We start from the raw sequence: 55,121 nt of genomic DNA, 5'->3' as shown, positions 1-55,121 counted from the left end.
TCTGTCAATGATCGTTTCTACATCGGAATAAATAGGTTTTGTTCCCGGAGATGCGCTGAAAATATGCATAGCATGACCTGTTGAACAAACGTGCTGCCATCCGGCTTCTTTAAAAAGCAAAAAATATTCATCATCTGCATGTTCTTGAAAATCTAGTGAATATTGAAGCTCTTGAGCCTTTCCTTTTTTTAATGTATATCCAAAAAGAGCCCAACGGTCTAAAAGCCAGCCTTTTTTTGCATAGTCGCTGAGCTTTTGTAAATCTTCTTTTTCGGCAAAAGCAGTCCCGCCGCTCAGTATGTATTTTGTCTTTTTCATTTATAAACCTCCTAAAATATCTTCAGCGTGCTTAATCATTTCTTTGCGACGCTGAATTTCTTTTTTTAAAAACTGAATTCCTTTTTCTGTTGCAACATACGTTTTCTTTTTGTCTTTGCTTTCGCCATAAAGCATGATTAACTCAGCTGCAAGAAGTTTTTTAATTGTAGTGTACATAGATGCAGGTCCAATCGAAAACTGTTGATTGGTCATATCTTCAATGGTTTTCATGATAAGATACCCGTGTTTTGCTTCTATGAGGGACACTAAGATGTAGTAAGACGTGTCGGTAAGTTCCCCCGTCTCTAATGAATCGTTTCGCGGCATATTCAACCTCCTTATATCATTAAACGATATATCGTTAATTAATATATATCATTTAATGATATAAATAGTCAATAGAAAATGTTAAATTTTAGGTCTATAATTGCGCCATGAACTTCTTTGACACATATATAAAAGGAATGATTTTGAAGAATCGTTTAGTGAGATAAATATATTTGTATAAAAAATTAAGAATTTGTAGAATTTATTGTTTATTTATTTGAATTTTATGTTATCCTTTTTAACATACATTAAATATAAGGCCATATTTATCGTACGACCTTTGAATTGTATTACAGATAGGGAATAAGAAAAATATATATTGAAAGGAGAAAGGGAGAGTCAGAGAGGACGCACATGCTAGTTGTCTGTTAAAAAGGCATCTTGCAAGCTGTAAAAGCTGCATAATCTCATGAATAGAAGCATCCGTCTTAATTTTTCTGACTATTCGAATAATTAATTTTGCCATTGAAAGTTTGAGTCACTGCAAAAGTTTAAAATCTAAAAAAGGAATGATCATCAATGAAAGATAAATTTGCCCAACGAGCTAGTCTTGTAAAATCCTCTGAAACGCGCGAAATTTTAAAAGTAACGGAACGACCAGAAGTGATTTCGTTTGCAGGAGGACTTCCAGCGCCGGAGCTATTTCCCGTTGAAGCAATGAACGATGCGTGCCGCGCCGTATTAAATGAAGACGGAGCCGCTTCGCTCCAATATAGTACAACTGAAGGGTATATTCCTTTACGAGAAGCCATTTCGACACGAATGAAGCATATTGGCATCGAGTCCACTGTTTCGAACATTTTAATTACGTCCGGATCTCAGCAGGCAATCGATCTTACAGGAAGACTGTTTCTTAATGACGGAGACGTGGTAATCTGTGAAAGTCCAACGTACCTAGCAGCCATTAACGTCTTCAAATCTTACAATGCAACGTTTGTAGAAGTAGATATGGACGAAGACGGAATGATTATGGAAGAGCTGGAGAAAAAACTTCAAGAAAATCCGAATGCTAAATTTATCTATACAATTCCAGATTTTCAAAACCCTACAGGACGCACCTTAACGCGAGAAAGACGTCAGCGAATGATCGAGCTTGCGAATGCATACGACGTGCTGATTGTAGAAGACAATCCATACGGAGGCGTACGATTTGCAGGAGAAACCCTTCCGCCCGTTAAGCATTTTGATACAGAAGGCAGAGTTATTTATATCAGCACATTCTCTAAAATCTTTGCACCAGGTCTTCGAATCGGCTGGGTGTGCGCAGATGAAGCTTTCATTGATAAGTACGTGGCATTTAAACAAGTAGCAGACTTGCATACGGACAGCTTTGCTCAGCGGGTAACGGCTAAGTATATGGAGCTTTATGATATCGAAGAGCACATTCAAAAAATTAAAGCTGTGTATAAAGAGCGATGTACACAAATGTTATCTTGTATTGAAGAATTTTTCCCGGAGAATTTGTCTTACAGTAAGCCAGAAGGCGGATTGTTTATTTGGGTAGAGCTGCCCCAAGGAATCGATTCAGCACATATCTTTTCAGAATGTCTAAAAAATAACGTAGCCTGTGTTCCGGGAACACCATTCTTTCCAAATGGCACAAGAAACAACGCGCTGCGCTTGAATTACTCTAATATGTCTGCTGAACAAATCGTAGAAGGCATGAAGCGCATGGGAGACGTATTGCACCGTGAACTGGCGAGAGAAACGACTGTTTTATAAAAGAAATGAAAAAATTAAATAAAGCCATTTTATTAATTCATGAAATATACGGTGTGAACGATCATATGAAGTTTGTAAAACAGGAATTGTCTAAGTTAGAGGCAGATATTATCTGTCCTAACTTATTATCTAGAGACGTTCCTTATCGTTATGAAGAAGAGGACATGGCTTATCAAAACTTTGTTCAAAACATCGGTATTGATGAGGGTTCAAGACAAATCAATAACATGTTAACTCAGCTAAAGCAAGAATATGAAGAAGTAGGGGTCATAGGATTTAGTGTAGGAGCCACAATATCGTGGCTATGCAGTGAAAACAATTTGTGTGACTTCGTGATTGGCTGTTACGGATCGCGCATTAGAGACTATATAAATAGACGTCCTGTGTGTCCAACTCTTCTTATTTTTCCTGCTGAAGAGCAAACATTTAATGTAGACTCTTTAATAAACTCATTAGAGCAAAAAAGAGAGCCGCTTTTGGAAATTAAAACGTTTCATGGCTTTCATGGGTTTATGAATCCTTTTTCACAAGCCTTTAATAAAGAAGCAGCGGACCAAGCCTTCCAAACAATGAGTGAGTTTCTCAAAAAACACTTAGCTGATTACTAGCTGTATATGCTGAAAGTGATACCTTACAATAAGCAGAAACTGACCCTTTTTCAGTACATATACATGTATTAACATTTCCTTTAGATATATAGAAAAGGAGTGAGGTTATGCTAAAGTCAGGTGAGCTTGTAGGAACAGCGGTAAAGCTAGTGCCGCTTGAAAAAATGCATGAGCAAGAACTCTATGAAGCTGCAAAACCGAAAGAAATTTGGGAGCATCTCCCGGTAAAAGTTCATCGTCTAAGTGATATGAAACAGCTAATTGAAAGTTCTTTAAAAGCAAAGCAGGAAGGAAGAGAGCTGCCTTTTGTTGTGTTTGATATAGAGTCACATTCGATTGTAGGAAGCACAAGATTTTTAGATATATCACTTCCTAACAAAAGCGTAGAAATAGGGTGGACGTGGTATCATCCATCCGTGTGGCGAACGCGAGTCAACACGGAGTGTAAGTATTTATTATTAAAATACTGTTTTGAAGAGCTGAAGCTTCACCGCGTACAGTTCAAAACGGATGCGCGAAACAAGCGGTCTAGAGCGGCTATTAAACGGTTAGGTGCTACGCAAGAAGGCATTAGCAGAAAACATATGCTTTTACCAGATGGATACGTACGAGATTCGGTCATCTTCAGTATAATCGATGACGAATGGCCGTTTGTCAAAAAGCGATTAGAAAATTTTTTACATGAAGCCAGTGCGGAAAATAAAGAAAACGCCAGCAATTAATGGCATTTAAAGATAAAAAGCACAAGCTATAGCTTGTGCTTTTTATTTTTAGAGAGCTTGTTTAATCATTTTTTTATAGTAAAGAACAGATAAAATACCAAAAATAGAGTACAGCGCCGTATAGACAATCATGACGATAATCATTGGTGTCCAAACCTCTGTTCCAAACCAGAACCAGCCGGATTGTACGGCAAAATAGCTGTGAAGCAAGCCTACGATTAACGGAATGCCGAAATTAAAAAGCTGCTTTATTTTTATGCCTTTTAGTAAATCATTTTCAGTGAAGCCGAGTTTTCTAAGAATCGTATAGTTCGGCTTTTCATCTTCACTTTCGTCCATTTGTTTAAAGTAAAGAATGCACCCTGACGTGATTAAAAAGGCCAGTCCTAGAAAAGCGACAATGAACATAATTAGACCCATAGTCTGCTTTTGGCTCCCCATCATATCCATACGGGAATCATTTAAGCTGTTATTGCTAAATTTCATTTCTCCGAAAAGCTCATTTGCTTTTTGTAAGTTATCTTCATTTGATATGTCTATTCCAGTGTAGACAGACGATTCTTTTTGAATAGAAGGGTCCGCATTCTGTTTAAGCTCATTAAATACAGCATCATCTACAATGGCAGTAGGCAAACCGCCCCCGGTAAAATAAATAGGTAGAAGAAATTCTCGATTTAATCCTACATATTTTTGGAAAATTACTTTTTTCTTTCCTTTTAACTCAATTTGTCCCGAATCTTTAAATGCCATTGTTTTTTGAAGCATATTATTATAGCCAGTAAACAAGGTTTCGTTTTGAGCTAGATTTAAGCCATTAACTGATTTTTCACTAATCATCGGAATCGTCATAGCGGACGAGTCTACCATTGGACTTTTTAGTTCATGTTCTAAGATGCTTTTTACGTTTGCTTTTACTTGGATGACGTCGATCTTTTTTTCCGTATATGCTATTTTCTTTCGATCCAGCGCGGCTTTAAACAAAGCAGCGTCTTTTGTATTATTTATAGCAAAATCGTTAGGTACATAGTCTCCAGCCGACTTTTCAGCAGAGTAATAGGAGATGTAGCTCAAACATAAAAAACCGATAGCGAGAGCAGATACGGTTGTAATCACCGTTAGCAACAGTGCGTTTGATTTCATCCGAAACATAATGGAAGAAAGAGATAATACATCGTTAATCGATAAATAGCCTTTTTTGCTTTTACGCATCAGATTTAATAAAAATCGAATCGAGCCTTTATAAAACAAGTAAGTACCTATGATAACTGAAGCTAAAATAGATAGCATGGCGATTGACAAAGCATTCATGCTTGTAAAAGATCCGTCAAACAATTTAGCAGAAATATAGTAGCCGGAAACAATAAAGATCATGCCAAGAATTCCAATAATAATTTCAAATATACTAATTTTTTTCGTTTTGCCTTCTGTCGATGAAGTAACTCGGAATAGGGCTAAAATGGTCTGTCTTTTAATAAAAAGATAGTTCATCGTCATGATTAACAAATAGATGACGCCGAACACAATCAGCGTTTGAATCAAGGCTTCTTCTGAAAAGTGAAGCTTGGCAATGCCTTTTGTATCGGTGATTTTAAATAAAATCATGATGATTACTTTTGAAAATGAAAATCCGATTAAAATGCCGACAATCAATGAGCTAAAGTACAGCATAAAATTTTCAGCCGTTAAGATACGAAAAATTCTTGTTTTTGTCATGCCAATTAGCTGAAATAAGCCAATTTCTTTACTGCGCCGTTTGATAAATATCGTGTTTGCATATAATAGAAAGATAGAAACAATGGCTACAAGTAAAACAGAAGCGGCCCGAACGGCTGCGCCTCCTTTAATGGAGCCTTTGGTTGCATCAAGAGCAGGATCGTACTGAAGCGTGACAAAAGCAAAATATAAAGCTGCGCTGAAAACCAGTGCAAAAACGTACAAATAATAGTTTTTTACATTCTTTTTGAAGTTGCGGAAGACGAGCTGATTAATATTCATCTTGCACTCCGCCTAGTACACCTTGAGTTTTCATAATATCTTCAAAGAAGTCTTTTCGCGTTTGATCCCCTTTATACAGCTGCGTATAAATTTGTCCGTCTTTTATAAAAATCACTTTACTGCAGTAGCTGGCTGCCACTGGGTCATGCGTTACCATCACAATCGTTGCGCTTCTTTTGTCATTAAGCTCGGTCAGTTTGTTTAATAAATCGCTAGCTGCTTTTGAGTCAAGTGCACCGGTTGGTTCGTCAGCAAAAATCATACTTGGCTCATGAATAAAGGCTCTTGCAGCAGAGGTACGCTGCTTTTGTCCGCCTGAAATTTCATTTGGATATTTATCTTTGAGCTCATAGATGCCGAGCTGTTTGGCTAGCGCGTCAAATTTTTTGTGAGCTACTGCTGAAGGAGTTTTGACAACAGAAAGCGGCAAGAGGATATTTTCTTTGACTGTCAGCGTATCCAGTAAGTTATAGTCTTGAAAAATAAAGCCTAAATGTGTTTTTCGAAAGTTTGCTAACTGCTTTTCTTTCATTCTGCTAATTTCATTTCCTTCAATTTTGATGGTTCCGCCGTTGATTTTATCAATCGAGGAAAGCACGTTAAGAAGCGTCGTTTTACCTGAGCCGGAAGCCCCCATAATTCCTACAAATTCTCCTTTCATAATCGTAATATCTACACCTTTTAATACTTCTTGTTTATTAAATTTATTTCCGTAGCTTTTATGAATATTAGTAGCTTCTAATATGTTCATATGTATTCACTCCTTTGATCTGATACGTTTATTATAAAAAAAGAGCCTTGCGTTTTCCTTTGATTCACCGAACAAATGACGAAAGCATGTGACATTTTTGTCACATGCTTTTCATATCAACAAAATCATTTGATTTAGGAAAGGCAAGTGTAAACGTCGTGCCTTCGTTAAGAGCTGACTGCACGCCAATGTGAATAGAAAGAGCGTGCGCAGCTTTTTGAGCGAGATACAAACCCATACCTGTGGCACGGCTGTCTTCATGCTGAGTGGTTGAGGTAAAACCTTTCTCAAAAATGCGCGGCATATCTTGAAGAGAAATGCCGCGTCCGCTGTCTTTTATCTCGACGTACACTTGACCATGGTGCTTGTAGCTTCTAATCATTACGTCAGATGCTTCACTGTACTTGACTGCGTTTGTTAAGAGCTGTCTCATAATAAACGAAAGCCACTTTGCGTCACACAGTACACGTTCTGCCTGTATGTCCACATCAAACCCAATATTTTTTTGCATACACCAAGCTTGCAGCGTTTTGATTTCAGTGAAAATAAGGGACTCTAAATCCAGATGTTCAATATACATATCATTTTCGATAAAGAAAATGCGCTTTTGATGCAGCTGTTGATCAAGTAAAAAGTGAATACGGAGCCACTCGAACGTCAAGTTTGCTTTAACTTCTCGATTTTCTAAGCGTTCAATTATTAAATGCATTGCAGTTAACGGCGTTTTAATTTCGTGAATCCAAGCTAACATTTCATCTTTTTCCTGCGTCACGTGCAGCTGAGTTTGCACCGCATCTTTTTTCGCCTGTTCTAATTGTTGCATCAGATTTTGCTGAACAATCTTTTCAAAGGGGCGCAGCGGATGAGAAAGAGTAGAAGAATCAAAGAAATCCTCTTCATCTTTTAACCCTTGGTAAAATTTCGTTTCTTTCTGATAGCGGAAGACGCAAAAAATAAGAAAGATAATCGATGATAAAAACACGATATAAAGAATCGAAGACAGAGGAATGGATTCATCAATATAAGCGATAAAAAGCATTAAAAGATGCATCATAAAAAAGAAAAGAATCCAGCTTAGACGCTCGCGAATAAAGAGTTTAATCATAGCGTTCCTCTTCAATCGCTACGTAGCCTTGACCGACTTTTGTTTCAATAAAGCTTCCTAGTCCAATTTCATCTAACTTTTTTCGCAGGCGATTGACGTTTACCGTCAGCGTATTATCACTGATAAACCGTTTATCTTCCCAAAGGCTATTAATCAGTTCGTCTCGGCTTACAATCGTATTCTTTTTATGTATTAAGCATTTTAAAATAAAGATTTCATTTTTTGTTAAATCGATAGCTGTAGATTCCGTTGATACTTTATTTTTTTCATAATCAATCGTTGCGCCTTGCCATGAAAGAAGGTTTACTTGCTCAACGCTGTAATTATATACGCGGCGGAGGAGGGCCTGTATTTTTGCTACAAGCACATCAAAATGAAACGGCTTTTGCACAAAGTCGTCGGCTCCAAATTGCATAGACATCACCATATCAGAAGGGTGATCTCGTGAAGATAGAAAGATAATAGGAATTTTTGAGTGAGAGCGAATCATTCTGCACCAGTGGAATCCGTCATACTTCGGCAGTTGAATATCCATAATAACCAAATCAGGTTTTACCTCGCTAAACTCCTGCATAACGTTACTGAAATCACGGATGCCATAAACATCATATGACCATTGCTCCAACCGCTCTTTCAGTTCATTAAACAGTGTTACATCGTCTTCAATTAAAAGAAGTTTAAACAACCGTACTTACCACACTTTCTGTTTTTATACTCATTTTATAGTAATATCCTTTTATTTACCATATGTGATAGTAGATTCACCGGCGTTCTTTATAAAGTGTGAAAAAATAGCTTTCACCGAGCATAGTTTATAAACATATATTGAACTCTAGTGAAAAAGGGAGAGCTGTTATGAAAGCAATGGTATGTACAAAGTATGGTAAACCGGATGTTCTTCAGCTTCAAGAAGTGGAAAAGCCTATTCCAAAAGAGAATGAAATACTGATAAAAGTTCATGCCACCACGGTCATATCGGGCGACTGCAGAGTGAGGAGCTTTAATAGTCCACTGCTATTGTGGCTTCCAATGCGAATAGTTTTGGGATTACGAAAGCCTAGAAAATCAATACTAGGCGTAGAACTGGCCGGAGAAGTAGAGGAAGTCGGAAAGAACGTAACGCGTTTCAAAAAAGGCGACCAGCTGTTTGCAATGACAGGTATGAAGTTCGGAGGATATGGGGAATATATCTGCTTACCAGAAAAGGGGACAATAGCCGTAAAGCCAGAGAATGTAACCTATGAAGAAGCCGCCTCTATTTCTTTCGGCGGCACGACGGCTCTGCATTTTTTTAGAAAAGGAAACATTCAAACCGGGCAAAAAGTGCTTATTTACGGTGCTTCAGGTGCCGTAGGAACTGCCGCTGTACAGCTTGCTAACTATTACGGAGCTGAAGTGACAGGCGTGTGCAGTGCTAAAAATAGTGAACTAGTAAAGTCTTTAGGAGCAGACCGCGTCATCGACTACCAAAACGAAGATTTTACTGAAAAACAAGAAAGATACGATCTTATCTTTGATGCCGTTGGGAAAATCACAAAAAATCAGTGCAAGGAAGCGTTAGCCTTAAATGGACGCTTTGTTTCGGTCGAAGGGCAAGGAATTGCCAAAGTGCAGACGAAAGATTTATTACTTCTTAAAAAACTTATGGAAGAAGGACAGATCCAATCAGTGATTGATAGATGCTACTCTTTAGAACAAGTGCCAGAAGCTCATGAGTATGTAGAGACCGGACATAAGGTAGGAAATGTGGTTGTAGTTTTAAAGTAATAAAACTACATATTTGAAAAAATGATTTGACTTACCCGGATAGTAGGTATAACATGCAGATAAGTCAACTAAACAGCTATTTAAAACCGATTGACCAGACGACTGGAGATGCTTTGAACAATCAAAGCATCTCTTTTTTTTAGTATTGATTTAGTTATAGGAGATAGCGAGGAAGATGTAGAAAGAAGATATGGAGAGCTTGCCGCTTTAATTCCAATTGATCATGCCATTACATATTTAGCTCGTTTTTTTGATGATTATGACTTTCATCAATTTGACGTAGACGCACCGTTTCCAGAGTTAGGGGATATCGGAGCCAATGCCTTTCAAAGCACCACGAATAAAATTAAACAAGCGGCGGCTGCTCGAAAGTTAACGTTAAGAGAGGTCGCGCTTGAAACAATTTTGCCTCGTTCGCCGTTTTCAGGAACGCCAGAGCACGTAGCAGATGAAATGCAAAAATGGTATGAGCAGGAAGCAGCGGATGGATTTGTGCTTCGCCCGTTTATGAGCGAGACGTTTCATCAGTTTGTGGAAAAAGTGGTGCCTATCTTGCAAGAGCGTGGGCTTTACGACATTTCATACGAAAGCAATACGCTGCGCGGAAATTTAAACCTTTCCGTTCCAGCCAATCGATATAGTCAAACAAAGGGGGAGTTTGTATATGACAGTTAAATCAATCGGTGAATACAGCGTCACAGAAAGCTTAAAGAAGCAGGTAATTGAGTGGAGAAGACATTTTCATCGCTATCCTGAATTATCGTTTCAAGAGCACCGAACGGCTCAGTTTGTTGAAGATACGCTTCGTTCGTTTGAAAGCTTTATCATTACGCGTCCTACACCAACAAGCGTGGTAGCTAGATTAATAGGGAAAGAAGAGGGAAAAGTAGTTGCGATTCGAGCGGATATGGACGCGCTGCCGATTGAAGAAGAAAATACGTTTTCATTTGCTTCGGTTCATAAAGGCGTGATGCATGCATGCGGACATGACGGTCACACGGCTATTTTGCTAGGAGTAGCTTCTGTGCTTTCTCAGTTAGGAAATGAATTTAAAGGAGAAATTCGCTTAATTTTTCAACACGCAGAAGAGCTGCTGCCCGGGGGAGCGCAGGAGCTTGTGAAAGAAGGCGTGATGGAAGGTGTGGATTATGTAATTGGTACGCACTTGAATTCTGGTCTTCCGGTCGGAGAAATCGGCGTGCTTGCAGGTCCTATGATGGCTTCGCCTGACACGTTTAATATATCGATTAAAGGAAAAGGAGGACACGCCGCAGCGCCTCATGAAGCAGTTGACGCCATCGTTGTAGGAGCGCAAATTGTGACAAACCTTCAAACGATTGTTTGAAGAACGACGAATCCAATCGATAAATTAGTCGTATCGGTTACACAATTCCACGGAGGAACTACGCACAACGTACTTCCTGATAAAGTGCAGCTGAACGGTACCGTTCGAAGCTTTGACGCGGCTCTGCGAGAAAAAGTTCCGGCACAAATCGACCGGATTGTAAAAGGACTAACAGAAGCCTACGGTGCAGAGTACACCTTCACATATGAAAAAGGCTATCATCCCGTCATTAACTCTGAAAAAATTACAAGGCTAATTGAAGAAACAGCCATCGAAGAATACGGAAAAGAACGTGTTAAAACACTGTCTCCTAAAATGGGGGGAGAAGATTTTTCAGCTTACCTGCAGGAAACGGAAGGAGCTTTTTTTAACATTGGAGCCCGAAATGAAGAACATGACATCGTATACCCTCATCATCATCCGAAGTTTACAATAGATGAAGCCTCGCTTGAAGTCGGAGTAAAGATGTTTTTGCGCGTTACTGAAAAGCTGTTGGCTCGTTAAAAAAAGAACAAGAACCTATTTGGTTCTTGTTCTTTTTTATGTATCCTTACTTCGTATCTTTATAATTCGTCGCAAATCCTGCTGCAATTAAACCAATCAGACCCAGCACTCCTACAATAATCGTTATGACCACTATGCTCACCTCAATCGCTCTTAATAATACGTTTTTAATTGTTTAATTTTACCATGAGTCTTCGTATGAAAGAAGCTTTTCTTTTAAAGGCTCGAGCTTCTTAAATTTTTGATCATAGCTTTGCCGTTTTAACATGTCATTGGTTATTATCAGCGCATCTTCTTTACGCCCCGCATACAAGTAGGCTTCAATAACTTCGTCGAATCCCTCTGAGTAAGGAAATTTTTCGTATTTTGCGAGTTTAAATGATGCATCGTAGTGTTTCGTTGATTCTTCATATTGCTTTAGTTTTAAAAGCATACGCCCGTTCGCTAAATGTAAATCAGCTCGTTCTAAATCGGTAAGGGTATGGAGTTCAATTCCTTGGTTACGTATATCAAGCGCATCTCCATAGCGCTTTTTCTCTTCCAGCTCAAACGCTCTCTCATAAAAATGATCAAACTTCGTTAGCGGTCTCCTTGATTTATACAACTTGTAAATGCCGTATAGAATCAAAAGCAATAACCAAAGCAATTCCTTCAACTCTCTTTCATCTCTTTATGTATAATATTTATAATAAAGGAAATTAAAACTAATTGATAGATTGAATGAAAGAAATACATTTGGAGGTATAGGATGGTCATCAATCAGCAGATTTACCATGTAAAAGGACTTCAGTACATCATTCGTTCAGCTGACCCTAGCGATGCAAACGAACTGTCTCACCTAAGAGTTCAGCTAGATAGAGAAACGGAAAACTTAGATCGTGAATCAGGAGAAGGGTATATGGACGAATCCGACTTTGAAAAACTTATTCAACGTGACACAGAAAGTAAACGAAACTTATTTTTAGTAGCGGTTGTACATAATGAAATTGTCGGATTTTCAAGATGTGAAGGTAATGAGTTGAAGCGATTGGCTCATAAAGTAGAGTTTGGTGTATGCGTCGCAAAAGAATATTGGGGATACGGAATTGGCAAAGGTTTTTTGCAGCAATCCATACTGTGGGCAGAGAGCGCGAGCATGAAGAAAATGACGCTGAATGTGTTAGAAACGAATAAAAAAGCCATTGATTTATATGAAAAGTTCGGATTTGAAGTAGAAGGAGTATTAAAAAATGACAAGGTGCTGTCTGACGGGAAGTACTATAGTACGGTTGTAATGGGAAGGTTTAAAGAGTAAGAGAACAAGGCGCTGATAAAACAGCGCCTTGTTTCGTTACTTTTGCGTTTCACGAACCCATTTGACAATATCATCAATGACATAAGAAGGGATGTTGGCTGAAACAGCATATTCATCGGGCGTGCTTTTTTCACCAGTTCCTTCTGTGAAAAAGTGGTTGAGCTTTGGATAAAGCTTAAAAGAAGTGTTGGAACGCTGAGATAAACTTTGCTTCCAACCTTCAAAATCTTCGGTCGTTACTTGATAATCACGCGCTCCTTGTAAAAAAAGCAGCGGCGTGTTCTGAGATTTTGCAACTTTTGCAGGATGCCAGTGAGCTAAGTCATACCAAAAATAAGGCGTGCCAAGCAGAAATTCTTTTGGCGGCTGAGCTGGGGAAAAGCTTGGGTCTTGTAAAATGGCAAACTGCTGCTGAAAAAAAGAAAGCTGCTCTTTCGGAAGCTGATTAAGCGATACAAGATAGGCAAATTGTTCAAGCATTAACTCTGGAAGTGTGCGGCTCGGTGCAGCAAGTAAAACAGAGCCCCGCACGCTTTTATCCGGCGTTTGATTTAAAATTCTGGGCACCATCATACCACCTTGACTGTGTCCCAGTATAAAAACATTGCGGCTGTCGATGCCTTTTTGTTTTGCCATTGCTTTGACTGCGAGTACGGCATCATTCGTTGTTTCATCGTCAACGCTTATTTTACTTTCACCGGACATTTTAGCTGTATGTTCGTATGTACGCTTGTTGTAGCGTAAAACGGCAATTCCTTGAGAAGCCAGTCCTGAAGCCAGATCTCGAAACGGCTTTAAGCTCATAAAGGTTTCATCTTGATCAGAAGGCCCTGATCCGTGAACTAAAATGACAACGGGTACATTTTGATGCTTTGAACGTGTTGGAAGAGTGAGCGTTGCTGGAAGTTCGTAAGGTGCTTTGCCGATTGAAAGCTGTTTTTCTCTGTAGTTCTTAGGGGTGTCATAAGGTGGTGTGGAAAACGAAAACTGGCGCTCCTCCGGTACGATTCGCCAATCATCCATTTGACGATTTTGACTAAAGCGAACGGTTAAAGTAGCTGATGCATGTTCAAATTCAATGGGGATTTCTACATTTCGATGAACGGTATTGACTTCACCTTGTACAGCTGTCCCAATCTTTTTTACAGCACCTAACTGAGCCGTTAGAGATGACCACCACGTTTTTAGGTTGTCTTCACTCATTTTTGACTGCAGGCTGCGGGAAAAGTAGCGCGTAGCTTCCTTTGTTTTTCCGTTTGCTACATTCGTTAAAAATGCGTTTGCTCGTTTGTATTCAACTTTTGCTGAGTGATGGGCAGCATTCGCCGATGCTTCAGCTTGAACGGTTGAAGTGGACATAGGAAGCGCTTGAAGGCCGAGTGCTAAAGAAACAGCGAGTGGAAGGGCGGCTTTTACTTTTTTCATACATCATCCTCCTTGGCAATTCTTGTACTCTATTAGTATACCAATTTTAGATAAATGGAGTCATCTCCTTTTGAGATAAAAAGAAAGGCGCTGGGCCGTAAATATGGTAAAATAAAGAAGTTAAATTATTTAGAAAATTAAAATAAATTTAGAAGTGTAAAAGAGGAGGAGCTTTTATGACCTATGATCCGCATTATCATCCATATCCATCTTACCGAGTTCCCGTTTATGCAAAAAAAGGAATGGTATCCACATCTCAGCCGCTTGCAGCGCAGGCAGGTCTTGATATTTTAAAAAAAGGCGGCAATGCCATTGATGCAGCGATCGCGACAGCAGCAAGTCTTACAGTATTAGAGCCCGCCTCTAATGGAATCGGAGGAGACGCGTTTGCGCTTGTTTGGACGAATAATCAGCTGTACGGACTGAACGCGAGCGGACCTTCTCCGCAGTCTATTTCCATTGATGCGCTGAAGGAAAAAGGATACAAAGAAATTCCTAAGTACGGAATGATTCCCGTTACGGTTCCCGGCGCTCCGGCTGCTTGGGCTGCTTTATCGAAGCGATTTGGCAAACTGCCTCTTTCTCAAGTGCTGCAGCCTGCCATTCAATATGCCAAAGAAGGATTTCCGTTAGCGCCTACACTCGCTAAACAATGGAAACAAGCGTACGATACGTTTAAACGAGTACATACAAGCGAAGAATTTGAATCGTGGTTTCAAACGTTTGCGCCGAATGGACGAGCACCAAAAGCAGGAGAGATGTGGTCATCTACTGATCATGCTCATACGCTTCAGCTCATTGGTGAGACAAATGGAGAAGCCTTTTATAAAGGTGAGCTTGCAGAACGTATGGATGCATTCAGCAAAAAATATGGCGGCTTTTTATCAAAAGAAGATTTGGCAGCTTACGAACCGGAGTGGGTAAATCCTATTTCCGCTCACTACCGTGGATATGATGTTTGGGAAATTCCTCCGAACGGACAAGGGCTTATTGCGTTACTGGCATTAAATATCGTAAAAGGCTTTGAGCTTCAAGAAAAAGACGCCGTCGATACGTATCATAAACAAATCGAAGCGATAAAGCTTGCGTTTGCGGACGGAGCAAAATACATTACGGAAGAAACGAAAATGACCGTACCTGTAAGCGAACTGCTGTCTGATACATATGCAAGCTATCGCCGCACCCTTATAGAAGAACATGCTCTGCAGCCTGAAGCAGGAGAACCTGTTGGAAGCGGAACGGTGTATTTAGCAACGGCTGATGAAGCAGGAAACATGGTTTCATTCATTCAAAGTAATTATATGGGCTTTGGTTCTGGAATCGTTGTGCCAGAAACGGGAATTGCTTTGCAAAACCGCGGTCACAATTTTTCAATGGACCCTAATCACGATAACTGTCTTGCTCCTACTAAAAAAACGTTTCATACCATTATTCCAGGTTTTCTGACTAAAAATAATGAACCTGTAGGCCCCTTTGGCGTGATGGGAGGTTTTATGCAGCCGCAGGGACATATGCAAGTTGTCATGAATACGATTGACTTTCAGCTTCATCCTCAAGCGGCTTTAGACGCGCCAAGATGGCAGTGGAAAAAAGATAAAACCGTGCTCGTTGAGCCAACTTTCCCTTCGCATGTAGCACAAGCGCTTGAACGAAAAGGACATAAAATTGAAGTAGCGGTGGATTCAATGGCATTTGGGCGCGGACAGGTCATTTGGAGAGATCCTGAAAGCGGCGTGCTGTGCGGAGGAAGTGAATCTCGAACGGACGGATTTGTGGCTGGATGGTAAGAGCAAAATAGATCAAGAAAGAAGCCCGTACTGATTAGAGTCGGGCTTTTTTCATGTCTCAACCATATGTATAAATCTCTTCAAAGAACTGAAAACTAAAACCAACATGCACGTACGTAAAGAGAACGTGATTAGAACAACCGTCTTAAGCTGCCAATCGACACGAAGGTATACTAACAACACTTGGTGAAAGGAGCGAAAAGGTTATGAGAAATAAAAAATTTGAAGTGAATTTTTTACGTACAATGCTAATTATAGGGCTGGGAATGCTCCCTTTTTTATTTAGAAAACCACCGATCAAAGACTGGCTGCTGGCTTATGCATTTAATGCATTAACAAATGGTATTATTGATAAATTTATTGTCTCTCACGGCCTTCTTCGATATCCAACTCGCTTGCTGAAAAAACAGTTTAGAATTAATGTGTTGTTCGACTTTTTACTGTATCCTAGCATATCCGTTATGATTAATCAGGCTACGTATCACGATAAAGGGTTAAAGATTTTATATAAAATTGTGCTTTTTACGATTCCAATGTTTTTTATTGAATTATGGGCTGAAAAACGAACGAAGCTCATCGAGTGGAAAACAGGGTGGATGTGGTACCACACCTTTACTAGCGTAACATTAAAATCCTATCTTAACCGGCTGCTGATTGGATGGATTCGAAAAATTGAAAAGAAGCAGGACGAAATGAAAATAAAATAACATTGGTTCTAAAAACGACGTTAGAGAGGTGAACAAAGGTGCATATTTCTGTCCTTCTATGGCTGATTTTTCAAAATATCCAAAAGAAAACGTGGGAAAAAATTCACGAGCTTTATGCTGGGGTTTTATACGTGAGCTTTTTTAATATTCTTTATTACTTTTTATGTAACGATAAGTTGCTTTGGGATTTTAAATCTTCTCATCTTTCATTAAAAGTACTGCGTATTTTACACCTTATGTTTATTACGCCTCTCATGGTTTTGTCGTTCTTAGCTACTTATCCGTCTACACTTCTTAAACAGGTGAAGTATATTACAAAATGGGTATGTACAGCTTCATTTGTAGAATGGCTTGGTCTGAGGTGTAAGGGGATTACATTTAGACACGGCTGGCATTTGGGGTGGTCAGCACTTATTTATGTAATGATGCTTATCTTCTCGAGATGGTTTCAAAAAAAGCCTTTTGCCGTCTTACTGCTATCGGTTTTTGCAACAGTCGTTCTCAGCATCATTTTTAAAGTTCCCATTAGCAAACGAATGCTAAAACATCCGCTGAAACGAATATTGACTCGGCCTTTAAAAGATCATGTGACTCAAGCTGTTGCGAATAAAGTAAGGCGAAAATGCCTGCTTCTCAAGCTGTTCTCGTAAGTGCCTGCTCTCTGTGAAGAGCAGGTTTTTTAGCTTACTGGAGGAATAACGTCCGTCAGCAACAGAATGAAAAAAATCAGGCCGACTCCCGTAAAGCTTAAAGAAGCAAGAAAATAAGCCGTCCAGCGCAAACGAAACGGATTATGTTCGACATTGGCTCCGGACATTAACCTCATGGAGTGAGTGTTATAGTGAGAATGAGCGCTGTTGCTTCCGCTGCTTGAAAACCAAAAAGTTAAAACTGAAAACAAAAGTCCGCTAAAAAACATAAGCTCAATAAAGCGGATAGACAAAAATGATGAGCACGCATAGGTTAATCCCCCTTCAATAAGCAGGGTAATAACAAACACAAGCTGAGTTCTTTTCAAAAAATCCTCCCCTTTTTTCTCTGTGTCTACTTTTCATTATACAATAATTTACATGTATAAAAAGTCTCAAAAATGCTTTTATTATGATATAATGGTAATAAATGTATTGTTAAAAAGTGCTCAAAATCCGCATGCATCACGATTATAAGGTTTTTTGTAATGATTAGATTTACTATATACGCTGCGCTTAGCTTCAAGTGCGTAGAATGAAAGTGAGGAGTGTTTATGGGCTTGGGAGAGACTGTGATTGCGATACTAGCAGCGGGAGCACTGCTGGTATACGGTACGTTAGAGCTTTGGTTTGCACCTCGTAATTCTTCCTTTTTTAAAGGGTGGAAGCAAAAACTAGCCGTTATTTTACCGTTATACGGCGTTACATTCGGCATATGGTACGCGTTTTTTTCGTAACAAAAAAGTTTTACAAAAAGGAGGAATGAAAAATGGAAATCAATTCATACCTCATTCGGTTTTCATGTATGCTGATGCTCATGTTTGGAGGATTATTTATTATACGGTATGTAAAAACAGGGGACTTTTATTTAGATCAGCTTCTTGTCTTTGGAGCGGGTTTTGTTCTGTTTATCGGCTCACTTATTTGGAAAAGAAAACATCAGCATAGAGAAAATAGAAAAGCTTGTTAAACGTATAAAAATGTGACAGTATAAAACAGATAAAAAACGTAATCTCGTGATCGTACCATTGGTTACGGGCTGCTGCTGGAGGAAAAGAAAATGAATGTACCTAATTGCCCAAGCTGTCAATCACAGTATACATATGAAGATGGAAACCTGTTCATATGCCCGGAGTGTGCGCATGAATGGGGTCAAGATGAAAAAGCAGAAAGCACGGAAGAACAGCTTACTGTAAAAGATGCAAACGGTAATGCTTTAAAAGACGGAGATTCAGTTACTGTCATCAAAGACTTAAAAGTAAAAGGAAGCTCATCCGTTGTAAAAATAGGAACGAAAGTAAAAAGCATTCGTTTAGTAGAAGGCGATCATAACATCGACTGCAAAATTGATGGATTTGGAGCGATGAGCTTAAAATCTCAGTTTGTGAAAAAAGCATAACGATAAAAAAGTCAGGATGAAGAAGACTTTCATCCTGACTTTTTTCTATGTATCTTAACGGACAAAGTGAAATATATAGACCGTTTTGTCTATTTTAGAAGGAATTTAGCTAAATGTCCCGAATTTACTTAAAGTGTCTGATAATTTGGATATTAATGGAACTGATGTCCGTTTCATGAAGACAAAGGGGAGGGAGAAATGTGAAAAAATTTTTAGCGTTTCAAATTTTAATTGCATTAGTAATTGGAGCTGTTATCGGGCACTTTTTTCCGGACTTCGGGATGGCTTTAAGACCGGTAGGAGACGGGTTTATCCGGCTCATTAAAATGATTGTAGTGCCGATTGTCTTTTCAACCATCGTCATAGGTGCTGCGGGAAGCGGCAGTATGAAACAAATGGGGAGTCTAGGGTTGAAGACGATTATTTGGTTTGAAATTATTACTACCATCGTATTAGGGATTGGCCTGCTGTTAGTGAATTTGCTAAAGCCAGGAGTAGGCCTCGATCTTTCTCATCTTGTTAAAAAAGATATCGGTGAATTGTCTCAGTATACCGACAAGGTCGTGGACTTTAAACAAATGATTTTAAACATCATTCCAACGAATATCGTAGATGTGATGGCAAAAAATGATTTGCTGGCCGTGATTTTCTTTGCTATTTTATTCGGTGTTGCCGCCTCAGGAGTTGGGAAAGCATCCGAACCTGCAATGAAATTTTTTGAATCAACCGCTAAAATTATGTTTAAATTAACGCAAATTGTGATGGTCACAGCGCCTCTTGGTGTACTAGCGCTAATGGCTGCATCTGTGGGGCAATACGGCATTTTACTTCTGCTTCCGATGCTGAAGCTAATTGGAACCGTCTTTTTAGGCCTTTTTATTATTTTATTTGTTTTATTTCCGCTTGTTGGGTTTTTGTTCAAATTCAACTATTTTGAAGTCTTCAAAATGATTTGGGACTTGTTTCTTATTGCGTTTTCAACAACAAGTACAGAAACGGTGCTGCCACAGCTGATGGAGCGTATGGAAAAGTACGGATGTCCTAAACGAGTGGTGTCGTTCGTTATTCCGTCCGGCCTGTCGTTAAACTGTGATGGATCTACTTTGTATTTATCCGTTTCATGCGTCTTTTTAGCACAGGCTTTTAATATTGACATGCCCTTAACTCAGCAATTATTTATGATGCTTATACTCGTAATGACAAGTAAAGGAATTGCGGCTGTCCCGTCAGGTTCACTTGTTGTTCTTTTAGCTACAGCCAACGCAGTAGGTCTGCCGGCTGAAGGAGTCGCAATCATTGCAGGAGTGGACCGCATCATGGATATGGCCAGAACAGGAGTTAACGTTCCAGGCCACGCCATTGCCTGTATCGTCGTCTCGAAATGGGAAAAAGTATTTCGAACCCAAACGCCAATTCCGCCTGCAACTCACACGGAATCTCTATAAAACCAACCCCCGCTTTAGCTCATAGAGCGGGGGTTTTTTCTTAAATCATTAACGATGTAAACTAGAGTAATTTGTCATACTCAGCCCTACTCAAAAAAAGAGGACGCGCCGCTTAAGTCTAAAAAAAGCCCTGTGACTGTTTTTTGGTCACAGGGCTTTTTTTTAGATGAATGTTCACAAAATGTTCACTTACGAAGAAGGAAGATAAAAAGCTATACTAAGCCAAGTAAAAAAGATGAAAAGGATGAGGAATGTGCCAACAACTAAAAAAGAAAGTATGTATTTTGGAATGATGATGTGCGGAGGGATGGTGCTTGTGATGACGATGTACAACATGTTCATAAATGATGTCATCGGGCATATCACACTTGCAGAAGGTATTTTAAACTTGGTTATCACATTTGTAGTTGCCATGGCTGTCGAAACTTTCTTAGTAGGTCCCGTAGCAAAAAAAGTAGCATTTTCACTGCCGTTTGATAAGTCTAAACAGTTAAAAGTCGTGTTGATTTTATCATCATGCATGGTTATTGGAATGGTGCTTTCCATGTCTGTATATGGATTAATTACGATGTCACTTACGAAAGGTTTAGACGGAGAGCCGATTCTTTTAAGCTATGCATTTATCGTTATGAAAAACTTTATCGTAGCCTATCCGCTTCAGCTTCTCATTATGGGACCTTTAGTTCGCGGATTGTTTATGAAATTTGTGAAAAAGAATCCGGCAACGGCTTAAGCCAAAACCCTAAGAACGCCTATTTTCTTAGGGTTTTGTTGTGCAAAGCTGCTCGGTAAGAAGAGAAGAAAGTCACTAAATGAAAAGTGATGTAGGGCCATTTATTTAAGAATAGAGAAGACCTCTTACTCTCTAAAACGTTTCAAAGCCATGCTCCCGGGTACACACAACATTAATGAGGAGGAGATAGTATGAAAGCAAAAGCAAAGAATGTTGTGGGGGTATATGAAACGGAACAAGAAGCAATTCATGCTGTAGAGAATTTAAAAAAAGAAGGATACGCATCAGAAGAAATATCTATCATCGGTAAACATAAAAAGACCAAAAAAGTTCAGAAAGAAACGAATACAAAAGCAGAAGGGGCAGCAACTGGAGCGCTTACCGGAGGTACGTTAGGGAGCTTGACCGGCATATTAGCAGGTGCCGGTGCTCTTGCAATCCCGGGAATAGGCCCAATTGTAGCGGCTGGTCCGATTGTAGCTACATTAACAGGTGCAGCAGCTGGTGCGAGTGTAGGAGGTCTGTCTGGTATTTTAGTCGGTATGGGAATTCCAAAACAGCAGGCCGAGCACTATAATGATTCAGTCAAAGAAGGCAGCCTGCTTGTTTTAGTAGACAAAGAAGACTCAGATCATGATGGAAACCCGAAAGCGCCTTTAACCGGAATGATTTTATAGAACTTATTATGTATAGGAGAAAGCTGTCGCAGTGCGGCAGCTTTTTTTATGCGCTGGTTTTATTTAAGAGAACTACATGCACAATAATATTCCATAATAGTTAAAAATATCAAAGTATTTGAGGGTAACCTGAAAGATAATATGCCTTAAATTATAATGTAATATTATTGTAACAATAATGTATTTATTGTTTTATTTTGGAATTTGAGTTTCGATAAAAGCTTTAACAACGGGATTTACGCGCAAAATACATCCATAAATTAACTGTAAACTATTATACGAAGTAGAATAATTTTCTAATTATTTTTCAAGAATTAATTTTTAGCAAATTATTCATGTTTGAAAGAGGACTAAAAAGTATATTTCAAAAGTATGTTTACTAAAAAAGTTAAGCAGGTTGTTTAGTAGCATCATTCATTTAGTTAAATCTCGAAAGGAGCTGCTAAAAAATGAGTATTCAAAAAAGTACAGACAGTTCAAGTTTAGCAGAAGTGATTGATCGAATTCTAGACAAAGGAATTGTCATCGATGCTTTTGCTCGAGTATCACTCGTAGGAATTGAAATTTTAACGATTGAAGCACGAGTCGTTATTGCAAGTGTCGATACGTGGCTTCGCTACGCAGAAGCGGTCGGGTTATTAACCGACAAAGTAGAGGAAGAAGGGCTGCCTGGCCGAACAGAGGAGCGAGGAGCAGGGCTTAGTTTTTAAGTCTTTTAATCGTAAGAAAATTCATTAAATAAATAATAATAAGAGAAAAGAGGATGAAACATGTCAACAACTGATAAGAATGTACAAAGTGAAAAACAAGAAAATCAGCAGCAGGAAGAAAAAACGCAAAACTCTTTGAATCTTGCCATTTTAGGAGGCGTAGTAGGAGCGGGAATTGGACTTCTTTCAAGTCCGCAAACGAGTAAAAAAGTACTCAGTCGCTTAGGACAATCAGAAATTGTACGTGCGACGGGACAAGAGTTAAGAAAAAACGCACAGGATATTTTAACGCAGCAAGCGATGGGAGCGTTAAGACAGACAGCTACAGGCTATCTTGAAAAAGACAATTTAAGCAAGCTGCTGGCACCTAAAAAGAAAAAAGAAGAAACATCAAATGAACAGGGAGATTCGCAGGAAGAAGTCAGCGCAAGCGCAGAAATGGAAACGTCTCAGTACGAAGAGTTAAAAGAAGAAAATAAAAATATGAACGATCAGCTGCAGCGCATTGAAGAGATGCTAAACAAACTCATGGACGCGAAGAAGTAAGATATCCGTCCTGAAGGGGAATTTCATGGATAAAAAAGATGTGGAGAAAGCAGCCTTAAAAGCGGGAAAAAAAATAGTTGAGCACACGCCTGAACCTGTTAAGGAAAAAGTAGAAGAAAAGGTTAAAGAAAAAGCGAAAGAAAAGTTTGTCGAAAAAACCGAAGGGAAACTGCAGGAAAAAGCAAATGAAGCGTCAGAAAAACTGCAGGAAACGAAAGAGAAAAACTCCCAAAAGGTACATGGCAAAGGAGAAGACGCAAAAGAAAAGCTTCAAGACGTCTTATTATCAGTAAAAGATAAGCTTAGCGATGTGAAAGAAGCTGGAGAAAACTTTCAAGAAAAAGTTTCTTCTTCAGACGATAAAGATAAGTCAAAAAACAAGCGGAAAATAAAAGGCGTAAATCAGATTAAAAAAGCAACGGATATTAAAAGCTCTACTAAGATTAAAAGTTCCACTGATATTAAATCATCTACAGATTTGAAAACAATGGGATCATAACCGAAAGGAGAAATGGGATATGTCTATTCAAAAAAGTACTAATAGTTCAAGTTTAGCAGAAGTAATTGACCGTATTTTAGATAAAGGAATTGTTATTGATGCTTTTGCAAGAGTGTCTGTTGTAGGGATTGAAATTTTAACAATTGAAGCGCGAGTGGTTATTGCCAGTGTTGATACATGGTTACGCTATGCAGAAGCAGTAGGGCTTCTTCGTGACGACGTAGAAGAAAACGGCCTTCCTGAACGTTCAAATTCAAGTGAAGGACAGCCGCGTTTTAGTATTTAATATGAAGTGGTATGGAACCTTCCTTTTTGAGGGTGGTTCCATCTTTTAGATCTAACTATTGGAGGCTACTAAAGATGGAAATTAAAAAAATTATGCAAGCCGTGAACGACTTTTTTGCTGAAAACGTAGCTCCTCCTCATAAAATTACCTCGGTGGAAGCTACTGAAGATGAAGGCTGGAGAGTTATTGTTGAAGTCATTGAAGAACGAGAATATATGAAAAAATACGCCAAAGATGAAATGCTTGGAACATACGAGTGCTTTTTAAATAAAGAAAAAGAAGTCATTTCATTCAAACGACTCGACGTCAGATATAGAAGCGCCATTGGCATTGAAGCATAAACGATAAGATGGCAGGAGGAACGTAAAAATGACCGTCTTAACAGACAAAAGGAAAAAAGGCAGTGGCGCTTTTATACAAGATGACGAGACAAAAGAGGTTCTTTCAAGAGCGCTGAGCTATTTAAAATCCGGCTATTCCATTCATTTTACAGGCCCTGCCGGCGGAGGCAAAACCTCTTTAGCACGAGCGCTTGCTAAAAAGAGAAAGCGTCCTGTAATGCTGATGCACGGGAATCACGAGCTCAACAACAAAGATTTAATTGGCGATTTTACGGGCTATACGAGCAAAAAAGTAATCGACCAGTATGTTCGTTCTGTTTATAAAAAAGATGAACAAGTAAGTGAAAACTGGCAGGATGGACGGTTGCTTGAAGCCGTAAAAAACGGCTATACGCTGATTTACGACGAATTTACTCGGTCTAAGCCTGCGACGAATAATATCTTTCTATCAATATTAGAAGAAGGCGTGCTGCCGCTGTATGGAGTGAAAATGACCGATCCTTTTGTACGCGTGCACCCCGATTTCCGCGTCATCTTCACAAGCAACCCAGCTGAGTATGCTGGCGTGTATGATACGCAAGATGCGCTTCTTGACAGGTTAATTACTATGTTTATTGATTATAAAGACATCGACAGAGAGACAGCGATTTTAACGGAGAAAACGGACGTAGAAGAAGACGAAGCGCGCACAATTGTAACGCTCGTAGCAAACGTGCGAAACCGCTCTGGAGACGAAAACAGCAGCGGACTTAGCCTGCGGGCTTCGCTTATGATCGCTACCCTTGCTACGCAGCAAGACATTGCTATCGATGGAGATGATGAAGATTTTCAAACGTTATGTATGGATATTCTGCATCATTCGCTTACCAAATGTTTAGACGAGAAAAATGCAAAAAGCAAAGCCGAAAAAATCATTTTAGAAGAGTGTAAGAATATAGACACTGAAGAAAAGTAAAGGAGCTTGAAAACATGAGTGAAACAAACGAAACGGGCATTTATATTTTTAGCGCCATTCAAACGGATAAAGACGAAGATTTTGGATCGGTAGAAGTAGAAGGAACAAAAGCTGAAACGTTTTTGATTCGCTACAAAGACGCGGCTATGGTAGCAGCTGAAGTGCCGATGAAAATCTATCATCCTAATCGCCAAAATTTATTAATGCATCAACACGCAGTAGCAGCGATTATGGACAAGAACGATACGGTTATTCCAATCAGCTTTGGGAATGTATTCAAATCAAAAGAAGACGTAAAAGTTCTTTTAGAAAACCTTTATCCGCAGTTTGAAAAGCTGTTTCCAGCGATCAAAGGAAAAATTGAAGTCGGCTTAAAAGTAATTGGGAAAAAAGAATGGCTTGAGAAAAAAGTGAACGAAAATCCTGAACTTGAAAAAGTATCAGCATCCGTAAAAGGAAAATCAGAAGCAGCCGGTTATTATGAGCGTATTCAGCTTGGAGGAATGGCTCAAAAGATGTTTACTTCCCTGCAAAAAGAAGTCAAGACAGATGTGTTTTCTCCGCTTGAAGAAGCAGCGGAAGCAGCAAAAGCAAATGAGCCGACGGGCGAAACGATGCTTTTAAACGCTTCTTTCTTAATTAACCGAGAAGATGAAGCGAAGTTTGATGAAAAAGTGAATGAAGCGCATGAAAACTGGAAAGACAAAGCCGATTTTCATTACAGCGGTCCTTGGCCTGCTTATAATTTTGTGAACATTCGCCTAAAAGTAGAAGAGAAATAACGTGCTTCACAAATTAGTAACCGCACCTATTAACCTTGTAGTGAAAATCGGCGAGAAAGTACAGGAAGAAGCTGATAAACAGCTATATGACCTTCCGACGATTCAGCAAAAACTCATTCAGCTTCAAATGATGTTTGAGCTTGGTGAAATTCCGGAAGAAGCGTTTCAAGAAAAAGAAGATGAATTGTTAATGAGGTACGAAATCGCGAAACGCAGAGAAATTGAACAATGGGAAGAGCTGACAAAAAAAAGAAATGAGGAATCCTAGATGGGAGAATTACTGTATTTATACGGTTTAATTCCAACAAAAGAAGCAGCAGCCAGAGAGCCGTTTCCATCTTATAAAGGGTTTGACGGAGAACATTCACTGTACCCAATAACGATTGATCAGGTGACGGCTGTCGTTTCTAAGCTGGATGCTGACGCCTATTCAGAAGAAGTGATTAAAGAAAAAATGGAGCAGGATATGAGCTGGCTGCAGGAAAAAGCATTTCATCATCACGAAACGGTAGCCGCTTTGTACGAAGAATTTACGATCATTCCATTAAAATTTTGCACCATTTATAAAAGTAAAGAAAGTCTGCAGGCAGCTATTGAGCTTAACAAAGAAAAGCTAGAGAATTCACTGACGCTGCTTCAAGGAAATGAAGAGTGGAACGTGAAGATTTACTGTGATGATAAAGAGCTTAAAAAAGGAATCAGCGAAACGAATGAAAGCGTGAAAGCGAAAAAAGAAGAAATTAGTCACTTATCACCAGGAAGACAGTTTTTTGAAAAGAAAAAAATAGATCAGCTGATTGAAAGAGAATTAGAACTTCACAAAAACAAAGTGTGTGAAGAGATACATGACAAGCTCAAAGAACTGTCGCTTTATGACTCTGTTAAAAAGAATTGGAGCAAGGACGTAACGGGCGCGGCTGAACAAATGGCGTGGAACAGCGTGTTTCTTCTTCCGTCTCTGCAGATCACTAAGTTTGTAAACGAAATAGAAGAGCTTCAGCAAAAGCTTGAAAATAAAGGCTGGAAATTTGAAGTGACGGGACCATGGCCGCCCTATCATTTCTCGAGCTTTGCGTAAAGTGAGGAATTAACATTATGTCTCTTAAACAATCTATGGAGAATAAAGATATTGCTCTTATTGATATTTTAGATGTCATTTTAGATAAAGGAGTCGCCATTAAAGGAGACTTAATCATTTCCATAGCCGGCGTCGATTTAGTGTATTTGGATTTGCGGGTGCTTATTTCTTCGGTTGAAACGCTGGTGCAAGCAAAAGAAGGAAATCGCAAACCCATCACTTCTGAACAATTTGATAAACAAAAGGAGGAATTACTGGATGCAACCGGTCAGCCAAGCAAATGGACGAATCCACTTGGATCCCGATAAAGCTGAACAAGGCTTAGCGCAGCTTGTGATGACAGTTATTGAGCTATTGAGGCAAATCGTTGAACGTCATGCCATGAGGCGGGTGGAGGGTGGAACGTTGACGGACGAACAAATTGAAAACTTAGGAATTGCACTAATGAACTTGGAAGAAAAAATGGACGAGTTGAAAGAGGTGTTCGGTCTGGACGCAGAAGATTTAAATATTGATCTTGGACCGCTAGGCAGCCTGCTTTAAGCGGTCAGTGGGAGGAACAGTATGGCAGTCGAACATAATATGCAGTCAAGTACGATTGTAGATGTGCTCGAAAAGATTTTGGATAAAGGAGTCGTCATAGCGGGGGACATCACCGTAGGAATTGCAGATGTCGAGCTATTAACGATAAAGATCCGCTTGATTGTGGCTTCGGTTGATAAAGCAAAAGAAATCGGCATGGACTGGTGGGAAAATGATCCCTATCTCAGTTCAAAAGGAGCCAATAGTAAAGCGCTCGAAGAAGAAAATAAAATGCTGCATGAGCGGTTAAAAACGCTTGAAGAAAAAATAGAAACAGAACGTTAAAAACTGTACGCTACTTAAAAAATGGAGGGATTTACAATGGCAACTGAAACAAAATTAGATAACACACAGGCAGAAAACAAGGGAAATAAAAATACGGAAAACGGTTCAAAAGAAAAGAACGATTCAAAAGCAAGCAAAGCAACAAGCAGCGGGCCAATCAAACGAGCGGTCGCAGGAGGCATCATCGGTGCAACGATTGGATATGTATCGACTCCTGAAAATCGAAAAAGTCTCCTTGACCGCATTGATACAGACGAATTAAAAAGCAAAGCATCTGATTTAGGAACAAAGGTGAAAGAAAAATCAAAAAGCAGCGTGGCCAGCCTGAAAACATCTGCGGGAAGCTTGTTTAAAAAAGATAAAGATAAATCAAAAGATGATGAAGAAAACGTAAATTCTTCTAGTAGCGAAACAGAAGACGATAACGTTCAAGAGTACGACGAGTTAAAAGAAGAAAACCAAACGCTTCAAGACCGTTTATCACAGCTTGAAGAAAAAATGAACATGCTTGTTGAGCTTAGCCTCAATAAAAATCAAAATGAAGAAGCGGAAGATACAGATTCCGACGAAGAAGAGAACGATGAGAACGAGGAAAACGAGCAGGACGATGAAAACGAAGAAGAAACATCTAAGCCTCGTAAAAAGAACAAAAAAGAAGAGGAGCAAGAAGAGGAAGAAGAAAGTGAAAGTGACGAAGACAGCGAGGAAGAAGAGGAAGATTCTCGTTCAAACAAAAAAAATAAAAAAGTAAAAACAGAAGAAGAAGACGAAGAAGAGGAAAGTGAAGAAGAAAAAAAGGAAGCGAAACCAAAAAAGTCAACAGCTAAAAAATCAAAAAATACAAAAGCAAAGAAAAACACGGATGAAGAAGATGATGACGCAACATCTCTTTCTAGTGAAGACGATACAACAGCCTAAGACGTAAAGGAGGAAAGAAATACATGAGTACAGGCCCTTCTTTTTCAACTAAAGACAATACGCTTGAATACTTTGTGAAAGCTTCTAATAAACACGGCTTTTCACTTGATATTTCATTAAATGTAAACGGCGCTGTGATTTCCGGTACCATGATTTCAGCAAAAGAATACTTTGATTACTTAAGCGAAACGTTTGAAGAAGGCAGTGAAGTGGCTCAGGCGCTAAGCGAACAATTCTCTTTAGCAAGCGAAGCGAGCGAATCAAACGGAGAAGCAGAAGCCCATTTTATTCATTTAAAAAATACAAAGATCTACTGTGGAGACAGTAAGTCTACCCCTTCAAAAGGAAAGATCTTTTGGAGAGGAAAAATAGCAGAAGTAGACGGATTCTTCTTAGGGAAGATTTCTGATGCAAAATCAACGAGTAAAAAGAGTTCATAAAAAACGGCGGGGTGATTGCCCCGCCGTTTTTTAGTGATGTGATGAGATGTGCAGCTTCTTTTTTCGATACATGAGCGGAGTCATCTTCATTTCTTTTCGAAACTGATTAATAAAATAGCTTGTACTATTAAATCCTACTTGATAGGCGACGTCCGTCACATTTGCTTCTGCTTGCTGCAGCATAACTAAGCTTTGCTGAATTCGATAGTTTAATACATAGGTCAAAGGCGATTTTTTTAACATTTTCTTGAAATATCGACAGCATTCAGAACGGCTTAATTGTCCCGCTTTGGCAATATCATCGAGCGTAATCTTTTCAGCAAAGTGCAAATGAATCCAATTCAGCATTTGCTTCATCCGCTGATTTTTGATCATTTCTTTTTCGTTGTATTTTAGCTGCAACCCGTTAAGAATTACATTTTTCCAAAGTATGCTGAGTTCAGAGGCAATCTCTATTTCATAGTGGAGCGGCTGCTTATGGATCCATGTGTATATCTTATGTATAGAATCTAACACGTTATTCCCCCAGGCTTGCTTTGGACTGATGAATAAATGTGATAGATTCGTTGCATGAATGTAGGGATAAACGTAATTTGTGAAAAGTTCTTGCGGCACAAGAAAATGAGGAGAAACATTTAAGCAAATGTACACGCAGCCAGATTTGTTTATGTCTTCAGCCATATGAAGACATTCGCTGTTAATAAACAGTCCGTAGCCTTGTTTTACAGTCACTGTTTTTTCATTTATTTGAAAAGACGCATGACCTTTTATAACCAATACAAATTGAAGCTCATCATGCCAGTGAAGAGGGATGTAGCCGTTTATGTGATCACTGATTGTTGTTTGATAACATGCCACTGGCAGCTCAACGGTGCGATGGGTCGTTAGCTCTTTTAAGTTTTCATCAATTTTAAAATGCGCTGCTGGCATACATGGCCACCTCAATATATTTATATTTTTTAATGCAATATGCGTATTTTCTGCCCCGTTTTTCATTTATTATAACACTATTCTTATAATAAAAGTGAGGGATGAAAGATGAACGATCTCAGCAGAAAAAAAGGTTTCTTTTTTGTAACAACGGGAGCTATATGTTGGGGGATGGGAGGAACGGTTGCTCAAAAGCTTTTTCAAGAATTTGAAATCAGTGTAGACTGGCTTGTTTCAGTACGGCTGCTCACTGCGGGTTTTTTGCTGCTAATGATTTCATGTATAAAAAGGAATCATTCTCACGTACTTGGAGTATGGAAGAACCGAAAGTCAGCTTTTCAGCTCGTCGTTTTTGCCATAGCTGGTATGCTCGCCGTTCAGTATACGTATATGGCTTCTATTAAGCATGGAAATGCAGCAGTAGCTACGCTGCTGCAGTATTTATCACCAGTGATGATTATCATTTATTTGCTTTTGCGCAAGCAGTCTATATTTACGCGACAAGACGTCATCACTGTTCTGCTGGCACTGGGGGGCTGCTTTTTTTTATTAACAAACGGCTCTATTTCTCAGCTGTCTGTTCCTGTATCTGCCGTTGTTTGGGGAGTGCTGTCAGGCGTAGCGGCTGCTTTTTATACGCTGTATGCAGTTCCGCTGATCAAAAAGTACAGTTCGCTTGTTATCGTTGGCTGGTCAATGGTAATTGGGGGAAGCGTAATGAGCTTTATTCATCCTCCTTGGGAAGCGTCAAGCTTATCACCAATAACCTGGGGATATATTTTATTTGTCATTATTTTTGGCACGATGCTTGCTTTTTGGTTTTATGTAGAAAGTCTGCAAAGTCTTTTACCTAAAGAAACGAGTTTGCTTGGAAGTTTAGAGCCTTTAGCCGCTGTTATCACAACCGTTGTTTGGCTGAAAGAGCCTTTTGGTTTTTATCAATGGATGGGCACAGCTTGTATTATTGGATTAGTTCTATTACTCACACGAACGAAACAAGTATCTTCTGAGACGACACTTTCAGCATAAATGGGGGCTTGCTAAAAGAAGAAGCAAACCAATGTCACTTTGCCGCCGAATCTGTAGAAACTCGTTTGACTTTTAAAATCTTTACATATTGAATAAACACTCTTTCTTTTGTAGAGACATTTAATTTAGCAAGTCTTGATGCGTCATCTCGGTTTTTAGCAGCTTCTACTACAAAAGTTCCTTTGATTTTGGCTTCATCTTTTAGAACGGAATAATGTATTTCAAATTGTTTTGTTTTCGTTTTCTCCATGGTGATAAACTCCTTTGCCTGATAAATTAATGTATTGCTATGAAATAAGCTTTGATAAAAAGGAAGAAAAGAACGTAACATATACTACTAAATCAAATGCAAAGCGGCAGTGACTTTTATCACACCACAACCTAGTATTTCATCTTTTTACCAAAAAAGATAGGGTGTTTTACCGCCGCTGCTTGCAAAATCTTTTATTCTTTCTGCTTGACCTAGAGTTAACTCTATGGTTTATCTTGTAGTAGTATCATTTCAAGGAGGGGCTTTACATGAAGTATCATACAATTGCTAATACTGACTTACACGTATCAAATTTAATTATGGGAAACATGCGTTTAACAGAGCTTTCTTTACAAGAAGCAGAGAAGCTAATCCGCACAGCGATGGAAGAAGAAATTAACTTTTTTGATCATGCTGATATTTACGGTCCTGATTATGTAGGGCAATGCGAAGAATATTTTGCAAACGCTATACAAATGAACCCAAGTCTTCGTGAAAAAATGGTGATTCAAAGCAAATGCGGCATTAACGCAGCGAAAAATTACTATGACTTTTCAAAGAAGCATATCATAGACTCTGTTAACGGCAGCTTAGAGCGTTTAAAAACAGATTACTTAGATCTTTTATTACTGCATCGTCCAGATCCACTAATGGACCCTGAAGAAGTAGCAGAAGCATTTAACGAACTGCAAAGCAGCGGAAAGGTACGTCACTTTGGTGTATCGAATCACAACCCAGCGCAAATTCAGCTGCTTGAAAAATATATTAACCAAAAGCTTGTCGTAAACCAAGTGCAGTTCAGCATCGCACATACGCCAATCATTGATTCTGGTATTTCGTTAAACATGGGAATTGATCAAGCTGTTAACCGCGACAGCAGCGTGCTTGAATATTGCCGTTTGAACGATATCACGCTTCAAGCATGGTCGCCGTTCCAAAACGGATTTTTTGAAGGTCCTTTCCTAGGTGATAAAGAGAAATTTGGAAAGCTAAACGAAGTAATTGATCGCATCGCAAGTAAATATAGCGTGACGAATACAGCGATTGCCGTTGCGTGGATTACAACGCATCCTGCAAATATTCAAGTAGTACTTGGTACGACAAATATTCAACGTATGAAAGATGCAAGCAAAGGTTCAGAAATCAAGTTAACACGCCAAGAATGGTACGATATTTATAAAGCCGCTGGCAACATGGTGCCTTAACCGCTTTAGTCTCTAAAATAAAACAGGTAACTCCGTTCGAACATAGAACGGAGTTACCTGCGTTTTACGATAAGAACTACTGTTTAAGCTAGAAAAAGAGTTAGCAGCAGCTCAATTATTTTTGTGACGCCAAAACCTAATAAAAAGGCAATAAAACCGCCGATTACAATGGTAAGCATCATGTGAGCAGTATTCATCGTATCATCCTTTCTGAGTTGAATGTATGTTGCTGCTTGTACAAAAAGTCTGCAGCATAAAAAGCGCAATGAAGAAGACTCTAAAAGAATAAATCCTCGAGATAACTAGAGGTCAAGGCAAAATCATGATGTTTTTCTGAGAAGGTTAAGATGTAGGAGGAAGCAGTATGACGTATACCATTTCACAAGTTGCGAAGAAATTGAACGTGACAATTTATACCATTCGCTATTATGATAAAGAAGGGCTTTTTCCATTTTTAGATCGTACAGCGTCAGGAAATCGTATTTTTAAAGAACAAGATATTGAATGGATTGATTTAATTTGCTGTTTAAAAAGCACGGGTATGCAAATCAAGGATATTCGAACGCTTATTGAAAACTGTACGCTTGAAAATGCCGTGCTTGATAAAAGTCTGCAAATGCTGATGGACCATAAAAAAGCGGTGCAAAAAGAAATCGAAGAAATCCATCACAAGCTTGAGACGATTGATTATAAAATTAAGCACCTGCCGGAAATGTACGAGCGAATTGTTAACAAGCCTTCAAACTAAACAAAAAAGGAAGCGTAAAAATGATCGAAAAAGTAGTACCTCTCACTGCAGAGAATATACAGCAGTGCATTGACTTGTATCTAGATGTATTTACAAAAAAGCCTTGGAATGAACCATGGACGGAAGAATCAGCTAAAGAAAGGCTGACTAATCTACTGAACACGCCTAAATTTATAGGCTATTTATTTTATGACCAAGGAGAGTTGATTGGAATGATTGCAGGTCACGCGAAAAAATCATACAGCGGTATGACCTTTTACGTGGCCGAGCTTTGCGTCAGTGCAAGCGTGCAAGGAAAAGGATATGGTTCAGCTATCTTAAGCCGGTTTGAGAACGAACTTCAAAGACACGATATCAACAGCTTGTATCTCTTAACGGCGACTGGAGGAGCTTCACAGGCTTTTTATGAAAGAAACGGCTATACTGTAAATGATCAGCGGGTCGTCTTGAAAAAATCGTTTGTATAATTTTTTACATAAAGCGGGAAGAGAGCTGCAGAGTGGCTCTCTTTTTAATTACTCTTTTTACCTATTAATATGTAGAAGAAAGGGAAGTATGAACAAGAAAAATAAGGTAATGAGAAGGCGTAAACAAGGAACGGTAGATTAAAAAGCCCGTGTTTTTTTCTCAGTGGTGAGTCTCATTGTGAGCACACCTAAAAACAGTGCCCATTATGTGGACACTGCTTTTTCATAATAAAGTGGAAAGCTAGCTTTTGGTAAAAAAATTAGTGAAAATGAAGCTGTTCATCATTATTTCTAATGATTAGCAACCGCCAAATCCTCCCCAGCAAGCACAGCCGATGATGATTAATAAAATGAATAATACGATGATTAAAGCAAAGCCACTGCCAAATCCGCAGCCGCCACCGCCGTAACCGTAACCGCCATAACCACAGCCACCATAGAAGCCCATATAGTTCACCTCCAAGTTCTGAGTACATTTTTAACATATGCCTGAAATGCAAAAGTGCTCCAAAAATATCCAATGATTTCAATGAAAATAAAAAAAGATAAGAAAATAAGATGGACACGGTACTTTTTTTCACTTTCTACATAGGATGAATCATCCCAAGATCTCATATATGAGCCCCCATGTTATAACGAAGCAGGCTAATACCACTTCCTCCTTAGCCTGCGTACATAATGAAGTAGAAGCCGAAGAATTTTTTCTTCGGCTTCTTGTTTTTTACTATGAAGTAAACATGTTAGTACTTTCCGTATACCCTTCTAAGTCAGGATCCGCTTCTTTTGTATGTATTAGGTACTAAAGAGAAATCAAGCTCATTTTCATATAAACTTAGTCATTTGCTTTTTTTTGTAATTCTTTTCCCTTATTTTCAGCATAACCAAGATATTTGCCCAAGACAGCGAATAGGTAAATGCATATTCTTGGGTGAAAGTAAAAAATAAAAAAACGGAGGTTTCTCTTATGGATTCAGAAATGCATTTTTTACCTACTATGTATGCTCAAGATCATCAACTTCAACACGCAGATGAAAGGTTTATTGGCAGGCCGTTTGGCTTTGGCAGACCGTTTGGTTTTGGACGCCCGTTTGGCTTTGGCTTTGGCAGACCATTCGGCTATGGCTTTGGAGGTCCATTTTTAGGAGGATTAACAGGTGGGCTAGTAGCAGGCTCACTGCTATCACCATATGGCTATGGCGGTTACGGATACGGTTACGGTGGTTATCCGTATGGCGGCTACGGCGGTTATGGCTTTGGCTGCGGCTGTTAAATATAAATAAAAGAAAAATCTCAGAAGAAGTATTTTTTATATCATTCTTTTCTATAAGGAAGTCTGTTTGGAAACGTAAGGCATTATATCCATCCACAGTGAATCAGAACGTACACCCCATCTCATATATAAAACCACCTGGTCATTTTTCCAGGTGGTTTTTGATTTTACATAGTGAAGAAATAAAAAATAGTGGCAGGAAGAGATAAAGAAAAGATGTTAGAATCGTGCTTTTGGTTCTTTACATTACAGTAAGAAACGCTTACTATGTGAGAAAATGGAAGATATTAACGAAGCATTCTTTTTACACAACTTTCTGTGAGAAGTAAAAGAGGGAGAGACATAACATGATTGAAAGCCACACTATTTATTTGCGCCCGTTGACTGCCAGCGATGCGCACGACAGCCTCCGATTGCAAAAGGACAATCGAGACTTTTTTAAGCAGTTTTCTATGAGTCGAGAGCATTCTTTTTATACATTAGAGAGCCAAGTAGAAAAAATTCAGCGTCACGAAGAGAATAGGAAAAACGATCAAGAATACTATTTTGGTCTTTTTCAAAAAGAGAATAATAAATTAATTGGCACCATTAGTCTTTTTCAAGTGATGCGGGGATCTTTACAAAGCGCAGTTATCGGCTATTTTTTAGATCACCATCATAATGGGAAAGGGTACGCAACAGAAGCCATAAAAGCACTTGTTGACTATGCGTTTGAAGAGCTGCATCTTCACCGCATTGAAGCTGGGGTGATGCCACGTAATGTGCCTTCTCAGCGCGTACTCGAAAAAGCTGGGTTTCATAGAGAAGGAATCGCTAGAAAAAATGTAAATATTAATGGCATATGGGAAGATCATCAAGTCTTAGCTATCCTTAACCCTAATGACAAAATAGAAGAAATAAACGAGTTCTTAAAATTTTGATATACGTTTGTACATTTAAAATTTATAATGAGAATAAGAGAATAGAACAGTCTATATTTAAATAGTAGGTGACTAAGGTAATGGAAGAGAGGAACATCAATGAAAAAGCCGTTTGGGATGTATTGCAGATGGCCAGCGAAGTAGTCGGAAGCAGGACGCTGTTTGTAGGGATTTTCGACGAACAATTTTCAGTTATGAAAGCCTTTAATAAAGAAGGGGGAAGCCTTGTAGAGGATGGACTGATGCTGCCGTTAGAGCTTGCGGTATGCAACTTAGTCACGTGTGATGAACCCCTTGTTATTCCCAATACAAAACGCGATGTTAGAACGTCTAATTTAGCCATCATTGATGGTGCCCGGGTAGGTTCTTATTTAGGAACACCTATTGTGCTAGAAGATGGGAGAATGTTTGGTACCTTATGTGCGGTCGATCCGGATCCTTATCCGTTTAGCGAAAGTGAAATTCAAGGGTTAAACCGGCTGGCTGGTATTTTGTCTCATATTATTTATAAAAATCAAGCGGCTGTTTTGCCGAAAATTGAAGAGAAAATTCTGCAGCTTGATAAGCTGGCACTCGTAGGGCAGCTAGCAGCAGGGTTAGCGCATGAGATTCGAAACCCGATGCAGTCGGTGCGCGGCTTTATTCAATTTTTATTTAATGAAAATGAGCAGGCAGAGCCTTTTCAAAAAATTGTTCTTGATGAACTGGATCGTATGAATGAACTTATTAACAACTTCTTGCTTGTCACGCAGCCAACAGCGCCTAAAAAAGAAATCGTATCGATTGTAGAAGTTATTCATGATACCGTTGCTTTCTTGAAAAGTGAAGCTGCGCTGTATAATGTCGAAATGAACGTAAGAATAGAAGGAGCCATTCCACTTGTATCAGTCGATCCTGCTCAAATGAGACAAGTGTTTATGAATCTTTTGAAAAATGCCATTGAAGCAATGGAGAAAAAGAAACACGGGGAAGTAAATCTTATTATCAAAGAATGGGAAGATTGGGCTCTTATTGACATTCAAGATACCGGTTCTGGGATTCCGCTATCCATTATTAATAAAGTAGGAAATCCGTTTTTCTCAACAAAAGATGGAACAGGCATGGGGTTAGGGCTTTCTATTTGTAAAACGATCATCAACGAGCATAACGGTACGCTTGCGATTGAAAGTGATGAGAACGGGACAGTAGTGACGGTGAAGCTGCCTTTGACGCTTTAAGATAAAACAAAAAAGAAAGGAGAGTACGCACTCATCCTTTCTTTTTTGGCTGACTTTTTTAATATGCTGAACTGTCTTCAATCCAGTATTCATAGTCTTCCGCATCTTTTTTGTTTAACTTTTTGCCGTTGATGTAAATTTTGTCCCATTCGTAAATTTGTTTATCCAAATAAACGTTAAACACAATGCGCACATGCTCTTTTTCTGTATAATCGTAGCCGGTAAATTGTACAACGTGATGACGGCCTTCTTTTTTAATATAGGTCCATTTTGGATGATCGTTGTACGTTTCAAGCGTAATTGCTTCGTCGCCGTAGCGAACCACATCTTTAATATTTGTTTTTGTTGGTAAATATGATAATCCCGCTCCGACTCCAAACGTAATCACAAGCGCTAAGATACTTAAACCAATAGCAATTCCGATGTGAGTGCCGCCTTTTATTTGCAAATAAGCTTCTTTCCGCTGCTCCGGCTGAGCTTCGGCTCGAGCTAACACGTTTTTAACGTGTTTATAATACCAGCGGTTGGCACATAGCCCTGTAATAAGTGAAGCACCGCCGAATACAATTGCATCCGACCACTCTGGTATGTCTACAAAGCACAAAAGGGAAAACCAAAATACTTCAATAAGCGTTAAAATAAAAAAGTGCTTATACATTTTTCGGTATGCAAACCAAGCGCTTGTCAGAAAAAAGGCTGCCCAGTTCCACGTGTTGTTTTTAGCTGGATTGGCTGTTTTTCCCCATTTCAAATCATAATACGGCGTATTTGTTTGAACTACTTTATACTCTTCTTCAAAAGACAGGAGTTCATTTACTGCTTGTTCTTCCATTTAAAACACCTTTCATTGTTTATAATCTATCATCTAAAATGACTCTATTATTATACATTATTTCTAGTATTTTTCTATTCTTCCTTAAATTATTTTTAAAGTAAGAATATTTGCGCTGTCAATTTTTTAATGAGAACTTTCATAAAAAAGAAGAATATGGTAGATTTGAAGAAAAAGGAGCTTCCCCAACGTGAATCGTTTAAAGAAAGCCCTGCATCAATCGTGGTCAATTCATTCGAGCACGAAGTGGACGGCTGACAATCCTGCTAAAGGACAGTGCGGCGTGACAGCTCTTGTCGTTCAAGATATCAAAGGAGGAGATATTTTAAAAACTCCGTGTAAAGAAGGCTGGCATTTCTATAATCAGCTCAACGAACAGCGCTATGATTTTACACAAGAACAATTTCGTGAGCCTCTCCATTACGCAGATATTTTATCCAGTCGGGAAGAAGCGTTTATGGATACGAATGAGGAGCAATATGAGGCTTTAAAGAAAAAAGTAATGACCCATTTTGTACATAAAAATTTGCGTTAGAAAGGAACACAGGAATGAAAACTATTCAGTATTCCATTGTTGATGTATTTGCACAGAGAAAATATACGGGAAATCAGCTAGCCGTTTTTAAAGACGCAGGAAGCCTTTCAGACAAAGAGATGCAGCAAATGGCTAAAGAAATTAATTTCTCTGAAACGACGTTCATTACGTCGGCTTCTCCGCAAAAAGGAGAATATGACGTGCGGATTTTTACACCTAATGAAGAAGTACCATTTGCAGGCCATCCGACGCTCGGTACCGCTTGTGTTATCCGAGAAGAACTAGAAGAAAAAGATACAGAGGAGCTTATTCTTCATTATAAAGCAGGTCCTACGCCCGTTACATATGATGAACAAAAAGATGTACTGTGGATGACACAAGGTCAGCCGACGTTTGGGAAAGTGTTAGATAAAAAGCAGGTGGCGGACGTGTTAAACCTTGATGAAACTTATATCGATATGCGTTTTCCCGTTCAAGAAGTATCCACGGGTCTGCCGGTCATCCTTGTCCCGTTAACATCATTAGAAGCAGCTAAAGAGATAAACGTAGACAAAGAAAAATATTTCAAGCTGATAGAAAACACGGAAGCAAAAGCAATTATGGTCTTTTCACCGGAAACCTATCACGAAGATCATCACGTAAACGTGCGAGATTTTGCTGATTATTACGGCGTTCCAGAAGATGCGGCAACTGGCAGCGCCAACGGCTGTTTAGCAGCATATTTAGTCAAATACGGTTATTTTAATCAGCAAGCTATTGACATATGTGTAGAACAAGGATACGAAATAGGAAGACCTTCACTGCTGTATGTAAAAGCTAGTTATGACGGAGAAACTTTTCACATTAAAGTAGGCGGAAAAGTAGAGATGATTGCGCGCGGTGAATGGATTTTGTAACAAGCTGTTCATCTGCTGTTCACAATAAGTCTCTACCCTAATAAAAACGCAATATGAACACGGCGTTTGGTTACACTAGTAAACAGATAGAAAGTGAAAGAATAAATGATGGCGGCCAAAAGGCCGCCATTTTAAATGGTTCATAAAAGGAGTGGTAGAAAAAATGATTCACATTTTACTGGCGGATGACGATGAGCATATGCGGCAATTAGTTCGTCACTATTTGCAGCTTGAAGGCTATATGGTTCATGAAGCAAAAGACGGAGAGGAAGCTTCGGGTCTGCTTGCTAAGCAGCACATTCATTTAGCGGTTGTCGATATTATGATGCCTCATAAAGATGGATATGAAGTTTGCGAAGAAATACGCAGCTACTATGATTTTCCCATTATTTTATTAACAGCAAAAGATCAGCTCGAAGACAAAGAAAAAGGCTTTTTAGCGGGAACGGATGACTATGTGACAAAGCCGTTTGAACCAAAAGAATTGATTTTCCGAATCAAAGCACTGCTTCGCCGATACGAAGTGGTAAATGAAAAGATGATCGTACTGAACAGCACCTCTATTGACCGAAAAAGCTATGAAGTGCACTGCAGCGGACGACTGTTCATTCTTCCAATGAAAGAATTTGAATTATTAGCTCAGCTCGCGAGCTATCCAGGAAGAATTTTCACAAGAGAAGAATTAATTCATCTGATATGGGGAGCGGATTTTAACGGAGATAACCGCACAATTGATGTACACGTAAAAAGGCTGCGCGAGCGGTTTGAACATACCGATGATTTTGTCATTACGACGGTTCGAGGCGTCGGCTATAAGCTTGAGGTGACGGCAAAATGAAGACGCTCTATTTGCGGATTGTCCTGACAACGATTGCTGTGATGGTATTTAGCAGTCTCCTCGCGTTTATTGTGGCGAACGTTTATTATCAGTACAGCTTAAAACCTTATAACGATCAAAAGCTTACGCGTATGGCAAAAGACATTGTGAGCTTTTACGAAAGCAATAGAGGCGTAGATCAACAGTCTTATTTACAGCATATTAGTAAACTTGGCTATCAAATATATGTAGTGGACAGCACTGGACATGAGACGTTTTACGGACGAGAGTTTAGAAACCAGCGCTTAGAAAAGAGTGCTGTCAAACAAGTGTTAGAAGGCAAAATGTATCACGGAATTGCAAACTTTCCTTCACAGGTGTTTGTGACGGGGTTTTTTGATAATGTGTTAGCTAATACCATCGGCGTGCCGTTAAAAGGAGAGGGTAACAAGCAGCAAGCGCTGTTTATTCGCCCTGATATTCAGCTGCAGTTCGGGGAAATGCGCATTTTTTTCTCGGTCATTTTACTGCTGATGATTGTATTAAGCATTTTGTTTGTACTTATTAGCACGCGTTATTTAGTAAAACCAATCGTCAAGCTAACGGAAGCAACAAAGCAAGTGGCGAAAGGAAAATACAACGTTGAGCTGTACGTAAAGCGCCGAGACGAAATCGGCGCGCTTGCTTCACATTTTTCCGAAATGGCTAAAAGTTTAGAGCAGCTTGAAGAGATGCGCCAGGAATTTGTATCGAACGTGTCACATGAAATTCAGTCTCCGCTGGCGTCCATTCAAGGGTTTTCGAAAACGCTCCGTTCTGCTGACCTTTCAGATGAACAAAGAAATGAGTATCTGTCTATTATTGAAGAAGAAAGCCGGCGCATGTCGTCCCTCAGCAAACAGCTGCTTACGCTTGCTTCACTTGATAAAGAAAGTGAGCATATCGAAAAAAGCACGTTTGACGTTGCAACTCAAATCAAGCAAGTGCTGTTCATGACGGAGTGGAGCTGGCGTGAAAAAGAATTGGCCATTGAAATGGATCTTCCTTCAACGATGATTTCAGGCGATCAAAAACTGCTTCATCAAGTGTGGACAAATTTGATTACTAACAGCGTAAAGTTCACGGAAGAAGGAGGAACGCTGTCTCTTCGCGTTGGTATGGAAGATACGTATTGCCACGTGGAGTTTCAAGATACGGGAATCGGTATGTCAAAAGAAAGCCTCCCGCATATTTTTAATCGTTTTTATAAGGAAGATAAAGCAAGAAGCCGGACGGAAGGAAGCAGCGGTCTTGGTTTAGCGATTGTGAAGCAAATTGTCGACATGCACGGAGGTTCCATTCACGTTGAAAGCGAAAAAGGAAAAGGCAGCACTTTTCACGTCTATCTTCCGAAAATGTAATGAGCCGTTCATCTTCCATTCATTTTCTGTTTTTATACTTTAAATAGAATGAAAAAAGGAGATGAAAGAAAGATGTTTTTGGCTTTACGTGAATTAAAACATGCGAAGCTGCGCTACTTACTCATTGGCGTGATTATGGTGTTAATTGTATGGCTTGTGCTTTTTGTATCAGGCTTAGCAAAAGGGCTTTCCTCTGACAATGCTTCAGCTGTTCAAGAAATGAAAGGAAATTACGTTGCGCTTCAAAAAGAAGCGGATCAGCGCCTGACGCGCTCTGTTTTATCAACAAACAAAACAGAAGATATTCAACAACTAAGGGGAAAGAAAAAAGCTGAGCCGCTTGGTGTGATGATGACAGCCGTTATAAATGAAGGAAAAGAGAAAAAAATAGACGCCTCGTTTTTTGCCATAAGCACAAGCGGCTTTTTAGCTCCGAACATAACGGAAGGGAAGATGATTACGGACGATGCGAAACATGAAGCCGTGGCGGACTCTTCGCTAAAAGAAGAAGGAGTAAAGCTAGGTGATACGATAAAAGATACGGCTTCAGGAAAAAGCTTTACAATTGTTGGTTTTACAAAAAATCAGTCGTTTAGTCACGCGCCTGTTATTCATATTAATCTTACAGAGTGGAAGACAATTGAAAGCACAGGTGCTTTTAATGCAGTCGTATTGAATATGAACAGCCAGCAAGCACAGACTCTTCAAAAAAAAGAAGCTGAAATCGATGTAATCAGTAAGGATGAAGCGTTAAAAGGAATTCCGGGTTATCAAGAAGAACAGGGCTCACTTTTAATGATGGTCGCGTTTCTGTTTATCATTGGAGCTTTTGTCTTAGCCGTTTTCTTCTACGTGATGACGCTTCAAAAAATGAATCAGTTTGGCGTGTTAAAAGCGATAGGAGCAAAAACAAGCTATTTAGCGCGAACGATTTTATCTCAAGTGGTTGTGTTAACTTTATGCAGTCTCGCTATTAGTATTGGATTGACATACGGAGTAGCTGCTATATTGCCTGATTCAATGCCATTTCACTTGGATTTATCGCTAATCGCAGGCTGCTCCGCGCTGTTTATAGCCGTTTCTGTACTGAGTTCATTATTGTCGCTGTATCGCGTAGCAAAAGTAGATGCGGTTGAAGCGATTGGGAGGGCTGTATAATGAGTGAAGAAAAATTAGTTTTAGAGAGTGTTAGCAAGTCGTTTGGAGACGGAGAAAACGCTGTAGTCGTGTTAAATGATCTATCGCTGCGTGTAAAAGCGGGAGAGCTTGTGGCGATTGTCGGTCCTTCTGGTTCTGGGAAAAGTACCTTTTTATCCATTGCTGGCGCGCTGCTTTCACCGTCTAGCGGACGTGTAATTATTGACGGAGACGAGATTAATAAAATGTCTCCATCACAAATGAACAGCATTCGTCTCAAGAAAATCGGCTTTATCTTTCAATCAGCTAATTTAATCCCGTATTTAACGGTTCGCGATCAGCTTCTTCTTGTCACGGAACTAGAAGGAAATCGAAATCAAGAAGCAAAAAAAAGAGCGGATGATTTGCTTGAAAAGCTCGGGCTTGCCCATCGAAAACATCACTATCCTGAAAGTCTATCCGGCGGAGAGCGCCAGCGGGTAGCGATTGCAAGAGCGTGGATGAATAACCCTGAAATTATCTTCGCAGACGAGCCGACGGCAAGCTTGGATTCAGAGCGAGGAAGAGCGGTCGTTCAAATGCTTGCAGATGAAGTGAAGCTAAGGGGAAAAGCGGCTGTAATGGTTACCCATGACCAAAGAATGCTGGATTTATGCGATCGCGTTGTGTGGATGGAAGATGGGAAATTAGTAGAATCAAATAGCGTGCAAGTCTAAAAAAGTGCTGCTCTTGACAAGAGCAGCACTTTTTTGCGTTCTTCATCATGTGCATATTTGTCGTCTCGGTTTGGCGCCTTCATACGTTCACTCCTTTATTAGTAAATCAGTTAGGTATTCATATTCCATTTTATTAAAAAGCGTGTATTGAAAATAAAGCAATGCTATTTAGAAAGTAAGAAACAGGAGATAACAGAACAATGAAGAAATAGTAAAAAGGTGATGAAATGATGAAGAAATGGAAGACAGCTGCAGGTGGACTTATCATAGCAAGCTTTACAGGATGTTCAAGCAGTGGATTTCTTGAAGAATTCCCGCCAAAAGCGTATCTCGAAGCAAGCAACCATCTTTATGAAACAAAAGTTGGCACTTACTGCTGGAAAAACACGTGTGTGGATAAAGCAGGCCCTTTAGAATTGTTAAAAACAGAACAGCCGATTAAAGTAAAAGCAAATGAATCGCTATCGCTTGTTATCAAGTATAAGCGGCAGCCCAACGAAAAGCATATGGCACAAATACAAAACAGCCATGAAGTGGAAATACCACTGAAGAAAAATAAGCTGAAAGCACCTTCTGAATCAGGCACGTACTACTACTCATATTCAGTGTGGTGGATGGATGAAAGTCAAAAAAATGTATCTAATGGAGATGCATCGTACGCGTTTGTATTGGAAGTGAAATAAGGAGAGAGCCTATGCAACCCCCTATTATTCTCATTGGACCTATATGCGCGGGTAAAACGACGGTTGGTGAAAAAGTAGCGCAAAAACTAAGTATTCCTCAGTGCTCAATGGACGAAGTGCGATTTTCTTACTAAGAGGAAATAGGTTTCAGCAAAGAAACACAGCAGGACATTCGAGAAAAACAAGGGTTTCAGGGTATGTACGCCTATTGGAAGCCGTTTGAAGCCTATGCCGTTAAAAGAATACTAGAAGAGTACAAACATGCGGTCATTGATTTTGGCGCCGGTCACTCGGTCTACGAAGACATGGGACTGTTTCAGCAAGTAGAAAAGATATTAAAACCTTATCAGTCTCTATTTTTATTGCTTCCCAGTGCTGATAAAGAAGAGTCCATACAACTATTACATCAAAGACTGCAGCAAATAACGGATGATGAAGATGTTTTTAAGCTTAACAAACATTTTGTAACGCATCCGTCAAATGAGCTGCTGGCAAAGCAAACAATTTACACAAAGGAAAAGTCGGCAGATACAGTAGCAAAAGAAATTATTTCATCTATATCGAAGGAGTGAAAGCAATGATTAAAAAAATCGGTCAAATTATGGTGTATGTAAACGATCAAGATCAAGCGGTAAAGTTTTGGACAGAAAAAATGGGATTTCAGGTTATGTCCGAACAAAATAATGAACAAGGCATGAAGTGGATTGAGCTAGCGCCGGTAGCGGGTGCTGAAACAACCATTATCCTTCATAACAAACAGCTAATAGCAAAAATGCAGCCGGAATTAAATGTCGGGACACCTTCGCTTCTGTTTTTTACGGAGAATGTGGATGAATTATATAGAGATTTAACTGCTAAAGGCGTAACGGTGGGAGAAATTGTATCGATGCCTTCAGGAAAAGTCTTTAATTTTTCAGACAGTGAAGGTAACTATTTTGCAGTTATGGAAAACGCGAATAATAAATAGAGCAAAAACAAAAAACACCGGGAGCATATATATTGTCTCGGTGTTTTACAGGCAAAGCAGGATAAGTTACTTTTCATTTTCATCTGCTGATTGGCAGTAGCAATACTATTCTTTATAAATTTACTCCTTTTCTTCATTATTTAACGCTATGATTGTATAAACGTGTATTAAGAGTCGCTTTAAGTTTCTAAAATTTAATAAGCCATTTCATAAATCAAGGAGTAATGCCTCTCATGATAAAATTAATAGGAGAAAAAGTGTTATTAAGAGAAGCGACACAGGAAGATGTTAATACGCTCTATTACTGGAAATACGAAGAGAAAAAACAAGAAGCGAAAAAATGGAATGCTCCGTACATACCAGATCGAAAGCTGACGAAAGAAAAGTATATGAATTCATGGGAAGAAGAGTATGAGATTTATCCATCAGTTCCCCGAATGCTTGCGGTTATTATTGATGAAATAGCTGTAGGAACGGTGAACTGTTACTGGGTGGACAAACGTACAAACTGGATGGAAACTGGAATTGTCATTTACGATTCAGACTATTGGAGCGGAGGATATGGATCAGAAGCTTATGGAATGTGGATCGACTTTTTATTTGAGTTTACACCTTTGCATAGACTCGGCATGTCTACGTGGTCAGGCAATATCAGAATGATCAAAACAGCGGCAAAAATAGGTATGAAAGAAGAAGCAAGAATCAGAGAAGCACGTATCGTAAACGGTGAATATTTTGATAGCGTCAAAATGGGAATTCTGCGAAGAGAATGGAACAAAAAGATGAAGCAGGAGCTCTAATACCCTTTGTGCTATGTTGTCATTGAACTAGGCAGTTTAGTTTGATATATCCTAATATGGGGAATAGAGGGAAAATGGGGACGTGTGAGATTTTTATATAATTTAAAACTTCTTCCTTCATGAACGGAAGAAGTTTTTCTTATGTGAAATCATGTCATATGTCAAATCTGGTATGTATAAGATAGAAAATAGGCAATATAGCTGTCCTCTCTCATACTACAAAAAAGTTATAGCCAAGCTGTGCGTATCTTTATGAAAGAATGCACTTATGGCAGAGAGAATGATAGTTGCGATGGAGGTAACTAAATGAACGTTGATGGAGAAAATAAAGTTCCTCATTTTTATTCACTGCGGTCTGTTTCGCAAAAATTATTTGAGGTTATTACCAAACAGCTGAATGTCAGCACAACGTACGTAACTAGAAGAGGAGAAACAGCGATGACGGTCCTCAGCTCATATAACGAGAAGGAAGAGATTATTCCTGAAGGATACAGCGTTGAATACGGAGGTACATACTGCCGCTTAATTATTATGAATGACGGAGACGTTATGCATACGGCAAATCTGATGAAGGATGCCGTTACAAGACAGCTAGAAGTAACGGATCAATTGCAGGTAAAAGGTTTTTTAGGTGTTACATTAAAAGATTTAAAAGGAAATGTATTTGGAACACTCTGTGTAATGGACAAGGAAGAAAAAGAATTTTCAGGAGAAGATATCGCTTTTTTACAATCAATGGCAGGTATCTTATCCCATATGATCGATCTGGATGAAACACGATATCAGATGGGATTTTTAAGCGTCCCAATTATTCCGATTACAGAGGGGGTTTCGATTCTTTCTCTTCAAGGTATTATTGATAAAGAGCGTGCGGATCAGATTATGACAGATGTGCTTCACGATGCAGCTCATAATGAAATAGATTACTTTATCATTGATTTATCGAAGCTGCTTCTGAGAGAAAAAGAGTTTCCGAATTTCTTCTTGAAAATGATTACAGCACTTCAGCTCATGGGTGCTCAAGCAGTTATAACAGGTGTAACCCCCACATTTGCGAAAGAGCAAACTAAAAATCATGATTTGAGAAACTTACAGTTAAAAGTCGTGAAAAATATTCAACAAGCTCTTCAATGTGTGGGGTATAACTTAATCAAAACATGAACCAAGCCTTGGCTCTATCAGCCAGGGCTTATTTTTGTGTATGTATATAATTCAATACGAAACGAAAAACAAGCTGGTATGCTCAGAAGCTGTGAAAGCATCAAATGCAGCATAAAGTGAATATAGATAAAGAATGTAGCTTCATTGAAGCCTTGCGTGATGATCATTACGCACCTTTTGGTGGTGTAAGAAATAGCCGGGGGAGAGACCTGTGTATGGCTGATGACCCTTTTTGCTGTATGCAAAAACATCATGGGGGGGAAATACATGCGAACAAACTTTAAAAGGTCCGCACAAACGGATGTGGATATGAGAAAGAAACAGCGGAGAACACTTCAGTCCACTTTAAACACAATAGGGATACTTATGTTTATTGGAATTTTGATCAGGTGGTGGACCGTGCCGTTCGCTATTAGTAAAGATCTCCGAATTTACTATAATCAAGATTTTCAAATGACATTGAACGAGTGTAAAGAGTTTCTTACGTTCGTTTTGTGCGCAGCAGGCGTGTATTTTATGTTAGTCAACGTCTACTTTTTAGGTAAGATAGGTAAAAAACTAGTCTATATCGTTCTTGTTTTACTTGCTGTTTTTAACCTCTATATGATGCTTATGCTTCTTGTCGCAGTGACGCATTAAAGTTAAAGTGTGAGTGTAGCTCAAAAAAAGAGGTCAACTTCCGGTGACTCTTTTGGATTGAGCTACGATTTTTCTATGTGAAAAACAGATAGATCTTCAGGCATCTTGATTAGCTGAGCTTCCATATTACTTCCACCTTTTGATATTTTCCCTTGGTACATATGCAAACATTATGTATGCTTTTACTTTCATACAATTCTATCAAATCCATTAAAGCAGATTTATTTTCTAAATTCAACTAAAAAGTATTTTCATTATTTTTCCATAAATTATCTAAGATAAGCGGCTATAGGGTTTAAAGAACAAAAGAAAATTGAAATGATTTTTTATGAGTTTTATATCTTGACGAAAAAATATTTCAGGAATAAGATAGGTTACATAAAGTAACGAATGAAAGAAAAGTTACTTTTTAAAGATTATATTTTTCCTAACAGGAGGAAGAGATATGGAAGCGATGACTTTTGTTTTATTCGGTTCAACAGGTGATTTAGCGAAACGCAAAATTTATCCTGCACTCTATAATTTATTTGTAGACGGGAAAATCCCTAAATCAATTTCTGTTGTAGGACTAGGCAGAAGGGAGATGTCCGACGCTGACTTTCAGGAAAAAGTAAAAGAGTCTATTCATACTTTTTCACGTCGCGTCGAAAAAGATTCATCTCTTATGCAGCATTTTCTTTCAGCTTTTCGCTACAGCCCATTGGATGCAACGAATGCTGAAGATTATAAAAAGTTGTTAAATCTAGTAGAAGCACGCGAAGAGGAACGAAACATTCCAAGCAACCGAATGTTTTATCTATCCGTTGCACCAGAATTTTTTGGTACGATTGCCGAGCATATTAAAGACAGTGGCTTAGGTGCTACAAAAGGTTGGAAACGGTTAATTATTGAAAAACCGTTTGGCCATGATCTACAGTCAGCTCGTCAATTAAACGAAAACTTAAGCAAAGCGTTTAAAGAAGAAGAGATTTACCGCATTGACCACTATCTTGGCAAGTCGATGGTACAAAATTTAGAAGCGCTGGAATTCGCTAATCCTATTCTTCAATCATTATGGAATAACGAACATATTGCGAATATACAAATTACAGCAAGTGAAACGGTCGGCGTAGAGGAAAGAGCAAGCTATTATGACCATTCAGGAGCCATTCGAGATATGGTTCAAAATCATATGCTGCAAATGCTGATGATGACGGCTATGCACTTACCGGCCCGCATTAGCGCTGATGATATTCGAAACGAAAAAATAAATGTGTTAAAAGCGCTTCGTCCGCTTGTAAAAGAAGATATGGATCTAGACGTTGTTCGCGGTCAATATGAGGCTGGAAAAATAAACGGGGCTTCAGTGCCGAGCTACATAAATGAGCCCGGTGTATCACCATCTTCTCAGACGGACACGTTTTTAGCAGCCAGACTATATATCGATAATTCGCTTTGGAACGGCGTTCCTTTCTACATTCGTACAGGGAAAAGAATGGCGGAAAAAGCGACGCGAATTGTTATTGAATTCAAAGACTCGCTAAAAGAGTTGTACTTAGACAAAGGAGAAACAACATCTCCAAATCTGTTGATCATTGAAATTAACCCGCACGAAAATATTACGCTGCAGTTAAACAGCAAAAATCCATTTAATCATGGTCATATTGAGCCTGTACAAATTAATTTTTCAGGTCAGCAAGAAGGAGCACCGGAAGCATATGAACGCCTTATTGCAGATGCATGCGCCGGAGATTCTACATTTTTTGCTCATTGGAAAGAAGTAGAGCTAGCTTGGGAATGGGTTCAGCCGCTTCTTGAAGCATTTCAGGAAAATACAGTGCCGCTTCACAAATATGCTGCTGGTTCATACGGCCCTGATGCATCACATGCACTGGTAGAAAAAGACGGCTTTAAATGGTGGTTGGATGAAGAAACAGCAAGTCAATCACGCGAAGTGCAGCCAGTTTAATACAAACAAAGCGAAAGAAGGATGACACATGAGTACCAACATAGATACACTCGCAGTTAATACGATTCGTACCCTGTCAATTGACGCGGTGAACGCAGCTAATTCAGGACACCCGGGACTTCCGATGGGAGCGGCTCCGATGACCTATGCGCTGTGGGCGAATCACTTACAGCATAATCCGGCAAATTCAAGCTGGTTTAACCGAGATCGTTTTATCTTATCAGCCGGTCATGGCTCAAGCTTGCTGTATAGCATGCTGAATCTAAGCGGATACAATGTATCAGTAGAAGATTTAAAAGGCTTCCGCAAGCTAAATAGTAAAACACCGGGTCATCCTGAATTTGGCCATACGGACGGCGTAGAAGCAACAACAGGTCCTTTAGGTCAAGGAATTGCAAATGCAGTCGGAATGGCAATGGCAGAAGCTCATTTAGCGGCAAAATTTAATAAACCAAATTTCTCTGTTATTGATCACTATACGTATACGTTAGTAGGCGATGGTGACTTAATGGAAGGCATTTCTTATGAAGCGATGTCAATGGCTGGCCATATGAAGCTTGGTAAACTTATTGCTTTATATGACTCCAACGATATTTCGTTAGACGGGGAATTAAATCTTTCATTTAGCGAAAATATCCAAAAAAGAGCGGAATCTGCAAACTGGCAGTATTTACGTGTAGAAGATGGAAATGACGTGGATGAAATCACAAGCGCCATCGAAAAAGCGAAACAGAACACGGAACAGCCAACACTCATTGAAGTGAGAACAATTATTGGCTACGGAAGTCCAAAAGTAGCGGGAACAAATAAAGCACACGGCAATCCGCTTGGAGAAGAAGAAGCAAAAGCAACAAAACAAGCCTACGGCTGGGACGCTGAAGAAAACTTCTATGTTCCAGAAGAAGTAAAAGCTCATTTTGAAAAGCTAGAAGAAAAAGGGATGAAAGCAGAAGCAGAGTGGAACGAACTGTTTGCTTCTTACCAAAAAGAATACCCTATGCTGGCAGATGAATTAGAACGTGCCATTACTGGTGAGGCACTAATTGAAGTGAATGATATTTTAACATTCTCATCGGAAAAAGCGATTTCGACGCGTGTTGCAAGCGGAGAAGCTATTAATTATTTCACTAAATCTGTGCCATCTATTTTTGGAGGCAGTGCTGATTTATCACATTCCACGATGACGGACATTAAAGAAGAAGGCCCTTACGCACCCGGATATTTCGGTAATCGAAATATTTATTTCGGCGTACGTGAACATGCAATGGGAGCGGCCGGTAATGGAATGGCCCTTCACGGCGGTGTGAAGCCGTTTGTCAGCACATTCTTTGTTTTTAATGATTACTTGCGTCCAGCGATTCGTTTAGCTGCACTGCAAAAGCTGCCGGTCACATATGTATTTACTCATGATTCCATAGCAGTAGGAGAAGATGGACCAACTCATGAGCCCGTTGAACATTTAGCTTCTCTTCGTGCAATTCCAGGGCTTACCGTAATCCGTCCGTCTGATGCAAACGAAACAGCAAGCGCTTGGGCTTACGCGCTTCAGCAAGCGGAAGGTCCTGTAGCCTTAGTGCTTAGCCGTCAAAACTTGCCTGTATTTGAAGAAACAAAACAAAATATCAACGACCTAGCTAAAGGTGCTTACGTATTAACTGAAACAGACGATAACCCGGAGATGATTTTCATCGCCACAGGTTCTGAAGTAGCACTAGCGGTCAGTGCAAAAGCTCAGCTAGAGCGTGAAGGTACATCTGTTCGAGTTGTAGCAATGCCTAGCTGGGAGCTGTTTGGCAAACAGTCAAAAGAGTATCAAGAGCGCATCTTGCCTGAATCTGTTTCAAAACGAATCTCTCTAGAAATGGGAATTTCACTTGGCTGGGAACGTTTTGTAGGACAGAAAGGAAAAGTGTTAGCTATTGACACATTCGGTGCTTCAGGAACCGGAGCTGATGTGATGAAGCTGTTTGGATTTACAGAAGAAAACGTAGTGGCACAAGCAAAAGAATTGCTAAAGGCTTAAACAATTAGACAAATAGAAGGAGCTGTTCACATGAAAGTAGGATTAGTTGGTTTAGGGAAAATGGGGATTAACTTAGGACAAAACTTATTGGATCAGCGTCATGACGTTGTAGCATTTGACGTAAATTCAAACGCAGTGGAACAAATGAAAGGGTACGGTGCGTCAGGAGTATCAAGCTTACAGGAGCTTGTTCAGTCATTAGAAACGCCAAGAGTCGTATGGCTGATGGTTCCTCATACGGTTGTTGATTCTGTTATTAGTGAAATATCTCCTCTTTTAGCTGAAGGAGATATCGTAATTGAAGCCGGAAACTCTCATTACAAAGAGTCTATTCGACGCTATAACGAGTTAAAAGAAAACAAAATTCGCTTTATGGACGTTGGAACATCTGGCGGAATGGAAGGCGCTCGTAACGGAGCTTGCTATATGATTGGCGGAGATCGTGAAGCGTGGGAAATTGTTGAACCTATCTTCCGCGATACAGCAGTAGAAAACGGATATCTATATGCTGGAGAAGCAGGGAGCGGCCACTTTTTAAAAATGGTTCATAACGGCATTGAATACGGCATGATGGCAGCAATCGGAGAAGGATTTGAAGTTCTTGAAAAAAGCCAGTTCGACTATGATTACGAAAAAGTGGCGAGAGTATGGAATAACGGGTCAGTTATTCGTTCATGGCTCATGGAATTAACGGAAAATGCATTCTCTAAAGATGCTAAGCTAGATGACATCAAAGGAGTTATGAACTCTTCTGGTGAAGGGAAGTGGACGGTCGAAACGGCTCTAGACCTTCAAACAGCTACGCCGGTTATTGCGATGTCTTTACTGATGCGCTATCGCTCGCTTGAAGATGATACCTTTACAGGAAAGGTAGTTTCCGCGCTTCGAAACGAGTTTGGCGGTCATGCTGTGGAAAAGAAATAACAAGTGAAATAGTGGGTATAGTAAAAAAAACTAATGGAGGAATGAAAAAATGAAATTTTTTATTGATACTGCAAACCTTGACGATATTAAAAAAGCATACAAAGTGGGCGTTTTATCTGGCGTCACAACAAACCCTTCTCTTGTTGCAAAAGAAGGCGTAAAGTTTGAAGATCGTATTGAAGAAATTTTAAAAACCGTTCCAGAAGTAGAATCCGTTTCAGCAGAAGTGACGCCGGATGCCGAAACAGCAGAAGACATGATTGCACAAGCAGAAGAATTAATCAAAATTAACGGCGGAGATCAAAACATTACGATTAAGCTTCCAATGACACTCGCTGGATTGGAAGCGACTCGCTACCTTGCTGAAAAAGGTGTAAAAACAAACGTAACGCTTATTTTCACTGTAAACCAAGCGCTTTTAGCAGCTCGTGCAGGTGCAACGTATGTATCTCCATTCCTTGGTCGCCTTGATGATATTTCAGAAGACGGCGTACAGCTTGTGGCTAAAATTGCCGAGCTGTTCCGCATTCAAAATATCGATTCTCAAATCATTGCGGCTTCTGTAAGACATCCGGACCACGTTACACGCGTAGCCCTTGCCGGAGCTCATATTGCAACCATTCCGTATTCAGTAATTGAGCAGCTTGTTAAACATCCTTTAACCGAACAAGGAATTGAAAAGTTTGCGGCTGATTGGAAAAACGCTGTTCAAAACTAAGTAAAAGATAAAGAACGTGCGCATTCTAGAAAAAGAATGCACGCGTTCTCTCATAATATCCCTAAAGAGGTAAACATCATGAATACAGTAGACGCTAAAATTATTAAAACCCAATACGGTTCAGAAGTTTATGTAGACGATGCAGAGCATATTAACTTTAAAAGCCTTCATGCGCCGAAAGTTAACCAGCCGCTCTATCGCATTGAATTTGAAATTGGCTACTTTTTATTAAAAGAACACAGATATTACGAATACGAAAAAAACTATTTTTGGCTTGCAGTAAGCGAAGATTTTAGTAAGCTAATTATTCAAGAACCTGATATGGAAAGTTTATTTGGAGCTAAAAGCGAAGACGAAAGAACGGCAACAAAAGAGCTTTTAAGTCATTGGCTCATTCATACCGAGGCTTATAAAAAGCAATTAAACCAGCATATTAATGACTGTAAAAAAACTAATGAAACAAATGAGGGCATAACGGCTATTTTAGAAAAGTTGCTGCATATTTCAGCAGCAGACATTGAACAAGCCCCAATCGAGAAATTAGCTGCTTCACGAGCAGTTTAACTTGAAAAATAGGTAACTATTCATAGCTCTAATAGGTAAAAGATGCTTCGTTTAAAACCCGAAGCATCTTTTTTTCATTCTTTATAAAGAGGGCGTTATCTTTAGAATACTCTTTCAGGAGGCGCTTTCTCAATGATTAAAGACATCTATGTTACGTTTTTGGACTTAAGACAAGCAAATTCAACTATGTAACTTTACGAAAAGAGCCTTAGGAAAATAAAGGGTAGCAATAAAAATGACAATATTGTCGTTTTTATTGACGAATTAATCGGAGAAGGGTACATTATATTAAAACGACATAGTTGTCGTTTTAATATAAGGAGGCTGAAATGATGCTTATTACGATGTTAACAACAGGAACTCGAGGAGACACCCAGCCTTTTATGGCTTTAGGATTAGAGTTAAAAAAGAAAGGATACCGTGTACGAATTGCCGCTTCAGAAGCTTACCAAAACTTCATAGAATCGTACGGGTTTGAATATGCCATGCTTCGAGGAGATGTTTCTAAAATTATAGAGAGCGGAGCAGCAGACGACGCAATTAATGCAGACAATCCTCTCAAATTTTTTTCAAGCTTAAAAAATGAAAAGATGATGGGTATGATGATTAATATACAAGAAGATTTGCACAAAGCATGCAAAGGAGCCGATGCAATTGTATATCATCCAGGTGCGGCAATTGGTTACTTTGCTGCTAAAGAGATGAATATACCAAGTATCTTAGCCAGCCCTTTTCCAATGACACCAACAAAAGACTATCCAGCTTTAATTTTTTATGATCGACCACGATTTGGAAAAATATACAATAAGCTGACGCATCGCATTTTTGAATGGGGATTTTGGAAAGTAGTAAGTGGTCCTTTAAAAAAATATTGGGTTCAGCAGCATGGAGAAGGACCTGAAGATTTTTTATGTCCGTACCCAAAGCAGCGTACAGCAGCTAACCCAACTATTATTTCATCAAGTCCCGCCGTATTTTCCGTATCTAAAGATTGGCCTGAACACGTTCATTCCTACGGAAATTGGTTTATGGACAGTGACCATAGCTATGAGCCGGAAGAGAAGCTGGAAAGATTTTTAAAGAATGGAGAACCGCCGGTTTATATTGGATTTGGAAGTATTGGGGATAAAAAAAACGCAGGCGAAACGACTGCTTTAGTGATTAAAGCCTTAAAACTTGCCGGGAAACGAGGTATCATCAATATAGGAGGAAGTGGAATGAATCATACGAGGGAGATAACAGAAGACATTTTATTTGTAAAAGATATCCCTCATGAGTGGCTGTTTCCTAAAATGTCTGCCGTTGTTCATCATGGAGGAGCGGGAACAACAGCCGAAGGCCTTCGAGCTGGCGTTCCAAGTGTTATTATTCCTTATGGAAATGACCAATTCGCTTGGGGAAGAAAAATTTATGAGCTGGGAGCTGGAGCAAAAGCCATTCCTAGAAAAGAATTGACGGCTGAAAAATTATCCGCAGCTATTTCCTATACGCAAGTTAATGAAATTCAATCCAAAGCACAAGAAATCGGAAAACAAATCCGAGCTGAGCAAGGAGCCGAAAAAGCAGCTCAGGTGATTATTAAT

General features: G+C 39.3%; 68 protein-coding genes and 1 pseudogene (2 of these 69 running past the window's edge). 56 read left to right on the top strand and 13 right to left on the bottom strand.

Translation table 11 applies throughout. The features are described 5' to 3' along the window. Both LJY09_RS16760 and LJY09_RS16755 read right to left on the bottom strand, forming a co-directional pair. Positions 1–318 carry the 5' portion of a DUF2812 domain-containing protein gene (locus LJY09_RS16760; RefSeq protein ID WP_028414559.1) on the bottom strand. 222 nt of this gene lie to the left of the window's left edge, so the window shows 318 of its 540 coding nt (coding positions 1–318); it begins with the start codon at positions 316–318; the stop codon falls past the left edge of the window. Then, complete coding sequence (locus LJY09_RS16755) at positions 319–645, bottom strand: PadR family transcriptional regulator (protein ID WP_028414558.1); 327 nt, start codon at positions 643–645, stop codon at positions 319–321. A gap of 519 nt (positions 646–1,164) precedes the next feature. Between LJY09_RS16755 and LJY09_RS16750 the strand changes: the two genes are divergently transcribed. The 3 genes from LJY09_RS16750 (at position 1,165) to LJY09_RS16740 (ending at position 3,697) form a co-directional block, all read left to right on the top strand. Continuing rightward, complete coding sequence (locus LJY09_RS16750) at positions 1,165–2,367, top strand: aminotransferase-like domain-containing protein (RefSeq protein ID WP_028414557.1); 1,203 nt, start codon at positions 1,165–1,167, stop codon at positions 2,365–2,367. 5 nt (positions 2,368–2,372) lie between these two features. Then, positions 2,373–2,975: a dienelactone hydrolase family protein gene (locus LJY09_RS16745; RefSeq protein ID WP_028414556.1), complete on the top strand. Its 603-nt coding sequence runs from the start codon at positions 2,373–2,375 to the stop codon at positions 2,973–2,975. Between the two features lie 107 nt (positions 2,976–3,082). Continuing rightward, a complete protein-coding gene (locus tag LJY09_RS16740; protein WP_028414555.1) occupies positions 3,083–3,697 on the top strand; it encodes a GNAT family N-acetyltransferase in 615 nt (204 codons plus the stop codon). A gap of 48 nt (positions 3,698–3,745) precedes the next feature. Here the strand turns inward: LJY09_RS16740 and LJY09_RS16735 are convergent, their stop codons facing one another. The 4 genes from LJY09_RS16735 to LJY09_RS16720 form a co-directional block, all read right to left on the bottom strand. After that, positions 3,746–5,692 carry an FtsX-like permease family protein gene (locus tag LJY09_RS16735; RefSeq protein ID WP_028414554.1) on the bottom strand — a complete coding sequence of 649 codons (1,947 nt, stop codon included), beginning with the start codon at positions 5,690–5,692 and terminating at the stop codon, positions 3,746–3,748. Next, positions 5,682–6,443 (bottom strand): ABC transporter ATP-binding protein, encoded by a 762-nt coding sequence (locus LJY09_RS16730; RefSeq protein ID WP_014459175.1) that lies wholly within the window; start codon positions 6,441–6,443, stop codon positions 5,682–5,684. Before LJY09_RS16730 ends, LJY09_RS16735 begins: the two co-directional genes overlap by 11 nt. Before the next feature lie 100 nt (positions 6,444–6,543). After that, entirely contained in the window at positions 6,544–7,548 is a 1,005-nt protein-coding gene (locus LJY09_RS16725; protein ID WP_028414553.1) for a sensor histidine kinase, read from the bottom strand. Beyond that, entirely contained in the window at positions 7,541–8,233 is a 693-nt protein-coding gene (locus LJY09_RS16720; RefSeq protein WP_028414552.1) for a response regulator transcription factor, read from the bottom strand. Before LJY09_RS16720 ends, LJY09_RS16725 begins: the two co-directional genes overlap by 8 nt. 170 nt (positions 8,234–8,403) lie before the next feature. Here LJY09_RS16720 and LJY09_RS16715 point away from each other — a divergent pair, with 170 nt between their 5' ends. From LJY09_RS16715 to LJY09_RS16705, 3 genes and pseudogenes are all read left to right on the top strand, one after another. Continuing rightward, positions 8,404–9,315 (top strand): NAD(P)-dependent alcohol dehydrogenase, encoded by a 912-nt coding sequence (locus tag LJY09_RS16715; RefSeq protein WP_028414551.1) that lies wholly within the window; start codon positions 8,404–8,406, stop codon positions 9,313–9,315. Positions 9,316–9,720: 405 nt separating this feature from the next. Further along, positions 9,721–9,990, top strand: coding sequence for a hypothetical protein (locus LJY09_RS16710; protein WP_028414550.1), 270 nt, complete (start codon positions 9,721–9,723; stop codon positions 9,988–9,990). Continuing rightward, a pseudogene (locus LJY09_RS16705) lies at positions 9,980–11,164 on the top strand (amidohydrolase). The gene LJY09_RS16710 and the pseudogene LJY09_RS16705 overlap by 11 nt, the downstream one beginning before the upstream one ends. 181 nt (positions 11,165–11,345) lie before the next feature. Here the strand turns inward: LJY09_RS16705 and LJY09_RS16700 are convergent. Then, a complete protein-coding gene (locus tag LJY09_RS16700) occupies positions 11,346–11,819 on the bottom strand; it encodes a hypothetical protein (RefSeq protein WP_223546186.1) in 474 nt (157 codons plus the stop codon). 93 nt (positions 11,820–11,912) lie between these two features. Here LJY09_RS16700 and LJY09_RS16695 point away from each other — a divergent pair, with 93 nt between their 5' ends. Then, entirely contained in the window at positions 11,913–12,458 is a 546-nt protein-coding gene (locus tag LJY09_RS16695; RefSeq protein ID WP_028414548.1) for a GNAT family N-acetyltransferase, read from the top strand. A gap of 36 nt (positions 12,459–12,494) precedes the next feature. On the opposite strand, the gene LJY09_RS16690 is transcribed toward LJY09_RS16695, so the two are convergent. Next, the gene (locus LJY09_RS16690; protein WP_221816832.1) at positions 12,495–13,883 is read right to left on the bottom strand and encodes an alpha/beta fold hydrolase; all 1,389 of its coding nucleotides are present in this window, start codon (positions 13,881–13,883) and stop codon (positions 12,495–12,497) included. 176 nt (positions 13,884–14,059) lie between these two features. On the opposite strand from LJY09_RS16690, the gene ggt reads away from it, so the two are divergent. The 3 genes from ggt to LJY09_RS16675 all read left to right on the top strand — a co-directional run bounded on the left by ggt (position 14,060) and on the right by LJY09_RS16675 (position 17,027). Continuing rightward, on the top strand, positions 14,060–15,670 hold the full coding sequence (gene ggt, locus LJY09_RS16685; protein WP_228307334.1) for a gamma-glutamyltransferase: 1,611 nt from the start codon (positions 14,060–14,062) through the stop codon (positions 15,668–15,670). A 206-nt stretch (positions 15,671–15,876) separates the two neighbouring features. Next, positions 15,877–16,377, top strand: coding sequence for a CBO0543 family protein (locus tag LJY09_RS16680; RefSeq protein ID WP_047750444.1), 501 nt, complete (start codon positions 15,877–15,879; stop codon positions 16,375–16,377). Between the two features lie 38 nt (positions 16,378–16,415). Beyond that, positions 16,416–17,027 carry a CBO0543 family protein gene (locus LJY09_RS16675; protein ID WP_221816830.1) on the top strand — a complete coding sequence of 204 codons (612 nt, stop codon included), beginning with the start codon at positions 16,416–16,418 and terminating at the stop codon, positions 17,025–17,027. Positions 17,028–17,056: 29 nt separating this feature from the next. Here LJY09_RS16675 and LJY09_RS16670 read toward each other — a convergent pair whose 3' ends face one another. Next, entirely contained in the window at positions 17,057–17,395 is a 339-nt protein-coding gene (locus LJY09_RS16670; protein ID WP_033580307.1) for a hypothetical protein, read from the bottom strand. Positions 17,396–17,620: 225 nt separating this feature from the next. Between LJY09_RS16670 and LJY09_RS16665 the strand changes: the two genes are divergently transcribed. The 20 genes from LJY09_RS16665 to gvpU all read left to right on the top strand — a co-directional run bounded on the left by LJY09_RS16665 (position 17,621) and on the right by gvpU (position 28,742). Then, positions 17,621–17,803 carry a hypothetical protein gene (locus tag LJY09_RS16665; protein ID WP_221816829.1) on the top strand — a complete coding sequence of 61 codons (183 nt, stop codon included), beginning with the start codon at positions 17,621–17,623 and terminating at the stop codon, positions 17,801–17,803. A gap of 32 nt (positions 17,804–17,835) precedes the next feature. Next, positions 17,836–18,036, top strand: coding sequence for a hypothetical protein (locus LJY09_RS16660; RefSeq protein ID WP_047750447.1), 201 nt, complete (start codon positions 17,836–17,838; stop codon positions 18,034–18,036). Between the two features lie 90 nt (positions 18,037–18,126). Further along, positions 18,127–18,465 (top strand): zinc ribbon domain-containing protein YjdM, encoded by a 339-nt coding sequence (locus LJY09_RS16655; RefSeq protein WP_029715023.1) that lies wholly within the window; start codon positions 18,127–18,129, stop codon positions 18,463–18,465. Positions 18,466–18,665: 200 nt separating this feature from the next. Continuing rightward, positions 18,666–19,910 (top strand): glutamate-aspartate/proton symporter GltP, encoded by a 1,245-nt coding sequence (gene gltP / locus LJY09_RS16650; protein ID WP_155009975.1) that lies wholly within the window; start codon positions 18,666–18,668, stop codon positions 19,908–19,910. 253 nt (positions 19,911–20,163) lie between these two features. After that, entirely contained in the window at positions 20,164–20,643 is a 480-nt protein-coding gene (locus tag LJY09_RS16645) for a DUF2798 domain-containing protein (RefSeq protein ID WP_063247393.1), read from the top strand. A 191-nt stretch (positions 20,644–20,834) separates the two neighbouring features. After that, positions 20,835–21,320 (top strand): general stress protein, encoded by a 486-nt coding sequence (locus LJY09_RS16640; RefSeq protein WP_154973796.1) that lies wholly within the window; start codon positions 20,835–20,837, stop codon positions 21,318–21,320. Positions 21,321–21,769: 449 nt separating this feature from the next. Then, positions 21,770–22,030 (top strand): gas vesicle structural protein GvpA, encoded by a 261-nt coding sequence (gene gvpA / locus LJY09_RS16635; protein WP_013058000.1) that lies wholly within the window; start codon positions 21,770–21,772, stop codon positions 22,028–22,030. Positions 22,031–22,090: 60 nt separating this feature from the next. Next, complete coding sequence (gene gvpT / locus LJY09_RS16630) at positions 22,091–22,576, top strand: GvpT/GvpP family gas vesicle accessory protein (RefSeq protein ID WP_028414536.1); 486 nt, start codon at positions 22,091–22,093, stop codon at positions 22,574–22,576. Between the two features lie 25 nt (positions 22,577–22,601). Continuing rightward, positions 22,602–23,075, top strand: coding sequence for a gas vesicle protein GvpQ (gene gvpQ, locus LJY09_RS16625; RefSeq protein ID WP_028414535.1), 474 nt, complete (start codon positions 22,602–22,604; stop codon positions 23,073–23,075). Between the two features lie 19 nt (positions 23,076–23,094). Next, positions 23,095–23,361, top strand: coding sequence for a gas vesicle structural protein GvpA (gene gvpJ / locus LJY09_RS16620; protein WP_013057997.1), 267 nt, complete (start codon positions 23,095–23,097; stop codon positions 23,359–23,361). A 74-nt stretch (positions 23,362–23,435) separates the two neighbouring features. Continuing rightward, on the top strand, positions 23,436–23,702 hold the full coding sequence (gene gvpO / locus LJY09_RS16615; protein WP_028414534.1) for a gas vesicle protein GvpO: 267 nt from the start codon (positions 23,436–23,438) through the stop codon (positions 23,700–23,702). 28 nt (positions 23,703–23,730) lie between these two features. Continuing rightward, positions 23,731–24,657 (top strand): gas vesicle protein GvpN, encoded by a 927-nt coding sequence (gvpN, locus tag LJY09_RS16610; RefSeq protein ID WP_028414533.1) that lies wholly within the window; start codon positions 23,731–23,733, stop codon positions 24,655–24,657. Between the two features lie 14 nt (positions 24,658–24,671). After that, positions 24,672–25,439, top strand: a complete 768-nt coding sequence (locus LJY09_RS16605) for a GvpL/GvpF family gas vesicle protein (protein WP_028414532.1) — start codon at positions 24,672–24,674, stop codon at positions 25,437–25,439. 1 nt (position 25,440) lies between these two features. Next, positions 25,441–25,707: a gas vesicle protein GvpG gene (locus LJY09_RS16600; RefSeq protein WP_013084016.1), complete on the top strand. Its 267-nt coding sequence runs from the start codon at positions 25,441–25,443 to the stop codon at positions 25,705–25,707. After that, positions 25,708–26,517 (top strand): GvpL/GvpF family gas vesicle protein, encoded by an 810-nt coding sequence (locus tag LJY09_RS16595; protein WP_028414531.1) that lies wholly within the window; start codon positions 25,708–25,710, stop codon positions 26,515–26,517. 17 nt (positions 26,518–26,534) lie between these two features. Beyond that, on the top strand, positions 26,535–26,825 hold the full coding sequence (locus tag LJY09_RS16590; protein ID WP_028414530.1) for a gas vesicle protein: 291 nt from the start codon (positions 26,535–26,537) through the stop codon (positions 26,823–26,825). Beyond that, positions 26,776–27,060: a gas vesicle protein K gene (locus LJY09_RS16585; protein WP_028414529.1), complete on the top strand. Its 285-nt coding sequence runs from the start codon at positions 26,776–26,778 to the stop codon at positions 27,058–27,060. The genes LJY09_RS16590 and LJY09_RS16585 overlap by 50 nt, the downstream gene beginning before the upstream one ends. A gap of 21 nt (positions 27,061–27,081) precedes the next feature. Next, entirely contained in the window at positions 27,082–27,384 is a 303-nt protein-coding gene (gene gvpJ, locus LJY09_RS16580; protein WP_028414528.1) for a gas vesicle protein, read from the top strand. A gap of 36 nt (positions 27,385–27,420) precedes the next feature. Beyond that, positions 27,421–28,302: a YtxH domain-containing protein gene (gene gvpT, locus LJY09_RS16575; RefSeq protein WP_028414527.1), complete on the top strand. Its 882-nt coding sequence runs from the start codon at positions 27,421–27,423 to the stop codon at positions 28,300–28,302. A gap of 23 nt (positions 28,303–28,325) precedes the next feature. After that, positions 28,326–28,742 carry a gas vesicle accessory protein GvpU gene (gene gvpU / locus LJY09_RS16570; RefSeq protein WP_013057987.1) on the top strand — a complete coding sequence of 139 codons (417 nt, stop codon included), beginning with the start codon at positions 28,326–28,328 and terminating at the stop codon, positions 28,740–28,742. A gap of 30 nt (positions 28,743–28,772) precedes the next feature. On the opposite strand, the gene LJY09_RS16565 is transcribed toward gvpU, so the two are convergent. Beyond that, positions 28,773–29,672 carry an AraC family transcriptional regulator gene (locus LJY09_RS16565; RefSeq protein ID WP_028414526.1) on the bottom strand — a complete coding sequence of 300 codons (900 nt, stop codon included), beginning with the start codon at positions 29,670–29,672 and terminating at the stop codon, positions 28,773–28,775. A 108-nt stretch (positions 29,673–29,780) separates the two neighbouring features. Here LJY09_RS16565 and LJY09_RS16560 point away from each other — a divergent pair, with 108 nt between their 5' ends. Beyond that, complete coding sequence (locus tag LJY09_RS16560; protein WP_108674793.1) at positions 29,781–30,701, top strand: DMT family transporter; 921 nt, start codon at positions 29,781–29,783, stop codon at positions 30,699–30,701. A gap of 34 nt (positions 30,702–30,735) precedes the next feature. Here the strand turns inward: LJY09_RS16560 and LJY09_RS16555 are convergent, their stop codons facing one another. Next, positions 30,736–30,951, bottom strand: a complete 216-nt coding sequence (locus LJY09_RS16555) for a hypothetical protein (RefSeq protein ID WP_028414524.1) — start codon at positions 30,949–30,951, stop codon at positions 30,736–30,738. A gap of 269 nt (positions 30,952–31,220) precedes the next feature. Between LJY09_RS16555 and LJY09_RS16550 the strand changes: the two genes are divergently transcribed. The 3 genes from LJY09_RS16550 to LJY09_RS16540 all read left to right on the top strand — a co-directional run bounded on the left by LJY09_RS16550 (position 31,221) and on the right by LJY09_RS16540 (position 33,371). Then, positions 31,221–32,156 (top strand): aldo/keto reductase, encoded by a 936-nt coding sequence (locus tag LJY09_RS16550; protein WP_155009977.1) that lies wholly within the window; start codon positions 31,221–31,223, stop codon positions 32,154–32,156. A 364-nt stretch (positions 32,157–32,520) separates the two neighbouring features. Further along, entirely contained in the window at positions 32,521–32,904 is a 384-nt protein-coding gene (locus LJY09_RS16545) for a MerR family transcriptional regulator (protein ID WP_025751010.1), read from the top strand. Positions 32,905–32,924: 20 nt separating this feature from the next. Next, complete coding sequence (locus LJY09_RS16540; protein WP_155009978.1) at positions 32,925–33,371, top strand: GNAT family N-acetyltransferase; 447 nt, start codon at positions 32,925–32,927, stop codon at positions 33,369–33,371. Positions 33,372–33,669: 298 nt separating this feature from the next. On the opposite strand, the gene yjcZ is transcribed toward LJY09_RS16540, so the two are convergent. Then, positions 33,670–33,819, bottom strand: coding sequence for a sporulation protein YjcZ (gene yjcZ / locus LJY09_RS16535; RefSeq protein WP_014459214.1), 150 nt, complete (start codon positions 33,817–33,819; stop codon positions 33,670–33,672). Positions 33,820–34,335: 516 nt separating this feature from the next. Here yjcZ and LJY09_RS16530 point away from each other — a divergent pair. The 3 genes from LJY09_RS16530 (at position 34,336) to LJY09_RS16520 (ending at position 36,778) form a co-directional block, all read left to right on the top strand. Then, the gene (locus tag LJY09_RS16530; RefSeq protein ID WP_051418588.1) at positions 34,336–34,641 is read left to right on the top strand and encodes a hypothetical protein; all 306 of its coding nucleotides are present in this window, start codon (positions 34,336–34,338) and stop codon (positions 34,639–34,641) included. A 347-nt stretch (positions 34,642–34,988) separates the two neighbouring features. Further along, positions 34,989–35,561, top strand: a complete 573-nt coding sequence (locus tag LJY09_RS16525; RefSeq protein WP_028414520.1) for a GNAT family N-acetyltransferase — start codon at positions 34,989–34,991, stop codon at positions 35,559–35,561. Positions 35,562–35,641: 80 nt separating this feature from the next. Then, positions 35,642–36,778, top strand: a complete 1,137-nt coding sequence (locus tag LJY09_RS16520; protein WP_028414519.1) for a sensor histidine kinase — start codon at positions 35,642–35,644, stop codon at positions 36,776–36,778. A 58-nt stretch (positions 36,779–36,836) separates the two neighbouring features. Here the strand turns inward: LJY09_RS16520 and LJY09_RS16515 are convergent, their stop codons facing one another. Further along, entirely contained in the window at positions 36,837–37,610 is a 774-nt protein-coding gene (locus LJY09_RS16515; RefSeq protein ID WP_028414518.1) for a DUF2628 domain-containing protein, read from the bottom strand. A 190-nt stretch (positions 37,611–37,800) separates the two neighbouring features. Between LJY09_RS16515 and LJY09_RS16510 the strand changes: the two genes are divergently transcribed. The 19 genes from LJY09_RS16510 to LJY09_RS16425 all read left to right on the top strand — a co-directional run. Next, on the top strand, positions 37,801–38,145 hold the full coding sequence (locus tag LJY09_RS16510; protein ID WP_028414517.1) for a YunG family protein: 345 nt from the start codon (positions 37,801–37,803) through the stop codon (positions 38,143–38,145). Between the two features lie 14 nt (positions 38,146–38,159). Next, positions 38,160–39,041 carry a PhzF family phenazine biosynthesis protein gene (locus LJY09_RS16505; protein WP_028414516.1) on the top strand — a complete coding sequence of 294 codons (882 nt, stop codon included), beginning with the start codon at positions 38,160–38,162 and terminating at the stop codon, positions 39,039–39,041. Between the two features lie 163 nt (positions 39,042–39,204). After that, a complete protein-coding gene (locus LJY09_RS16500; RefSeq protein WP_028414515.1) occupies positions 39,205–39,879 on the top strand; it encodes a response regulator transcription factor in 675 nt (224 codons plus the stop codon). Continuing rightward, positions 39,876–41,258 (top strand): sensor histidine kinase, encoded by a 1,383-nt coding sequence (locus LJY09_RS16495; RefSeq protein WP_028414514.1) that lies wholly within the window; start codon positions 39,876–39,878, stop codon positions 41,256–41,258. Before LJY09_RS16500 ends, LJY09_RS16495 begins: the two co-directional genes overlap by 4 nt. Before the next feature lie 72 nt (positions 41,259–41,330). After that, entirely contained in the window at positions 41,331–42,416 is a 1,086-nt protein-coding gene (locus tag LJY09_RS16490) for an ABC transporter permease (RefSeq protein ID WP_028414513.1), read from the top strand. Further along, complete coding sequence (locus LJY09_RS16485; RefSeq protein WP_028414512.1) at positions 42,416–43,111, top strand: ABC transporter ATP-binding protein; 696 nt, start codon at positions 42,416–42,418, stop codon at positions 43,109–43,111. Before LJY09_RS16490 ends, LJY09_RS16485 begins: the two co-directional genes overlap by 1 nt. Positions 43,112–43,341: 230 nt before the next feature. Next, a complete protein-coding gene (locus LJY09_RS16480; protein WP_226313302.1) occupies positions 43,342–43,794 on the top strand; it encodes a hypothetical protein in 453 nt (150 codons plus the stop codon). A gap of 11 nt (positions 43,795–43,805) precedes the next feature. Then, positions 43,806–43,928, top strand: coding sequence for a hypothetical protein (locus LJY09_RS27695; protein WP_266105040.1), 123 nt, complete (start codon positions 43,806–43,808; stop codon positions 43,926–43,928). 63 nt (positions 43,929–43,991) lie between these two features. After that, a complete protein-coding gene (locus LJY09_RS16475; RefSeq protein ID WP_228307333.1) occupies positions 43,992–44,366 on the top strand; it encodes a hypothetical protein in 375 nt (124 codons plus the stop codon). Between the two features lie 5 nt (positions 44,367–44,371). Continuing rightward, entirely contained in the window at positions 44,372–44,761 is a 390-nt protein-coding gene (locus LJY09_RS16470; RefSeq protein ID WP_028414509.1) for a VOC family protein, read from the top strand. 233 nt (positions 44,762–44,994) lie between these two features. Continuing rightward, complete coding sequence (locus tag LJY09_RS16465; protein ID WP_028414508.1) at positions 44,995–45,561, top strand: GNAT family N-acetyltransferase; 567 nt, start codon at positions 44,995–44,997, stop codon at positions 45,559–45,561. Between the two features lie 306 nt (positions 45,562–45,867). Next, positions 45,868–46,722 (top strand): GAF domain-containing protein, encoded by an 855-nt coding sequence (locus LJY09_RS16460; protein WP_028414507.1) that lies wholly within the window; start codon positions 45,868–45,870, stop codon positions 46,720–46,722. A gap of 267 nt (positions 46,723–46,989) precedes the next feature. Continuing rightward, positions 46,990–47,361, top strand: a complete 372-nt coding sequence (locus LJY09_RS16455; RefSeq protein ID WP_034328210.1) for a hypothetical protein — start codon at positions 46,990–46,992, stop codon at positions 47,359–47,361. A 445-nt stretch (positions 47,362–47,806) separates the two neighbouring features. Then, entirely contained in the window at positions 47,807–49,309 is a 1,503-nt protein-coding gene (zwf, locus tag LJY09_RS16450) for a glucose-6-phosphate dehydrogenase (protein ID WP_028414505.1), read from the top strand. 28 nt (positions 49,310–49,337) lie between these two features. Next, a complete protein-coding gene (gene tkt, locus LJY09_RS16445; protein ID WP_228307332.1) occupies positions 49,338–51,332 on the top strand; it encodes a transketolase in 1,995 nt (664 codons plus the stop codon). 30 nt (positions 51,333–51,362) lie between these two features. Continuing rightward, a complete protein-coding gene (gnd, locus tag LJY09_RS16440; RefSeq protein WP_014459235.1) occupies positions 51,363–52,256 on the top strand; it encodes a phosphogluconate dehydrogenase (NAD(+)-dependent, decarboxylating) in 894 nt (297 codons plus the stop codon). A gap of 49 nt (positions 52,257–52,305) precedes the next feature. Next, positions 52,306–52,974 (top strand): fructose-6-phosphate aldolase, encoded by a 669-nt coding sequence (gene fsa / locus LJY09_RS16435; protein ID WP_099000382.1) that lies wholly within the window; start codon positions 52,306–52,308, stop codon positions 52,972–52,974. A 78-nt stretch (positions 52,975–53,052) separates the two neighbouring features. Continuing rightward, on the top strand, positions 53,053–53,538 hold the full coding sequence (locus LJY09_RS16430; RefSeq protein WP_108674790.1) for a hypothetical protein: 486 nt from the start codon (positions 53,053–53,055) through the stop codon (positions 53,536–53,538). A 332-nt stretch (positions 53,539–53,870) separates the two neighbouring features. Continuing rightward, positions 53,871–55,121 carry the 5' portion of a glycosyltransferase gene (locus LJY09_RS16425; protein ID WP_099000380.1) on the top strand. 27 nt of this gene lie beyond the right edge of the window, so only the first 1,251 of its 1,278 coding nucleotides appear in the window; the start codon lies at positions 53,871–53,873; the stop codon falls past the right edge of the window.

It is taken from the genome of Priestia sp. J2 (assembly GCF_020790095.1).
Lineage (GTDB): Bacteria > Bacillota > Bacilli > Bacillales > Bacillaceae_H > Priestia > Priestia zanthoxyli.
Note: the sequence above shows the minus strand (reverse complement) of the source record. Positions and strands in the feature narration are given on the sequence as shown.

What these genes read in the sequence shown, in the direction of transcription:
- LJY09_RS16735 (WP_028414554.1), bottom strand. Translation starts at nt 5,692, where the DNA reads ATGAATATTAATCAGCTCGTCTTCCGCAACTTCAAAAAGAATGTAAAA.
- LJY09_RS16490 (WP_028414513.1), top strand. Translation starts at nt 41,331, where the DNA reads ATGTTTTTGGCTTTACGTGAATTAAAACATGCGAAGCTGCGCTACTTA.
- LJY09_RS16690 (WP_221816832.1), bottom strand. Translation starts at nt 13,883, where the DNA reads ATGAAAAAAGTAAAAGCCGCCCTTCCACTCGCTGTTTCTTTAGCACTC.
- gvpA (WP_013058000.1), top strand. Translation starts at nt 21,770, where the DNA reads ATGAGTATTCAAAAAAGTACAGACAGTTCAAGTTTAGCAGAAGTGATT.
- LJY09_RS16540 (WP_155009978.1), top strand. Translation starts at nt 32,925, where the DNA reads ATGATCGAAAAAGTAGTACCTCTCACTGCAGAGAATATACAGCAGTGC.
- LJY09_RS16475 (WP_228307333.1), top strand. Translation starts at nt 43,992, where the DNA reads ATGTACGCCTATTGGAAGCCGTTTGAAGCCTATGCCGTTAAAAGAATA.
- ggt (WP_228307334.1), top strand. Translation starts at nt 14,060, where the DNA reads ATGACCTATGATCCGCATTATCATCCATATCCATCTTACCGAGTTCCC.
- LJY09_RS16480 (WP_226313302.1), top strand. Translation starts at nt 43,342, where the DNA reads ATGAAGAAATGGAAGACAGCTGCAGGTGGACTTATCATAGCAAGCTTT.
- gvpJ (WP_028414528.1), top strand. Translation starts at nt 27,082, where the DNA reads ATGGCAGTCGAACATAATATGCAGTCAAGTACGATTGTAGATGTGCTC.
- LJY09_RS16455 (WP_034328210.1), top strand. Translation starts at nt 46,990, where the DNA reads ATGCGAACAAACTTTAAAAGGTCCGCACAAACGGATGTGGATATGAGA.
- LJY09_RS16500 (WP_028414515.1), top strand. Translation starts at nt 39,205, where the DNA reads ATGATTCACATTTTACTGGCGGATGACGATGAGCATATGCGGCAATTA.
- LJY09_RS16725 (WP_028414553.1), bottom strand. Translation starts at nt 7,548, where the DNA reads ATGATTAAACTCTTTATTCGCGAGCGTCTAAGCTGGATTCTTTTCTTT.
- gvpJ (WP_013057997.1), top strand. Translation starts at nt 23,095, where the DNA reads ATGTCTATTCAAAAAAGTACTAATAGTTCAAGTTTAGCAGAAGTAATT.
- LJY09_RS16590 (WP_028414530.1), top strand. Translation starts at nt 26,535, where the DNA reads ATGTCTCTTAAACAATCTATGGAGAATAAAGATATTGCTCTTATTGAT.
- gvpU (WP_013057987.1), top strand. Translation starts at nt 28,326, where the DNA reads ATGAGTACAGGCCCTTCTTTTTCAACTAAAGACAATACGCTTGAATAC.
- LJY09_RS16485 (WP_028414512.1), top strand. Translation starts at nt 42,416, where the DNA reads ATGAGTGAAGAAAAATTAGTTTTAGAGAGTGTTAGCAAGTCGTTTGGA.
- LJY09_RS16745 (WP_028414556.1), top strand. Translation starts at nt 2,373, where the DNA reads ATGAAAAAATTAAATAAAGCCATTTTATTAATTCATGAAATATACGGT.
- LJY09_RS16595 (WP_028414531.1), top strand. Translation starts at nt 25,708, where the DNA reads ATGGGAGAATTACTGTATTTATACGGTTTAATTCCAACAAAAGAAGCA.
- LJY09_RS16495 (WP_028414514.1), top strand. Translation starts at nt 39,876, where the DNA reads ATGAAGACGCTCTATTTGCGGATTGTCCTGACAACGATTGCTGTGATG.
- tkt (WP_228307332.1), top strand. Translation starts at nt 49,338, where the DNA reads ATGAGTACCAACATAGATACACTCGCAGTTAATACGATTCGTACCCTG.
- zwf (WP_028414505.1), top strand. Translation starts at nt 47,807, where the DNA reads ATGGAAGCGATGACTTTTGTTTTATTCGGTTCAACAGGTGATTTAGCG.
- LJY09_RS16755 (WP_028414558.1), bottom strand. Translation starts at nt 645, where the DNA reads ATGCCGCGAAACGATTCATTAGAGACGGGGGAACTTACCGACACGTCT.
- LJY09_RS16505 (WP_028414516.1), top strand. Translation starts at nt 38,160, where the DNA reads ATGAAAACTATTCAGTATTCCATTGTTGATGTATTTGCACAGAGAAAA.
- LJY09_RS16515 (WP_028414518.1), bottom strand. Translation starts at nt 37,610, where the DNA reads ATGGAAGAACAAGCAGTAAATGAACTCCTGTCTTTTGAAGAAGAGTAT.
- LJY09_RS16550 (WP_155009977.1), top strand. Translation starts at nt 31,221, where the DNA reads ATGAAGTATCATACAATTGCTAATACTGACTTACACGTATCAAATTTA.
- fsa (WP_099000382.1), top strand. Translation starts at nt 52,306, where the DNA reads ATGAAATTTTTTATTGATACTGCAAACCTTGACGATATTAAAAAAGCA.
- gnd (WP_014459235.1), top strand. Translation starts at nt 51,363, where the DNA reads ATGAAAGTAGGATTAGTTGGTTTAGGGAAAATGGGGATTAACTTAGGA.
- LJY09_RS16750 (WP_028414557.1), top strand. Translation starts at nt 1,165, where the DNA reads ATGAAAGATAAATTTGCCCAACGAGCTAGTCTTGTAAAATCCTCTGAA.
- LJY09_RS16680 (WP_047750444.1), top strand. Translation starts at nt 15,877, where the DNA reads ATGAGAAATAAAAAATTTGAAGTGAATTTTTTACGTACAATGCTAATT.
- LJY09_RS16655 (WP_029715023.1), top strand. Translation starts at nt 18,127, where the DNA reads ATGAATGTACCTAATTGCCCAAGCTGTCAATCACAGTATACATATGAA.
- LJY09_RS16715 (WP_028414551.1), top strand. Translation starts at nt 8,404, where the DNA reads ATGAAAGCAATGGTATGTACAAAGTATGGTAAACCGGATGTTCTTCAG.
- gvpQ (WP_028414535.1), top strand. Translation starts at nt 22,602, where the DNA reads ATGGATAAAAAAGATGTGGAGAAAGCAGCCTTAAAAGCGGGAAAAAAA.
- yjcZ (WP_014459214.1), bottom strand. Translation starts at nt 33,819, where the DNA reads ATGGGCTTCTATGGTGGCTGTGGTTATGGCGGTTACGGTTACGGCGGT.
- LJY09_RS16465 (WP_028414508.1), top strand. Translation starts at nt 44,995, where the DNA reads ATGATAAAATTAATAGGAGAAAAAGTGTTATTAAGAGAAGCGACACAG.
- LJY09_RS16560 (WP_108674793.1), top strand. Translation starts at nt 29,781, where the DNA reads ATGAACGATCTCAGCAGAAAAAAAGGTTTCTTTTTTGTAACAACGGGA.
- gvpN (WP_028414533.1), top strand. Translation starts at nt 23,731, where the DNA reads ATGACCGTCTTAACAGACAAAAGGAAAAAAGGCAGTGGCGCTTTTATA.
- LJY09_RS16520 (WP_028414519.1), top strand. Translation starts at nt 35,642, where the DNA reads ATGGAAGAGAGGAACATCAATGAAAAAGCCGTTTGGGATGTATTGCAG.
- LJY09_RS16460 (WP_028414507.1), top strand. Translation starts at nt 45,868, where the DNA reads ATGAACGTTGATGGAGAAAATAAAGTTCCTCATTTTTATTCACTGCGG.
- LJY09_RS16525 (WP_028414520.1), top strand. Translation starts at nt 34,989, where the DNA reads ATGATTGAAAGCCACACTATTTATTTGCGCCCGTTGACTGCCAGCGAT.
- LJY09_RS16470 (WP_028414509.1), top strand. Translation starts at nt 44,372, where the DNA reads ATGATTAAAAAAATCGGTCAAATTATGGTGTATGTAAACGATCAAGAT.
- LJY09_RS16660 (WP_047750447.1), top strand. Translation starts at nt 17,836, where the DNA reads ATGGAAATCAATTCATACCTCATTCGGTTTTCATGTATGCTGATGCTC.
- LJY09_RS16430 (WP_108674790.1), top strand. Translation starts at nt 53,053, where the DNA reads ATGAATACAGTAGACGCTAAAATTATTAAAACCCAATACGGTTCAGAA.
- gvpO (WP_028414534.1), top strand. Translation starts at nt 23,436, where the DNA reads ATGGAAATTAAAAAAATTATGCAAGCCGTGAACGACTTTTTTGCTGAA.
- LJY09_RS16545 (WP_025751010.1), top strand. Translation starts at nt 32,521, where the DNA reads ATGACGTATACCATTTCACAAGTTGCGAAGAAATTGAACGTGACAATT.
- LJY09_RS16695 (WP_028414548.1), top strand. Translation starts at nt 11,913, where the DNA reads ATGGTCATCAATCAGCAGATTTACCATGTAAAAGGACTTCAGTACATC.
- LJY09_RS16640 (WP_154973796.1), top strand. Translation starts at nt 20,835, where the DNA reads ATGAAAGCAAAAGCAAAGAATGTTGTGGGGGTATATGAAACGGAACAA.
- gvpT (WP_028414527.1), top strand. Translation starts at nt 27,421, where the DNA reads ATGGCAACTGAAACAAAATTAGATAACACACAGGCAGAAAACAAGGGA.
- LJY09_RS16665 (WP_221816829.1), top strand. Translation starts at nt 17,621, where the DNA reads ATGGGCTTGGGAGAGACTGTGATTGCGATACTAGCAGCGGGAGCACTG.
- LJY09_RS16730 (WP_014459175.1), bottom strand. Translation starts at nt 6,443, where the DNA reads ATGAACATATTAGAAGCTACTAATATTCATAAAAGCTACGGAAATAAA.
- LJY09_RS16565 (WP_028414526.1), bottom strand. Translation starts at nt 29,672, where the DNA reads ATGCCAGCAGCGCATTTTAAAATTGATGAAAACTTAAAAGAGCTAACG.
- LJY09_RS16555 (WP_028414524.1), bottom strand. Translation starts at nt 30,951, where the DNA reads ATGGAGAAAACGAAAACAAAACAATTTGAAATACATTATTCCGTTCTA.
- gvpT (WP_028414536.1), top strand. Translation starts at nt 22,091, where the DNA reads ATGTCAACAACTGATAAGAATGTACAAAGTGAAAAACAAGAAAATCAG.
- LJY09_RS16585 (WP_028414529.1), top strand. Translation starts at nt 26,776, where the DNA reads ATGCAACCGGTCAGCCAAGCAAATGGACGAATCCACTTGGATCCCGAT.
- LJY09_RS27695 (WP_266105040.1), top strand. Translation starts at nt 43,806, where the DNA reads ATGCAACCCCCTATTATTCTCATTGGACCTATATGCGCGGGTAAAACG.
- LJY09_RS16605 (WP_028414532.1), top strand. Translation starts at nt 24,672, where the DNA reads ATGAGTGAAACAAACGAAACGGGCATTTATATTTTTAGCGCCATTCAA.
- LJY09_RS16740 (WP_028414555.1), top strand. Translation starts at nt 3,083, where the DNA reads ATGCTAAAGTCAGGTGAGCTTGTAGGAACAGCGGTAAAGCTAGTGCCG.
- LJY09_RS16530 (WP_051418588.1), top strand. Translation starts at nt 34,336, where the DNA reads ATGGATTCAGAAATGCATTTTTTACCTACTATGTATGCTCAAGATCAT.